Origin of the sequence: Craurococcus roseus (genome assembly GCF_039523795.1) — a bacterium.
GTDB lineage: Bacteria > Pseudomonadota > Alphaproteobacteria > Acetobacterales > Acetobacteraceae > Craurococcus > Craurococcus roseus.
On the sequence record NZ_BAAAFZ010000094.1, the window covers coordinates 1 to 57,671 of the forward strand.

39 protein-coding genes and 4 pseudogenes (1 of these 43 running past the window's edge) are annotated in these 57,671 nt (G+C 71.6%); 19 read left to right on the forward strand and 24 right to left on the reverse strand.

The annotated features are described in order from the left end of the window. Positions 1-90: 90 nt before the first annotated feature. Positions 91-312 (forward strand): annotated as a pseudogene (locus ABD067_RS23695) (IS3-like element ISMtsp5 family transposase); the annotation flags it as partial. Positions 313-633: 321 nt separating this feature from the next. Here ABD067_RS23695 and ABD067_RS23700 read toward each other — a convergent pair. The 4 genes from ABD067_RS23700 to ABD067_RS23715 all read right to left on the reverse strand — a co-directional run bounded on the left by ABD067_RS23700 (position 634) and on the right by ABD067_RS23715 (position 5,553). Then, positions 634-1,314 carry a dienelactone hydrolase family protein gene (locus tag ABD067_RS23700; protein ID WP_343897887.1) on the reverse strand — a complete coding sequence of 227 codons (681 nt, stop codon included), beginning with the start codon at positions 1,312-1,314 and terminating at the stop codon, positions 634-636. A 72-nt stretch (positions 1,315-1,386) separates the two neighbouring features. After that, a complete protein-coding gene (locus ABD067_RS23705; protein ID WP_343897889.1) occupies positions 1,387-4,287 on the reverse strand; it encodes an ATP-binding protein in 2,901 nt (966 codons plus the stop codon). Between the two features lie 166 nt (positions 4,288-4,453). Then, positions 4,454-4,960: a YybH family protein gene (locus tag ABD067_RS23710; RefSeq protein ID WP_343897890.1), complete on the reverse strand. Its 507-nt coding sequence runs from the start codon at positions 4,958-4,960 to the stop codon at positions 4,454-4,456. Positions 4,961-5,070: 110 nt separating this feature from the next. Continuing rightward, entirely contained in the window at positions 5,071-5,553 is a 483-nt protein-coding gene (locus ABD067_RS23715) for a CBS domain-containing protein (RefSeq protein WP_343897891.1), read from the reverse strand. A 515-nt stretch (positions 5,554-6,068) separates the two neighbouring features. On the opposite strand from ABD067_RS23715, the gene adhP reads away from it, so the two are divergent. From adhP to ABD067_RS23740, 5 genes are all read left to right on the forward strand, one after another. Further along, entirely contained in the window at positions 6,069-7,094 is a 1,026-nt protein-coding gene (gene adhP, locus ABD067_RS23720; protein ID WP_343897892.1) for an alcohol dehydrogenase AdhP, read from the forward strand. Between the two features lie 463 nt (positions 7,095-7,557). After that, on the forward strand, positions 7,558-8,724 hold the full coding sequence (locus tag ABD067_RS23725) for an MlaE family ABC transporter permease (protein WP_343897893.1): 1,167 nt from the start codon (positions 7,558-7,560) through the stop codon (positions 8,722-8,724). Positions 8,725-8,728: 4 nt separating this feature from the next. Further along, positions 8,729-9,526 (forward strand): ABC transporter ATP-binding protein, encoded by a 798-nt coding sequence (locus ABD067_RS23730; RefSeq protein WP_343897894.1) that lies wholly within the window; start codon positions 8,729-8,731, stop codon positions 9,524-9,526. After that, the gene (locus ABD067_RS23735; protein ID WP_343897895.1) at positions 9,513-10,484 is read left to right on the forward strand and encodes an MlaD family protein; all 972 of its coding nucleotides are present in this window, start codon (positions 9,513-9,515) and stop codon (positions 10,482-10,484) included. Before ABD067_RS23730 ends, ABD067_RS23735 begins: the two co-directional genes overlap by 14 nt. After that, positions 10,481-11,131 (forward strand): PqiC family protein, encoded by a 651-nt coding sequence (locus ABD067_RS23740; protein WP_343897896.1) that lies wholly within the window; start codon positions 10,481-10,483, stop codon positions 11,129-11,131. The genes ABD067_RS23735 and ABD067_RS23740 overlap by 4 nt, the downstream gene beginning before the upstream one ends. Positions 11,132-11,206: 75 nt before the next feature. Here the strand turns inward: ABD067_RS23740 and ABD067_RS23745 are convergent, their stop codons facing one another. Beyond that, positions 11,207-11,620, reverse strand: a complete 414-nt coding sequence (locus tag ABD067_RS23745) for a hypothetical protein (RefSeq protein WP_343897897.1) — start codon at positions 11,618-11,620, stop codon at positions 11,207-11,209. Between the two features lie 128 nt (positions 11,621-11,748). Further along, complete coding sequence (locus tag ABD067_RS23750) at positions 11,749-12,426, reverse strand: hypothetical protein (RefSeq protein WP_343897898.1); 678 nt, start codon at positions 12,424-12,426, stop codon at positions 11,749-11,751. 416 nt (positions 12,427-12,842) lie between these two features. On the opposite strand from ABD067_RS23750, the gene ABD067_RS23755 reads away from it, so the two are divergent. Then, positions 12,843-13,643 (forward strand): hypothetical protein, encoded by an 801-nt coding sequence (locus ABD067_RS23755; protein ID WP_343897899.1) that lies wholly within the window; start codon positions 12,843-12,845, stop codon positions 13,641-13,643. A gap of 365 nt (positions 13,644-14,008) precedes the next feature. Here the strand turns inward: ABD067_RS23755 and ABD067_RS23760 are convergent, their stop codons facing one another. Continuing rightward, on the reverse strand, positions 14,009-14,254 hold the full coding sequence (locus tag ABD067_RS23760) for a hypothetical protein (protein WP_343897900.1): 246 nt from the start codon (positions 14,252-14,254) through the stop codon (positions 14,009-14,011). Between the two features lie 776 nt (positions 14,255-15,030). Between ABD067_RS23760 and ppsA the strand changes: the two genes are divergently transcribed. From ppsA to ABD067_RS23800, 8 genes are all read left to right on the forward strand, one after another. Next, the gene (ppsA, locus tag ABD067_RS23765) at positions 15,031-17,484 is read left to right on the forward strand and encodes a phosphoenolpyruvate synthase (protein WP_343897902.1); all 2,454 of its coding nucleotides are present in this window, start codon (positions 15,031-15,033) and stop codon (positions 17,482-17,484) included. 365 nt (positions 17,485-17,849) lie between these two features. Further along, on the forward strand, positions 17,850-20,828 hold the full coding sequence (locus ABD067_RS23770) for a beta-phosphoglucomutase family hydrolase (RefSeq protein WP_343897903.1): 2,979 nt from the start codon (positions 17,850-17,852) through the stop codon (positions 20,826-20,828). Beyond that, positions 20,821-21,645 (forward strand): universal stress protein, encoded by an 825-nt coding sequence (locus ABD067_RS23775; RefSeq protein ID WP_343897904.1) that lies wholly within the window; start codon positions 20,821-20,823, stop codon positions 21,643-21,645. The genes ABD067_RS23770 and ABD067_RS23775 overlap by 8 nt, the downstream gene beginning before the upstream one ends. 321 nt (positions 21,646-21,966) lie before the next feature. Then, positions 21,967-24,378: a glycoside hydrolase family 65 protein gene (locus ABD067_RS23780; protein WP_343897941.1), complete on the forward strand. Its 2,412-nt coding sequence runs from the start codon at positions 21,967-21,969 to the stop codon at positions 24,376-24,378. 275 nt (positions 24,379-24,653) lie between these two features. Further along, positions 24,654-26,315: an IS1182 family transposase gene (locus ABD067_RS23785; protein WP_343897905.1), complete on the forward strand. Its 1,662-nt coding sequence runs from the start codon at positions 24,654-24,656 to the stop codon at positions 26,313-26,315. Positions 26,316-26,543: 228 nt separating this feature from the next. Next, complete coding sequence (locus ABD067_RS23790) at positions 26,544-29,339, forward strand: PAS domain-containing protein (protein WP_343897906.1); 2,796 nt, start codon at positions 26,544-26,546, stop codon at positions 29,337-29,339. Further along, positions 29,336-30,904 carry a CHAT domain-containing protein gene (locus ABD067_RS23795; RefSeq protein ID WP_343897907.1) on the forward strand — a complete coding sequence of 523 codons (1,569 nt, stop codon included), beginning with the start codon at positions 29,336-29,338 and terminating at the stop codon, positions 30,902-30,904. The genes ABD067_RS23790 and ABD067_RS23795 overlap by 4 nt, the downstream gene beginning before the upstream one ends. 15 nt (positions 30,905-30,919) lie before the next feature. Further along, positions 30,920-32,236 carry a hypothetical protein gene (locus ABD067_RS23800; RefSeq protein ID WP_343897908.1) on the forward strand — a complete coding sequence of 439 codons (1,317 nt, stop codon included), beginning with the start codon at positions 30,920-30,922 and terminating at the stop codon, positions 32,234-32,236. A 542-nt stretch (positions 32,237-32,778) separates the two neighbouring features. Here the strand turns inward: ABD067_RS23800 and ABD067_RS23805 are convergent. The 4 genes and pseudogenes from ABD067_RS23805 to ABD067_RS26540 all read right to left on the reverse strand — a co-directional run. Continuing rightward, positions 32,779-33,147: pseudogene (locus ABD067_RS23805) on the reverse strand (ATP-binding protein); the annotation flags it as partial. 60 nt (positions 33,148-33,207) lie between these two features. Next, positions 33,208-33,810: an IS6 family transposase gene (locus tag ABD067_RS23810; protein ID WP_343897909.1), complete on the reverse strand. Its 603-nt coding sequence runs from the start codon at positions 33,808-33,810 to the stop codon at positions 33,208-33,210. 49 nt (positions 33,811-33,859) lie between these two features. After that, complete coding sequence (locus tag ABD067_RS26535; RefSeq protein WP_408871595.1) at positions 33,860-34,294, reverse strand: transposase; 435 nt, start codon at positions 34,292-34,294, stop codon at positions 33,860-33,862. 193 nt (positions 34,295-34,487) lie between these two features. After that, positions 34,488-34,943, reverse strand: a pseudogene (locus ABD067_RS26540) (IS110 family transposase); the annotation flags it as partial. Between the two features lie 335 nt (positions 34,944-35,278). On the opposite strand from ABD067_RS26540, the pseudogene ABD067_RS23820 reads away from it, so the two are divergent. Beyond that, positions 35,279-35,902: pseudogene (locus tag ABD067_RS23820) on the forward strand (IS6 family transposase); the annotation flags it as partial. Positions 35,903-36,016: 114 nt separating this feature from the next. On the opposite strand, the gene ABD067_RS23825 reads toward ABD067_RS23820, so the two are convergent. Next, positions 36,017-38,089, reverse strand: coding sequence for an AAA family ATPase (locus ABD067_RS23825; protein WP_343897911.1), 2,073 nt, complete (start codon positions 38,087-38,089; stop codon positions 36,017-36,019). A gap of 144 nt (positions 38,090-38,233) precedes the next feature. On the opposite strand from ABD067_RS23825, the gene ABD067_RS23830 reads away from it, so the two are divergent. Together ABD067_RS23830 and ABD067_RS23835 are read left to right on the forward strand one after the other, a co-directional pair. Further along, positions 38,234-39,931, forward strand: a complete 1,698-nt coding sequence (locus tag ABD067_RS23830; RefSeq protein ID WP_343897912.1) for a peroxidase family protein — start codon at positions 38,234-38,236, stop codon at positions 39,929-39,931. Between the two features lie 38 nt (positions 39,932-39,969). Beyond that, complete coding sequence (locus ABD067_RS23835; RefSeq protein ID WP_343897913.1) at positions 39,970-40,329, forward strand: hypothetical protein; 360 nt, start codon at positions 39,970-39,972, stop codon at positions 40,327-40,329. Here the strand turns inward: ABD067_RS23835 and ABD067_RS23840 are convergent. Together ABD067_RS23840 and ABD067_RS23845 are read right to left on the reverse strand one after the other, a co-directional pair. Further along, positions 40,326-42,305, reverse strand: a complete 1,980-nt coding sequence (locus ABD067_RS23840) for a BTAD domain-containing putative transcriptional regulator (protein ID WP_343897914.1) — start codon at positions 42,303-42,305, stop codon at positions 40,326-40,328. The two genes, ABD067_RS23835 and ABD067_RS23840, sit on opposite strands and share 4 nt — an antisense overlap. A gap of 183 nt (positions 42,306-42,488) precedes the next feature. Then, the gene (locus ABD067_RS23845) at positions 42,489-43,805 is read right to left on the reverse strand and encodes a YcaO-like family protein (protein WP_343897915.1); all 1,317 of its coding nucleotides are present in this window, start codon (positions 43,803-43,805) and stop codon (positions 42,489-42,491) included. Between the two features lie 350 nt (positions 43,806-44,155). Between ABD067_RS23845 and ABD067_RS23850 the strand changes: the two genes are divergently transcribed. After that, complete coding sequence (locus ABD067_RS23850) at positions 44,156-44,800, forward strand: IS110 family transposase (RefSeq protein WP_343897916.1); 645 nt, start codon at positions 44,156-44,158, stop codon at positions 44,798-44,800. A 116-nt stretch (positions 44,801-44,916) separates the two neighbouring features. On the opposite strand, the gene ABD067_RS23855 is transcribed toward ABD067_RS23850, so the two are convergent. The 10 genes from ABD067_RS23855 to ABD067_RS23900 all read right to left on the reverse strand — a co-directional run. After that, the gene (locus ABD067_RS23855; RefSeq protein ID WP_343897917.1) at positions 44,917-48,054 is read right to left on the reverse strand and encodes an efflux RND transporter permease subunit; all 3,138 of its coding nucleotides are present in this window, start codon (positions 48,052-48,054) and stop codon (positions 44,917-44,919) included. Continuing rightward, the gene (locus ABD067_RS23860; protein ID WP_343897918.1) at positions 48,051-48,392 is read right to left on the reverse strand and encodes a hypothetical protein; all 342 of its coding nucleotides are present in this window, start codon (positions 48,390-48,392) and stop codon (positions 48,051-48,053) included. The genes ABD067_RS23855 and ABD067_RS23860 overlap by 4 nt, the downstream gene beginning before the upstream one ends. Then, positions 48,389-49,468, reverse strand: coding sequence for an efflux RND transporter periplasmic adaptor subunit (locus ABD067_RS23865; RefSeq protein ID WP_343897919.1), 1,080 nt, complete (start codon positions 49,466-49,468; stop codon positions 48,389-48,391). Before ABD067_RS23865 ends, ABD067_RS23860 begins: the two co-directional genes overlap by 4 nt. Before the next feature lie 19 nt (positions 49,469-49,487). Continuing rightward, a complete protein-coding gene (locus ABD067_RS23870) occupies positions 49,488-50,915 on the reverse strand; it encodes a bifunctional enoyl-CoA hydratase/phosphate acetyltransferase (RefSeq protein WP_343897920.1) in 1,428 nt (475 codons plus the stop codon). Positions 50,916-50,929: 14 nt separating this feature from the next. Continuing rightward, entirely contained in the window at positions 50,930-52,765 is a 1,836-nt protein-coding gene (locus ABD067_RS23875) for a PHA/PHB synthase family protein (RefSeq protein WP_343897921.1), read from the reverse strand. Positions 52,766-52,885: 120 nt separating this feature from the next. Continuing rightward, complete coding sequence (locus ABD067_RS23880; RefSeq protein ID WP_343897922.1) at positions 52,886-53,434, reverse strand: fasciclin domain-containing protein; 549 nt, start codon at positions 53,432-53,434, stop codon at positions 52,886-52,888. A 611-nt stretch (positions 53,435-54,045) separates the two neighbouring features. After that, a complete protein-coding gene (locus tag ABD067_RS23885; RefSeq protein ID WP_343897923.1) occupies positions 54,046-56,319 on the reverse strand; it encodes a DUF3141 domain-containing protein in 2,274 nt (757 codons plus the stop codon). Positions 56,320-56,322: 3 nt separating this feature from the next. After that, positions 56,323-56,778 (reverse strand): hypothetical protein, encoded by a 456-nt coding sequence (locus ABD067_RS23890; RefSeq protein ID WP_343897924.1) that lies wholly within the window; start codon positions 56,776-56,778, stop codon positions 56,323-56,325. 36 nt (positions 56,779-56,814) lie between these two features. Beyond that, positions 56,815-57,606 carry an enoyl-ACP reductase FabI gene (gene fabI / locus ABD067_RS23895; RefSeq protein ID WP_343897925.1) on the reverse strand — a complete coding sequence of 264 codons (792 nt, stop codon included), beginning with the start codon at positions 57,604-57,606 and terminating at the stop codon, positions 56,815-56,817. Between the two features lie 5 nt (positions 57,607-57,611). Further along, positions 57,612-57,671, reverse strand: the final stretch of a protein-coding gene (locus tag ABD067_RS23900) for an acetate/propionate family kinase (protein WP_343897926.1). It continues 1,119 nt past the right edge of the window; only the last 60 of its 1,179 coding nucleotides appear in the window; the start codon falls outside the window, past its right edge — the gene reads right to left on this strand; the stop codon is at positions 57,612-57,614.

The window sequence follows — 57,671 nt, forward strand, 5'->3', positions numbered from 1 at the left end:
GAGGCCGCCATGTAGTTCAACAGCCGCTCTCCACTTTCCGAGGGCAAGTCCAACCTGAGCGCTCTCCACTTCTCCTGGGGAAGTCCAATCGTCATCGCGCCCGAGGGCAACGGCTGCGCCGAGCGGTCCATCCGCACCCTCGAGTAAAACCTGCTTTGGCTGCGGACCTTCGACACCGTCGAGGAGCTGCGCCGGGCGCTGCTCAAGTTCCGAGAGACCTACAACGCCACCTGGCTGATCGAGCGGCACGGGTTCCGGCCGCCGAGCGCCGTCCGGCAGGATCGGCTTTCGACCGCGGCTCTCGTCGCATAGGCTGCAACCAAGTGTCCCGCTGACCACGGGCGGTACAGAGGCGCGCGTCCGCGAAGGCCGCAGCCGCCACTTCGGGTTGCGTCCAGTCTCGAAGAGGGAGAACCACGATCGTCCCCTCCCGTTGCGCTCTGTACGCACGGCACCCGCGCAAGGCGGCGTGGCCGGCCCGACGCCGGCGCGCCGAGCGCGGCCGCCGCTTCGGCGCCCGCCGGCGCGCGCCCGCGCGGCAGGGCCAAGACGACGGGGCGTTCGAGGCGTGGGCGCCCCAGCCGCTCGACCAACCGCCGCCCGGCCTCCCCGTGGGCGGCGAAGCCGACAGGCTCAGGTCCTGGCCTGATCGGCCTCCCGCACGAGCCAGCGGCGGAACCAGCCCGCGGCGAGCCGGGCGACCTGTTCCAGCGCCCCCGGCTCCTCGAAGAGGTGCGTCGCGCCAGGCACCACGGCGAGTTCGGCCGGGCAGGCCATCCAGGACCGCGCCCATTCGTTGAGTCCCAGCACTTCCCGGTCGGCGCCGCCGACGATCAAGAGGGTCGGGGCGGCGACGTTCCGGAGCGGCCTTTCGCCGGCGAGGTCGGGCCGCCCGCCGCGCGAGACGACCGCGCCCACCGTGGCCGGCCGCTCGGCGGCGGCGATCAGCGCGGCCGCCGCGCCGGTGCTTCCGCCGAACAGCCCGACGGGCAGGCCCTCGGTCGCGGCGTGTCCGGTCGCGCAGTGCACCGCGGCCTCGAGCCGGCGGGCGAGCAGGCGGATGTCGAACACCTTCTGCCGGTCCGCGGCCTCCTCCCCGGTGAGGAGATCGCTGAGCAGGGTGGCCAGGCCGGCTTGGTGCAGCGCCGCGGCGACCCGACGGTTGCGCGGGCTGTGGCGGCCGGAGCCGCTGCCGTGGGCGAAGACGACCACGGCCTCCGCGCCCTCGGGGACCTCCAGCGTGCCCGCCAGCCCGGCGGGCGGGATGACGACGGGCGCGGCGCGGTGGCCAGAGCGCGACGGCGGAAGCGCCATGCCTTCCTCCCATAGCTTCGGTCCTCGGCGCCCTCCCGTGCCGCGGCCTCCGGACCGGCGCCATGATCCGGGTCAAAGGGCGCGAGCCGCGCCTCCTCGCTCGGCCGGCCCCGGCTCCCGACGGCCCACGAGAAGCTGCTTGGCGGCCCGCAGATCGGGGGTGTCGGAGCCTTCGCCGAACCGGCCGTAGGCCCGCGACAGCGCCTCGCGCGATTCGCGGGCGTCGCCCTGCCGGAGGTCCAGGCGGTGCAGGCTCGCCGCCGACCTCAACCGCCACGCCAGTGCGCCTTGGGCGCGCGCCCGCTCGAGCGAACGCACGAAGTAGCGTCTGGCCCCCCGGGGATCCGGGACGTCCTGCCGGAGCAGGAGTTCGCCCCTGACCCGGAGCATCTCCGGATAGGCCCAGAGCTCCTGGTCGCGTTCCGCCCGCTGCAGCGCCTCATCGACGACCGTGGAGATCTCCCCGGCGAGCCCCGCGGCGGCCGCCGCCTCCGCGAAGTCGCCCACGCTCAGGAAGACATGCCATTGCGAGGCGCGCCAGCGCTCGAGGGCGGCGCGGACCTGCTCGACGTCGGCCTCGGGACCGGCCTTCTGCAACGAGATGATTTCCAGCGCCGCCAACCCGTAGGACAGGTGGTCGGCGAGCGCGTGCTTCTCGGCGTGGTGGACGAGTTCCGTCGCGCTTCGCCACGCTTCATCCAGGTCACGCGCCAGGAGGGCGAGCGCGCATGCCCCCCAGGCGAGCACGGAGCACAAGGTGACGGGATGTTGCAGGCGCCGCGCCTCCTCCACGGCGATCCGGACGGCTTCCGCGGCCTGGTCGGGATGCCCCTGCACCCAGAGGACGTGGCCCAGGACGTAACGCGTGGTGACGCGCGGATCGAAGCCGGCGCGGCGGATCTGGCGGCGCCGCGGCCGGGGCGGGGGGGCGAGGAGCAGATGCTCGAGACGGGAGCGTGCCGCCTGGTGTTCGCCGGCGAAGTGCATGGCGATGCCGAGCATCCACTCCGCCGTCCCCGGGGCGACCGGGTCGGCCATGGAGGCGGCGATCGCCTCGGCTTTGTGGGCATGGTCCAGCGCCGTCCGCACCCCGCCAACGCGCATGTGGTAGACCCAGAGCGTGTGGAGCACGTGCAGCCGAAAGTCGGCGTCGCGGTGCCGCTCGGCGAGCGCGAGCGCCCTGTTCAGGGCGGCATGGGCCTCGGACGTCCTGCCCCTGGCCATCTGGAGCGAGATCCCGAGCGCCGTCTGCAGCGCCATTTCCTGCCGGCTGCCGCGCAGGCCGGCCTCGTCGAGGGTCTGTATGGCCTTCTCGGTCCAGGCGAGGGCCTCGCCCAGCAGCGACGTCGAGAACCACAGCGGCAGCGCGGCGGCCGCCAAGCCCACGCCGATCGCCGGGTCACCCGCCGGCGCGAAGGCCCACGCCAGCGCGGCGCGCAGGTTGTCCATGTCGGGCTCGACGGCGGCGTACCCGTCGTCGCCCTCCTCGCGCTCGCGCGCGGCGGCCTCGACGAGCTCGAGGAAGTACGCCGCGTGGCGGCGCGCGAGCGACGCGAGTTCGCCTCCCTCCCTGGCCTTCTCCAGGGCGTAGGCGCGCGTCGTGTCCAGCAACCGGAAGCGCGGGCCCGGGGAGTCCAGGTCGGCCACGACGAGCGATTTCTCCGCCAACTCCAACACCAGCCGCACGACCTCGTCTCCGGAGTGGCCCTCGTCGGCGGCCACGCCGGCTGCCGCGGCGAGGGTGAATCCGTCGACGAAGACCGCTAGCCTGCGAAAGACCGTCTGCTCGGGTGGGCCCAGCAGGTCGTGGCTCCAGTCCAGCGCCGCGCGCATGGTCCTGTGCCTCGGGAGGGCCGTGCGCCGGCCGCCGGTGAGCGGGCGCAGCCGGTCGTCGAGCTGCGCCGCCAATCCGCGGAGCCCGAGCAGTCCGACCCGGGCGGCCGCGAGCCCGATCGCCAGGGGTATGCCGTCCAGCTTGCGGCAGATCTCGGCGACGAGGGGCGCGTCGCCGTCGGTCAGCTCGAACGCGTCCAGGCCCGCGGCGGCCTGCTCGACGAAGAGCTGGACGGATGCGTAGCGCAGCGCTTCGGCCGCTTCGATGCGTGGCGAAGGAGGCGGGGCCTGCAGCGGCTCCAACCGGCAGAGGCGCTCGCCCTCGGTGCGGAGCGGCTCGCGGCTGGTCGCGACGACGCGGACGTGCGGCGCGCCCCGGAGGATGGCGGAAACCAGCTCGGCGGCGGCATCGACGACGTGCATGCAGTTGTCGAGCACCAGCAGCATCTTCCTGCCGCGCAGCGCTGCGACGAGATCCCGCGTCGTCAGCCCGGGGCTGACCTCGAGGCCGACGGCCGCGGCGACCGCGCCGCGCACCTGGTCCGGGTCCGCGGTCCACGCCAGGTCGACGACCCAGACGCCGTCCTCGTAGGCATCGACCACCCGCTCGGCCACGGCGAGCGCCACGGACGTCTTGCCGATCCCGCCCGGCCCGACGATCGTGAGCAGGCGGTGCGCCGACAGCTGCCCCGCGAGCTTGGCTACGACCTCGCCGCGTCCGACCAGCGGCGTCAGCTGCTCGGGCAGGTTGTGGCGCCGCGCGGCGCCGACCGGCGGCGGCACCGGCCGCTCCCCTTCCTCGATGACGGCCACGGGCGCGACGAAGCGGTATCCTTGCCCCTGGCTCGTCTCGATGAACCGCCTGCCGTCCTGCCCGTCGCGGAGCACCCGCCTGAGGGCGGCCACCTGGAACTTGAGGTTGCCTTCCACGACGTGGGTGTCGGGCCAGACCCGGGCCAGCAGCTCGGCCTTGCCGACCCGCTCGCCGGGCCTTTCGAGCAGGGCCAGGAGGATGTCGAAGGCGCGGCTTCCGATGCGGACGGGCCTGCCCGTTTCCAGCAAGAGCCGCTGGCGAGGCAGGATTTGGAACCGATCGAACGAGAGGGCGGGTTCGACCGCGGAAGTACGCAGCTCGGTCATCGCAGCCTCGCCCGGTCTGTGTGTCACCACGGCGGTGCCAATACTAGCGTACTGGGCCCGCTCGCGTCGCCTGAACAATTCCCAGCCGGCGTGATGAGCCACATCCAAGCGCCCGCGTCGGAACGGGTCCGCGCGGCCGACCTGTGCGGACCGGGGGGTGTTCCCGTCAGCGTCTTGGCGGTGGCGGCGCCTGCAGGAAGCTGAAGGCGTGGACGCGTATCAGGAGCCCTTCGCTGCTTTGCCGCCGGTAGAGGGTGGAGAAGTTGCCCCGGCGCTCCTGCGGCATCCCGCCCTCGCCGGGCACCGTGCCCGTGAACCGCCCCACGGCCCAGGCGAGGTCGCCGCCTTCCGCCCGCGCCTCCACGACCTCGAAGCGCAAACCCGCAGCGCCGTGCTCGAGGCGCGTGCGGAAGGCCTGCGCGATGTCGCGCCGCCCGGCCACGATGGGCCCGGGCGGTACCAGGACCGCGTCCTCCGCGAAGAGGGCGGCGAGCGCGGCCACGTCCTTGCGGTTAGAGGCCTCGGCGAACCTGGCGAGCAAGGCGTCGAGCGCCCGGTGGAAGTCGGGGATGCCGGAGGCGCCGGGCCGCTGCTGCTGGGCGCCGGCAGACGCCGTCGCGAGGCCCGCCACGCCCGCGAAGGGCATTGAGAAGGCGAACGGACGTCGGAGCATCGCGGTTCCCTCCGGAGACCCCGACCACCGGGAGGACGGGGCCATGGCATCGCCGAGTTGGCGGTCCTTGGCCGGACGGCCGGGCCCGGCCGAGCCGGCGGGATGCGGCGCTAGCCGGTCGGCTCGAGCAGTTCTTCCAGCTTGTCGACCACCGCCCGCATCACGTCGGCGCGGCTGACCACGCCGACCAGCGCGCCGTCGCGCAGGATGGGCACGCGCTTGATCCCTTGCTTCAGCATCAGGTCGCCCAGCTCCGGCAGCGAGGCTTCCTCACCGGCGGAAATGACCGGCGCGCGCATGATGTCGCGGACGCGGCGCTGGTCGAGGCGGATCGCGGCGAGGTATTCCGGGGAGAGCGCCTCGCCTTCCGCCAGCATGCGCAGCCACTGCGCCCGCTTCTCCTGGGCCTCCGCGCCGAAGTGGCGCATCAGGTCGCCCTCGCTGACCAGGCCTAGCGGCCGGTTGTGGGTGTCCACCACCGGCACGGCGCTGACGCCGCGGGCCAGCATGCGCCGGGCGGTTTCGACCACGGTGGCCTCTGGCGGGACGGTGACGACGTCCTTCGACATCACCGACTTGGCGGGGATCGTCATGTGCACGGCTCCAGCCGGGGCAGCGTCGCCGCACCATGGCAGAAGGGGCGTGGCTGCCGCATTGATGTAACGCAATCGCGCGGTGCCGTGGCAGGCGGTGGCGGTTCGGCCATCGGCCGCACATCCCGTTACGGGAGGCCCCCACTCGACGCTGTTGCGCCCCGGGGAAGGCCGGGCATTCCCACATGATCCGGTTCAACTTCGGGGCAGCGGCCGGCGACCGGAAAATTCGCCCTCCAGCCGGACCGGATTCGGGCTTCATGACCAAAGCGCTCGCCGGTCGCGGTGCCGGCGGATGATGTCGCTCAACCGCCAAGCTCCACTCGATCCTGACAGCGATGGCGTCCGATCGGGATGCGGGATGGATCGATGTCCCTCTCACCACGTCTTACCGCCGCTCACCAGACCTCACTCGCTCGGGGCGGCTCCGCGCACGAGAATCCATCGACACAAGCAGCCTCGCCCGACCCGGCGGTGGGCCGCATCCACACCTTCGTTGCGGGGAGCCAGTCAAGATGGCGGAGTTGATGAAAGCGGCCGTCGTGCACGGCTTCCGCAGTCCGCTCAGGATCGAGCGCGTCCCGGTCCCGACGCCAGGGCCGGGAGAGGTCCTGGTGAAGATCGCCGCGACCGGGGTCTGCCACACCGACCTGCACGCCGCCGACGGCGATTGGCCCGTCAAGCCCGTCCCGCCGTTCATCCCGGGGCACGAAGGCGCGGGCGTCGTGGCCGCTCTTGGAGCCGGAGTGGCGGGGCTCAAGGAGGGCGATCCGGTCGGCATCGCTTGGCTGCACGATGCCTGCGGCGGGTGCGAGTACTGCGTCACCGGCTGGGAGACGCTCTGCGCGGCGCAGCGCAACAGCGGCTACAGCGTGAATGGCAGCTTCGCCGAGTACGCCATCGGAGCCGCCCCGTATGTCGCCCGCCTCCCGCCCGGTGCGGATTTCGCCGAGATCGCGCCGGTCCTCTGTGCCGGAGTCACGACGTACAAGGGCATCAAGGAGACCGAGGCGAAGCCCGGCGAGTGGCTCGCCATTTCCGGCATCGGTGGGCTGGGCCACGTCGCCGTCCAATACGCCAAGGCGATGGGCCTCCACGTCGTCGCCCTCGACGTCACGGAGGCGAAGCTGGCGCTGGCGCGCCGCCTCGGCGCCGAAGTGATGGTCGATGCCAAGTCGCCCGACGCGGTGGCGCAGGTCCTCGAGGCGACCGGCGGCGGCGCGCACGGCGTGCTGGTCACCGCGGTTTCGCCGCCGGCCTTCGCCCAAGCGCTCCGCATGGCGCGCCGCAAGGGCACGGTCGGCCTGGTCGGCCTGCCGCCCGGGGAGTTCCCGACGCCGATCTTCGACGTCGTCCTCAAGCGCATCACGCTGCGCGGCTCGATCGTGGGCGGCCGCCGGGACCTCGCCGAGGCGCTCGCCTTCGCCGCCGAAGGCAAGGTGCGCCCTGTGATCCACAGGGCGAAGCTCGAAGAAATCAACGCAGTTTTCGCCGACCTGCGCGCAGGGAAAGTCGACGGACGCATCGTCATCACGATGTGAGACGCCTCCGTGCCGCTGCGACGCGCCGTCCCCGGCCGCAACATGCCCTCGCCGGGTCCGACGGCGAAGGCCATTGAGGAGGAGCAAAAAATGACTGTCCACACAGCCAAGCCCCGCCTCGCAGCGGCGGCAGCGATCGTCCTGGCGGCGGCGATGGTCCAGGGCGCGGCGTCGGTGCCGCACCGGCCATCGACGCCGAGAGCCGCCTGCAAAGCATGAGCGACGAGGGCAAGAAGCTCGGCCTCCGCTTGTCGGCAAAGGGTAGCCCGGCCCCACCGTGGTCATGCGTCCGCACGCTGAGCATCCCGGCAGCGCTGGCCCTCCACGCCATGCCAATCGAGCTAGCGCGCGTTTGGCTGCGCGGGCCCGCCGGTCGGAGCCTTGCCAACGAGGGCACGAAGGTGGCGCACGCCTTCCTGGCCTGGGTCGGCAGCGGCCCCCCCGGTGAGGACGGCGGTGCCCCATGACCACCCGGCACACCGCCCCTCCCGGCTGGCGGCTCGAGCGGCGGGGCCTGGAGGACGCGGTGCTCTGCCTGACCGGCGACTGGATCGCCCGCGAAACCGGATTGCGCGACGCGGCCGCGGTGCGCCAAGTGCTGGCCGCGGCCGGCGGGGCCATGCGGCTGCGCTTCGAAACCGACGGCCTCGGCCGCTGGGACAGCGCCCTGATCGCCTTCCTCCGGGCGCTGCGCGAGGCTGCGGCGGTGATGGCCCCCGCCGCGAACGCGGGGCGGCGGATCGAGCTGGACGAGACGGACCTGCCCGAGGCCGCGCGCCGGCTGCTCGCCCTGGCGGCGGAATCCGGCCCCGCGCCGCCCGCCGCCGCGCCGGCTGCCGCCGACCCGCTCCTCGCCCGGACGGGCCACCGGGCCACCGCCCGCTGGGCCGAGGCCGTCGCCGCCCTGGTCGGCGAGACGGTGCTGCGCGGCGCGGCCGCGCTCGGCGGGCGCGTCTGGACCCGTCCCGCCGACGTGCTGGAGCTGATGCGAGAGGCCGGCGCCGGCGCGCTCGGCATCGTCGCCGTCTGCAACGGCTTGGTCGGCGGCATCCTGGCCTTCGTCGGCGCAGTCCAGCTCCGCCGCTTCGGCGCCGAGATCTTCGTCGCCGACCTGGTCGGCATCGCCATGGCGCGCGAGATGGCGGCGATGATGACGGCGATCGTCATGGCAGGGCGCACCGGCGGCGCCTACGCCGCGCAGATCGCCACCATGCAAGGCAACGAGGAGATCGATGCGCTGAAGGCATTCGGCATCCCGGTGTTCGACTACCTGGTGCTGCCGCGGATCCTGGCGCTGGTCGCGATGATGCCGCTGCTCTACCTCTACGCCTGCGCGGTCGGCCTGCTCGGCGGCCTCGTCGTGGGCATGGCGACGCTCGACCTCACGGCCGCCGCCTACCTCCAGGAGACGCAAAAGGCCGTCGCCGGCCGGCAGTTTCTGATCGGGCTGGCCAAGAGCGTGGCCTTCGGCGCGCTGGTGGCGCTGGCTGGCTGCCACATCGGCCTGGCGGCGGGGCGCAGCGCCGCCGAGGTGGGCCGCGCCGCGACCGGCGCGGTGGTGGCCGGCATCATCGGCGTCATCGCGCTCGACGCCGTCTTCGCCGTCTGCGCCAACGCCCTGGGGATCTGACGCCATGGCCGGCGAGCGGACCGGGGACGACCGGCTGCGCGGCCGGGGGCTGACGCTGGCCTTCGGCCCGCGGATCGTCCAAAGCGACCTGGAATTCTCCGTCCGCACCGGCTCGATCTTCGCGGTGATGGGCGGCAGCGGCTGCGGCAAGAGCACGGTGCTGAGGGCGATGGTCGGCCTGCTGCGCCCCGCCGCCGGGACCGTCCTGGTGGACGGCGAGGACTACTGGGCGGCCGCCGAGGCGCGCCGGGCCGAGATCGGCCGCCGCTTCGGCGTGCTGTTCCAGAACGGCGCGCTCTGGAGCTCGATGACGGTGGCCGAGAACGTGGCCCTGCCGCTGGCGATGCTGACGCGCCTCGACGCCGGCTCGATCGAGGCGCTGGCGCGGCTGAAGCTGTCGCTCGTCGGCCTCGGCGCCGCCGGCGGTCGGATGCCTTCGGAACTCTCCGGCGGCATGCGCAAACGCGCCGGCCTCGCCCGCGCGCTCGCGCTCGACCCCGACATCCTGTTCCTCGACGAGCCCTCGGCGGGCCTGGACCCGATCGCCTCGAAGCGGCTGGACGACCTCATCCTGGAGCTGAGGGACGGCCTCGGCGCGACCATCGTCATGGTCAGCCACGAGTTGCCGAGCCTGTTCGCCGTCTGCGACGACGGCGTCTTCCTGGACGCCGAGGCGCGCACGGCGATCGCCCACGGCGCGCCCCGATCGCTGCGCGACCGGTGCGACCACCCGACGGTGCGCGCGTTCATGGCGCGCGCGCGGCCCGAGTATGCCAGGGAGGGCCCGGATGGCCGCCGCTAGACCCGCCGTCGTCGGCGCCTTCGTGCTAGGCGGCCTGGCGCTCGCCGTCGCCGCCATACTGTTCTTCGGCGCAACCCGCCTGTTCGCCCCGACCACGCGCGCGGTCGTCTTCTTCGAGGGCTCGGTCGCCGGCCTCGACATCGGCGCGCCGGTCACCTTCCGCGGCGTCCGCGTGGGGTCCGTCCAGGGCATGGCGCTGCACCTCTCCTCCGACGGCCGGGCGCGGATCCCCGTCACCGTCGAGCTCCTGCCGGGCCAGGTGGTCCTGGAGGGGGAGGATGTGCGGAGGGAAGCCAGCCTCGGAGGGTTCGTGGCGGCCGGGCTCCGGGCGCAGCTCGTGCTGCAAAGCTTCGTCACCGGCCAGCTCCGCATCGATCTCGACTTCCGTCCCGGGACGCCGGCCGCGACGGTGGTGGCCGACACCGGCGGCCTGCCGCAGATCCCCGCGCTGCCCTCCGACCTCGAGCGCCTGCGCGCGACGCTCGCCGAGGTGCCGGTGCAGGATCTGGTTCAGACCGCGCAGCGCGTCCTGCACTCGGTCGAACGCTTGGCCGGCACGCTGGAGGCGGAGCTCGGTCCATTGCTGGACGGCACACGGCGCAGCGTCGGTGCCGCCACCCGCGTTCTGGAGACGACAGAGGAGGCGGTGGCTCGCCTCCGGGCCGACGCGTCGCACGCGGTGCTGGAGCTCCACCGGCTTGCCGGCGGCGCTCGGCAGCAGCTCGACGATCGCGGCGCCGAAGTCGCGCGGGTGCTGGGATCGGTGGACCGGCTGGCGCGGCGGGCGGAGGCGCTGCTGGCTTCGGTGGACGGCCTGGCGGCGCCGCGTTCGCAGTTCCGCGGCGACCTCGAGGCCGCGGCGCGCGACCTCGCCGCCAGCGCCGCTTCGCTGCGCGGCTTCGCGCGGGCGGTCGAGCGGGAACCCAGTGCCCTGATCAGGGGCGGGAGCGCGCGATGAGCGGCGCTTCGGCTCTCCGCCCGCGGCCGTGGCGGACCGCCACGGCGAGGACCGCCCTCGGCGCCTCTGCGCTCGCGCCGATGCTGGCCGCCTGCGGCACGGCAGCGCCGCCCCCGGTGACGTACGTGCTCGGCACGCCCGTGGTCGGCGCGGAGCGGGTCGAGCCGCTCACGGGGCGGCCGGTCATTGAGGTGAAGCCGGTGCTGGTGCCGGACTATCTCGACGTGTCCGACATCCTGGTCCGCAAGGCCGAGAACACCGTGGCGTCGAGCCCGACCGGCCGTTGGGGCGAGCGCCTTTCGGTCGGCGTCGCGCGAGCGCTGGCGGCCGGGCTGGCGCGTCGCCTGCCGGGCCTCGTCGTCACCACCACCGCGCCCGCGGAGCGGCCCGCGCGCCAGGTCCTGGCCGAGGTCGAGGCCCTTGAGCCGCGCGACGGAGGGTCCGTCAACCTCGTCGCCCGGTGGCGCGTGCTGGACGGCGCCGGGCGCGACACGCTGGCCGGGGAGCGCGTCTCGTTGGTGCGACCGATCGCGGGCTCCGGCGACGCCGCGGTCGTGGCGGCGATGACCCGCGCGGTCGAAGACTTCGCCGAGCGGGTCGCGGCCGGCGTCCGGCGCACCACGCCGGGCTCCCGGGCGAGCCGGTGAAGGCCCGCGTGGAGCCGCCGCTTCCCAGAGGACGTCCTCCGCCTGATCTCGCGGGCGATTCTGGAGCTCTACAGGTCAGGCTACGCATCCCGGCCCGTTGCGGCCAAAGCTGGTGACCCGGCCGTCCCGTACCTCGAAGACGAGGACGCAGCCTGCTGGAGCAGCGCCATAGCCGCCGAAGCCGAGCCCGAGCCCGGTGCCGACGCCCCAACCGCCACCATGCCAGCCCCATCCTCCGCTGCGGTAACCGAGTCCGATGCCCGGGAAGATGGCCGGGGTGGAGGACGGGCGCGCGAACTCGTATTGGAGCAGGCGGCGTCCGTCGCCCTCGTAGGTCCGGGTGGGTACGCCCAGGGCGTTCACCACCTCGGCCTCGGGGTGGCCGACCCAGGTGGCCATCCGGCGATCGAACTCCGCCGGGCTGCCGGTCGAGCAGGCGGTCGCCAGGATCAGCGGAATGACAGGGAGGAGGCGGCGGGCGCGAGGCATCGATGCTGCTCCGTGAGGCGGGTGAATGGCGGCGAGCGCCGGGCCGCACGCTCCGTGCAGCGCGTCCGCGGTAAGTGCCGTCCGCCCGCGGCCATAGTTCCCGGTCCGCGGCCAAGGGCAGGACCCGCTCAGCAGTACCCCCAGCAACCCCGGCCGCCCTTCCTGGTCGCGTGCTCCACAAGCCCCACCGCGGCCCGCCCGGCGGCGCCGACGGAGGCCACGACATCGGCGACGGCGGCCGCCGTCGCCGGGTCGAGGCCCGCGGAGGCCAAGGAGGCGGCCGTCGCCCCGCCGATCCGGCCCACGGCCCCACCGCGGGCGGCGGCGGTGCGAAGGGCGGCCCCGGCCCGATCGCCGGTTTCGGCCGCCCGTCCGGCCTGCCGCCGCGCATCTTCGACGCCGCGTTGCAGCATCCTTCCGGTGTAGACGATGAGCCGTTGGCCGGCCGGCGCCTGCTCGAAGCCGAACAGGAAGGGGTCGAGGAGGACCGTCGCCCTGTCGGCGTCCGCTTTGTACGCCTCGGTGAAGGCTTCGCCCATCTCGCACCCGACGTAGGCGCCGAGGAGCGCGATGCCCGCGTCGCCCTGCCCCGCGGCGATGCCGGTGACCATGCCCACGATGGTGCCCGCCGCCATCGCCGCTTGCCTGTCGGGGTCGGCCTTGTCGATGCCGTCGATGCACCGGATGCGGATGTCCAGCGCTTGGACGGCGGGGCCGCCGGTGGGGGCGACCGAAACGCAACCGCCCAGAACGAGGCAACCGCCCAAAACGAGAGCGGACGAGCTTCGCGAGAGAATTCCTGGCATCCGGAATCCCTCCACAGCAACATGGTGCAGGCGGCTGATGGGGGTGATCTACCGCGGGCGGCCCGTCCGGATCGCCACGTGCAGCACCTCCGCCGCCGCCGGGCCCGGCGGCTCCTCCGTCCCGGCGGACCCATCCCATCCGCAAGGCGCGGCGGCGGTCAAGGAGGTCCGCTTGCCGCTCCCTGCTCCGGAGGCGCCCGCGCAACCGCCGCGGCGGCGACCGCCCTGGCGCCCGTTGCCGGGAGGCGCGGGCCGCGCGTGCGAAACGGATGCAATCGGCATGGTTCCAAATTGCCGCGATCGGGGTGGTGGCGCCGCTCCCGTCCGCCAAACGCGGTAAGCATAACGGTGACAAACGGTGGCCCGGCGGACCGCTGTCCGGCCCTGCCGAGGCCACCCGGAGCGAGACCGCCGCCATGCGCCGCACCCCTGTTGCCTGTTGCATCCGCCGCATCCTCCCCGCCGCCGCGGCCGCCGCCGCGTTGGCGGCGGGCCTGCCCGGCGCCGCCGAAGCGCGCACGGGAGGGGGCGGCGGAGGCGTTGGACCGGGCGGCTTGGGCGGGTTCGGCCTGGGCGGCTTCCACGGCGGCGGCCGGGGCCCGTTCAGCGGCGGCTTCGGCCCGCTCCGCGACGGCGGCTTCGCCCTGGGCGGCGGCTTTTCTCGTGGCCACGGCTACTACGGCCACGGCTTCGCCCCGGGCGGCGTTGTCGTCGTGCCGCGCGGGGCGATCGGCGTGTTCAGCACCGCGCAGCGCGAGGCGCTGGGGTTCCGGAACGGCGGCGTGGTCGTCCTCCGCGGCGGCCACGGCTTCCCGCACGGCGACGTTTCCGCCTTCGGCGGCGGCCACGGCTTCCCGCACGGCGACGTTTCCGCCTTCGGCGGCGGCCGGGGCCCGTTCAGCGGCGGCTTCGGCCCGCTCCGCGACGGCGGCTTCGCCCTGGGCGGCGGCTTTTCTCGTGGCTACGGCTACGGCTACGGCTACGGCTACGGCGGCGACAACGGCTACGGCAGGGTGGGCGTCCCGCCGCCCGCCGCCGCACCGGCCCCGCGCCCCGGAGGCTCTGCGGAACCGCGTCCGGTCAGGTCCGACGTGGGCATGGCCGAGGTTTGGCGGCGGGACGGCGGGGCCTGGCGCCTCGATCCGACGCCGTCGCAATCCGTCGCGCTCTGGCGCCGGGGCGACGATGGACGCTGGCGCGGGGAGGCGGCCGACTAAAGCCTGCCCCGTCATCTCCGGACCGGTGCTCGACCGAGGCCGGACGCGAGGCCCGCGGCTTGAACCCGAAAGCAAGCCGGATCGGCTGCCCCCGTCTCCGCGCGTCCGCCAGCCACTGCCTTCTGGCGTATTGGAGACGGCGGAGGACGGCCGACGCACCGCCTGGGCCCGCAGACGTCGCCCTGTTGCAGGCCGTGTTCGACATCCTCACCTCGGAGCCTGCCGCACCTGCCGGGGCCGGGCCGAAGAAAGTCAGCTGCAGGCCCTCATGTCTCCGCCAAGCATCGCCGCGGCGCACTCCACAACATCCTCACCGCTCCCCAGCGCGCGGCGAGCCACCGGGAGCGCCCGTTCGAAACGGGCCGTCACTCGATTTCCAGACCGCCGTTGAGGCCGTGGCAGTATCCGTTGCTGGTGGGGATGTTGGCGCAGAGGATCGTGTGGCCGCCTATCCGGGGCTGGCCGCCGCCCGTGGCGAGCATCAAGGCATGGCCGGCCTTCATGTCCAGGCGCCGCGCGTCCCAGGAACCCTCTCCCAAGGCGCTGAAGGCGCTGATCGGGTCGGCGAAACCCGTGTTGTGGTTCAGCACCGTCCGTCGCGCGAACTCCACGCCCCACGTCGAGCACCACCGACACAGGGGCTTCAACACCGGGCGGAGCTTTCCGGCAAGCCGCCGTCGCGACGAAAACGCTAGATGAAAAGCTTCAATTCGGCGCGCCGAGCACAGCGCTCCCCTCCGCCCACGCCCGGATTAGCAACCTCTTCCATCTCCACCACGACCACGTCTCCACCAGCCAGTGCCGCGCCGCGCGGACGCGGGCGCGGGCGTTCGAGGTATGGGCGGACGTCAGCGGGGTTGCCGCGGCAGCTTGAACGCCGTGCCGGCCTCGCCCTCGGCCTAACCAGCCCGGTCGGCCCACAACCAGCGACTTGACGGCGCCCCGGGCCGCGCGCTCCGGACACTCGGTGATAGCGGCCGAACCGCACCGAACGCGCTCCATCCTCTGGGCCCCGCTCCCCGGCGGGAGACCTACCCGGACCGCCGTCACCGGCCAAATGACCTCGGCTGGCACGCGGGCCGACGGAACCCCCGCGAAGCCCCCCGCCTCAGAAGCGATGCCGCTCCATAGGACTGCGAAGCAAACCGAAATTCCCTAACCGCGTCTTACCGCGGCTTACCCAAACTCACTCGCTCCGGGCGAGCGGCGCGCGCGAGAATGCACAGCCACAAGCGGCGTTGCCCGATCGGCCGCGGGCGGGGCCCGCACGCGGGATTTCCGAGGCCGATCCTCGATGCCGTCCTGAAGCGCACCACGTCGCGCGGCTGGACCGTGGGCGGGCGCGGAGCCCGGAGTGCCGCGGCACGCCCGCCGAGGGAGGACACCGATGCCACACGACGGCCTCGTCTCTTGGTTCGAAACCCTGGGCATCGCGGACGTCCCGTTGGTGGGCGGCAAGAACGCCTCCCTGGGCGAGATGACGCGGGCGCTCGCCGGGGCCGGCGTGCGGGTGCCGGGCGGCTTCGCGACCACGGCCGCGGCTTACCGGGCCTACATCGCGGCGAACGACATCGCGCCGGCGATGCGGGACAGGCTGGCCGCGCTGAAGCAGGGCCGCGCGACGCTGCAAGAGGCGGGCGAGGCGATCCGCCGCCTGTTCCTCGACGGCGAGTTCCCGACCGATGTCGCCCAGGCGGTCCGCTCCGCCTACCGTGAACTGGCGCGCCGGCGCGGCATCGACGCCCCCGCGGTCGCGGTGCGCAGCAGTGCCACAGCCGAGGATCTGCCGACCGCGAGCTTCGCCGGCCAGCAGGAAACCTTCCTCAACGTGCGCGGCGAGGCGGCGCTGCTCGACGCTTGCCGGCGCTGCTACGCCTCGCTCTTCACCGACCGCGCGATCAGCTACCGCGAGGCGCAGGGCTTCGACCACATGGCCGTCGCGCTCTCGGTCGGCGTGCAGGCGATGGTGCGTTCCGACCTCGCGGGCTCGGGCGTGATCTTCACCCTCGACACCGAGACCGGCTTTCCCCACGTCGTCGTGGTCAGCGCCGCCTGGGGCCTCGGCGAGACCGTGGTGCAGGGCACCGTGGACCCGGACAAGATCCTGGTCTTCAAGCCGCTGCTCGACGACCCGCGCCGCGTCCCGGTCATCGAGAAGACGCGCGGCGGCAAGGAGCGCAAGCTCGTCTACGCGACCGGCGGCAGCGCGCGGACGGCCCTCCTGGAGACGACGCGGCGCGAACGCGAATCCTTCGTGCTGGAGGACGCCGAGGCGCTGCGCCTCGCGCGCTGGGCCGTCGCGGTGGAGCGGCACTACGGCCGGCCCATGGACCTGGAATGGGCCAAGGACGGCGAGACGGGCGAGCTCTTCATCGTCCAGGCGCGCCCAGAGACGGTGCAGGCCCGGCGCGCGGGGGCCGGCTCGCTCCGCACCTACCGCCTCAAGGGCCGCCGCTCGCATCCGCTGCTCGCAGGCGCCGCGGTAGGCGAAGCGATCGCATCCGGCGAGGCTTGCGTCATCCGCGGCCCGGACGAGATCGCGCGCTTCCGCGACGGCGCCATCCTGGTGACCGAGGCGACGGACCCGGACTGGGTGCCGATCATGAAGCGCGCCGCCGGCATCGTCACCGACCACGGCGGCCCGACCAGCCACGCCGCCATCGTCAGCCGCGAGCTAGGCGTCCCGGCCGTGATCGGCACGCAGCACGCGACGGCGCTGCTGCGCGACGGGCAGCCGATCACCCTTTCCTGCGCCGAGGGGGATGAGGGGCATGTCTATGACGGCCGCCTCGACTTCGCGGTCGCGGAGACCGATCTCAAGGACCTGCCGCGGCCGCGCACGAGGATGATGCTCAACCTCGCCAACCCCGCCGCGGCGCTGCGATGGTGGCGGCTCCCGGCGGCGGGCGTCGGGCTGGCGCGGATGGAGTTCATCGTCAACGACCACATCCGCATCCACCCGATGGCGCTGGTGCGTTTCGACGCGCTGCAGGATGCGGAAGCGAAGCGCCGGATCGAAGCCATGACCCGCGGCTATCCGGACAAGGCGGAGTACTTCGTGGACCGCTTGGCGCGCGGCATCGCCAAGCTCGCCGCGCCCTTCCACCCGAACCCGGTGATCGTCCGCCTGTCCGACTTCAAGAGCAACGAGTACGCCCACCTGATCGGCGGTGCCGAGTTCGAGCCGGTGGAGGAGAACCCGATGCTCGGCCTGCGCGGCGCCTCGCGCTACTACAGCGAGCGCTACCGCGACGCCTTCGCCCTGGAGTGCCGCGCCATCCGCCGGGTGCGCGAGGAGACCGGGCTGGCCCATGTCGTGGTCATGGTTCCCTTCTGCCGCACGCCGGCCGAGGCCGACCGGGTGCTGGCGGAGATGGCGCGGCACGGGCTGGAGCGCGGGCGCGAGGGGCTGAAGGTCTATGTGATGTGCGAGATCCCGTCGAACGTGGTCCTGGCCGAGGAGTTCGCGGCGCGCTTCGACGGCTTCTCGATCGGCTCGAACGACCTCACCCAGCTCGTGCTAGGCGTGGACCGCGACTCGGCCGAGCTCGCCGGGCTGTTCGACGAGCGCGACGCGGCGGTGGAGCGCATGATCGCCGACGTCATCCGCCGGGCGCATGCCTGCGGGGCGAAGGTGGGCATCTGCGGCGAGGCGCCGAGCAACCATCCGGATTTCGCCGAGTTCCTGGTCGCGGAAGGGATCGACTCGATCTCGCTCAACCCGGACAGCTTCGCCGGGACGCTGCGCCGCGTGGCCGAGGCCGAGGCGCGCCAGGGCCCGGCGAGCGCCCGTGTCGGACACGGCCAGGACGTGCGCGGTGCCGCCGCCGTACCGGCCTGAGCGACCGGCGGGAGGCGAGGGCGCCATGGGCGAGAGGAAGGGGTCGGGCGAGGTCGCGGCCGAGCGGACACGGCAGCATGCGCGGTGGTGTGGCGCAGAGCACGAAGACGCTCTGCCCGCCGGTGCGTTCGTGCGGTTGATCGCCGACCATCCCGGCCGGGCGCGGGTGAAGGCGCGCGAGGGCAGGCGCGTCCCGGTCGCCGCCCCGGCGGTCGTTGCGGTGGAGAGTGTGGACCGGCGCGGGGTCGGACGAGCCGAAGCCAAGCCGACGGGCGAGGGTCCCAGACCGGCGGTGAGGCCGCTGTCCGCTGCGACGGGACCAGAACGGGCAGGCGGACGGGCACAAACGCCACGGGTGTTCGACAATGGCAGACAACCTCGCTCCCTCGATCGAGGGCGCCCCCGTCCTCGACCTCGCCGAGTTCGACGGCGCCGCGTTCGACCTCGATGGTGTGATCACACGAACCGCCACCGTGCACGCCGCCGCCTGGAAGCGGCTTTTCGACGCGTTCCTCGCGCGCCGCGCCGCCCGCATGCGGGAGGAGTTCCGACCCTTCGACGCCGAAGGCGACTACCTTCGGCACGTGGACGGCAAGCCCCGGCTCGACGGCGTGCGCGACTTCCTCCGCTCCCGCGCCATCGTCCTGCCGGATGGCGAGCCGGACGATCCGCCTGAACGTGAGACTGTTTGCAGCCTCGGCAACGGCAAGGACGCGCTCTTCCGCCAACTCCTGGCGCGGAAGGGTGTCGAGGTGTTCGATGGATCCGTCGCGTTCATACGGCGCCTGCGCGGGGCGGGCCTGAAGACCGCCGTGGTGTCCGCCAGCAAGAACACCGTGCCCATTCTCAAGGCGGCGGGCCTCGCCGATCTATTCGATGCCTGCGTCGACGGCGTGGAGGCCGAACGCCTCGGCCTCGAGGGGAAGCCGTCGCCGGACACGTTCCTGCACGCGGCGAAGGTCTTGGGCGTCCCGCCGAAACGCATCCTCGGGGTGGAGGATTCGCTCGCTGGTGTCGAAGCGATCCGGGCCGCGGGCTTCGGGCTGGCCGTCGGCGTGGACCGGACCGGGCACGGGGCGGCGCTCGCCGCGCACGGCGCCGGCGTGGTGGTGCCGGACCTCACTGCATTGCACCTGCGCGCGAAGGAGGCAGGCGATCCGGCCCGGGACCTTCGGGTACGCGAAGGGGCCCAAGCATGCGGACCGTCCGCCGACCTCCCGCTGTGGCCCAGCGCAGACCCGGAGTGGGTCCTCGTGGAGGAGGGGTTCACACCGACCCGGGAACACGAGGTGGAGTCTCTGTTCACGATCGGCAACGGCTACATCGGGAGCCGTGCTGCGCTGGCCGAGGGAAGCTCCCTGTCAGCGCCGGAAACCTTCATCGCTGGAGTCTTCGATACCAGGCCCGGTGCATCGCCGGAACTCGCGACCTTACCGGAATGGGAGCATCTCTCGATCACGGTGGAAGGGCAGCCCCTCCGGCTCGATCTCGGCCGGTTCCTTGAGCACCGCCGTATCCTCGATCTGCGACAGGCGATCGTCTGGCGCGAGTGGCAGCACCAGGATGCCGCCGGTCGTCTCACGCGCATACGCGGGCTCCGGCTCGCCTCCGCCGCGGATCGGCATCTGCTGGTGGGATCCGTCGCGTTCTCTCCGGAAAACTTCAGCGGCCTGATGTCGCTAGACGCGTCGATCGGCGGTTTAGTGAGCAAGCGGACCGCCACGGGCGCTGCCGTCGCGCTGGCCGCAGCGACCCGATTCATCGGTTTTGATCGCACGACAGCCGCCGAGGACCGCGCAACGCCGCGGCCGCTGAGGGTCGATCTCGGGAAGGTCTACCGGCTCGATCGGGTCGTCGCGGTCCATACTTCAAGGGATTCCGGCAGCCCCGAGCTGGTGGCGCGCGAGCACGCCGACCGCGCCATCGAGTCCGAGCTCGCAGCGCTGATCGACGGCCACCGTAGCGCCTGGATGGAACGGTGGCGCGCCTCCGACGTCCGCATCGGCGGCGATCCGGCCGCTCAGCGCGCCCTCCGGTTCGCGATCTACCACCTGCTGAGCGCCGCCAATCCGGAGGACGAGCGTACCTCGATCGGCGCGCGAGGGCTGACCGGAAGCGCCTACAAGGGGCACGTCTTCTGGGACACCGAGATCTTCATGCTACCCTTCTTCACCTTGACGTATCCGGAGGCGGCGAGGGCGCTGCTCAAGTATCGTTATCACACGCTCCCCGCGGCGCGGCGGAGGGCTGCCCAGTTTGGCCACCGTGGAGCATTGTACGCTTGGGAGTCGGCCGACACGGGAGAGGACGTCACGCCGTCGCTGGTTTCCCTGCCAGGCGGCGAAACCATCCGCGTTCTCACAGGAGAGCAGGAGCAGCACATCAGCGCCGACGTCGCCTATGCCGTCTGGAGCTACTGGCACGCAACGGGCGACCAGGAGTTCCTCCTCGGGGCCGGTGCGGAGATCCTCCTGGAAACCGCCCGTTTCTGGGCAAGCCGCGCGGAACGCGGAGAGGATGGCAGGTGCCACATCCGCGGCGTCATCGGGCCCGACGAGTACCACGAGACCGTGGACGACAACGCCTACACCAACGGGATGGCGAAGTGGAACCTGCTGACGGGCGAGCGCGTGGCCAGGCTCGTGGCGGAGCGGTGGCCGGAACGCTGGCAAGCACTCTCTGCCGGCATCGGCCTTCGTCCCGACGAGCCCGCCGAATGGTTGACCGTAGCCCGCGACATGTACACCGGGCTCGACGAGGCGACAGGGCTGATGGAGCAGTTCCGGGGTTACTTCGAGCTGGAGGACATCGACCTCGGCGCCTTCGAGCCGCGCAACGCTCCAGTGGATGTGCTCCTCGGCCGCGAGCGCGTCCAGCGCTCGAAGATCATCAAGCAGCCGGACGTCGTGATGCTGCTGCACCTCCTGTGGGACGACTACCCGCCGGCGGTGCGTGAGGCGAACTTCCGCTACTACGAGCCCCGCTGCGCGCACGGAAGCTCGCTTAGCCCGGCCATCCATGCGCTCGTGGCCGCGCGCCTGGGCGATCCGGAGCTAGCGACACGCTACTTCCGGCAGGCGGTGGACATCGACCTCGCCGATAACATGGGGAACGCGGCCGGGGGCGTCCACGCCGCCGCCCTAGGCGGCCTCTGGCAGGCCGTCGTGTTCGGTTTCGCCGGCCTCCGCCTCACCGACCACGGCCCTGAACACCACCCCAACCTGCCGCCCCACTGGGGCGGCCTCTCGATGCGCATCATGTGGCGGGGCCGGACACACGACCTGAACCTGCCGCCTGCCGGCGGCGCCGCCGGCCCCCAGCCCGGGAGGCGCTCCGATGGCTGAGCCGCTCATCCTCGTCCCGCTCGACGGTCCCCTCGACGCCCGCGCCGCGCTGCCAGTGGCGAAGGCGCTCGGCGCCGCGGTGGGCGCGGGCCTGCGCGTGGTCCACGTCAGCAGCGGGACGCCGCCGCCCCTGTCGGAATTGGTCGGGCGGCTCGGCCTCGAACGCGCGGGGCTTCTCGGCTGGAGCATCGACGCGCGCGTCGGCGATCCCTCGGCGGCAATCGTCGACGCGGCCCGGATGCTGGGCGTCCGCATGATCGTCATGTGCACCCACACAGCCGCGGCAAGGCCGGCGGCGGTCTTGGGCCGCACCGCCCTGGAGGTGCTGCGCGCCGCGCCCTGCCCCGTCGTGCTCGTGCCTCCGGTGCAAAGGCCTGAGTCTTGGCGGCCGGACCGGATACTGCTCGCGCACGACGGCAGCCCGGCAGCCGACGCCGTCGTCGGCCCGGCCGCGGAGTACGCGCGCAAGGCCGGTGCCAAGCTGCTCGTGGTCCGGGTCGGGACCGCGGGGGCCGGCGCGCCGGCCGAGCGCGGTTCGCTCTCGCTGCCGCTCTACGTGGACCAACCCCAGCACGAATGGCCCCATTGGTCCGGCGAGCTGCTCGAGCGCCTCGCGTCCCGATGCCCGGATCGCCGGCTGCAGGCCCACCTGTGCGTCCGCGCCGGCGAGCCGGGCCCCGAGATCACGCGGGCGGCGCGGGAATGGGCCGATCTCATCGTCCTCGCCTGGAAGGGGCAATGGGACGGCGACCGCGCCAAGACCCTGAAAACCATCCTGCGTGAGGCGTCCTGCCCGGTCATGGTCGTGCGTGCCTGAGCCCCTTTGCCCGATGGTACCAGGAGGTGGCGCTTCGCGGCGGGCGGTAGTGTCACGCCGCAACCGAAGACCAGCCGTCCATCGTCGAGAGTGGCGACCACCTTCTTGCGGCCGGTAGCTGGAAAGCCGAAGGGCTCGGTCGTCTCGCCCCCGTGGCGGGCGTGGCGCGGCCCTACTGTGCTGCGGTTTGGCTCCGACACCCAGATCCGCAAACGCAATCAGCAGCTTACGCCACGCCCGTGGGCCTCGCGGGAGCCTCATCGCCAATGAGAACGCCTGGTACCGGCCCCGAGCAAGGGGACAGAGACAAGGGGGGTGACCATGCTGCGTGAACGCCAACAGCCGCCGCCCGACATCTTCTCGCCCGAGCCGTGGACGTTCGGCGCGGTGCGCTACGACGCACAGATCGCCAAGAAGTACGCCGGGCAGGCCGAGACGATGTTCGCGCTGGCCAACGGCTACCTCGGTATCCGCGGCACGCCGGAAGAAGGCCGGCCGGCGCAGGACCCGGGGGTGCTGCTGAACGGCTTCTACGAGCACCGGCCGATCACCTATGGTGAGCTTGCCTACGGCTTCCCACGCCTTGGTCAAAGCATCCTGAACTGCCCGGACGGCACCGTCATCAAGCTCTTCGTCGATGGCGAGCCCTTCCTCCCGGCGCAGGCCGAGGTGCTTTCCTTCCGCCAAGTCCTGAACCTCAAAGCGGGCACGCTGGTTCGGGAGATTTCCTGGGCATCCCCTGCGGGCCGGCGCATGCGGCTGCGGGCCCTCCGCCTGGTGTCCTTCGATCAGCGGCACCTGGCGGCGATCCGGTACGAGGTCCTGGCAGAAGATGCCGACGCCGAGATCGTCATCTCCTCGGAGTTGCAGCACCGCGCGCCGCTTCCCGGCAACGACTCCGACCCGCGCATGGCGGTCGGCTTTGCCGACCGGGTGCTGCAGCCGGCCGGAACGCGTCACGAGGAGCTGCGCGCGATCCTCAGTTACACCACCCGCAGCTCGGGCCTTGTCCTGGGCTGCGGCATGGACCACGGCCTCGAGACCATGGGCCGCTTCACGCATGAGGCCGTCTGCGAGGCGGACTTCGCCGCCGTCGTGTTCAAAGGGCTGGCCGAGAGCGGCCGGCCGGTGCGCTTGTGGAAATACCTGGGCTATCACTACGCCGACGGCTGCGATCCTGCCGGGATCCGGTCGCGGGTCGCCTGGACGCTTGACCGCGCCAAGCAGAGCGGATTCGCCTCCATCCTGGAGCGGCAGGTGGCCAGAGTCGGGCGCTTCTGGGGTAATGCCGACATCGAGCTGGAAGGGGCCGCGCCGCGGCTGCAGCAGGTGATCCGCTGGAACCTGTTCCAGCTCATGCAGGCCACGGAGCGAGCCGAGGGGCACGGTGTCAGCGCGCGCGGCCTCACTGGGCAGAGCTACGAGGGGCACTACTTCTGGGACGCCGAGATCTACGTCCTGCCCTTCCTGATCTACACGCAGCCGCGGATCGCCAGGGCTCTCCTGAAATTCCGGTACGACACCCTGGACCGTGCCCGGGCCCGGGCGACGGAACTCGGCCACCGGGGCGCCACCTTCCCGTGGCGGACCATCAACGGCGACGAAGCCTCGGCCTACTACGCGGCCGGCACCGCGCAGTACCACATCAACGCGGATATCGCCTACGCGCTGCGCAAATATGTGGAGGTCTCGGGCGACGAGGACTTCTTACGCCGCTACGGGGCGGAGATCCTGGTGGAGACGGCGCGGTTCTGGCGGGACCTCGGCTTCTTCTCCGAGCGCCGCGGCGGCCGGTTCTGCATCAACGGCGTGACCGGGCCGGACGAGTACACCGCCGTCGTGGACAACAACCTCTTCACCAACCTGATGGCGCGCGAGAACCTGCGCTACGCCGCCGACACGGCGGAGGCGATGCGGCGCGACCACGCGGAGGCCTTCGCCGCGCTGTCCCGCCGCACCGGCCTTGGCGCGGAGGAGCCCAGGGTGTGGCGGCAGGCGGCGGAGCGCATGTATCTGCCTTGGGACGAGCGGCTGCGCATCCACCCGCAGGACGACAGCTTCCTCGACAAGGAGCGGTGGGACTTCGCGAACACGCCGGAGGACCACTACCCCCTGCTGCTGCACTACCATCCGCTCAACCTCTACCGGAAGCAGGTGATCAAGCAGGCGGACACGGTGTTGGCGATGTTCCTGCTCGGCGACCAGTTCACGCCGGAGGAGAAGAAGCGCAATTTCGACTACTACGATCCGCTGACGACCCACGACAGCTCGCTCTCGGTATGCATCCAGAGCATCGTCGCCAACGAGATCGGCTACGAGCGTAAGGCGCTCGACTACTTCCGCTTCGCCGCGACGATGGACCTGTCCGACATCGGCGGCAACGTGATGAGCGGCGCGCATATCGCCTCGATCGGTGGCGCCTGGATGGCCCTGGTTTATGGCTTCGCGGGGGTGCGCGACCATGGCGGCCGCATCTCCTTCCGGCCGCGCCTGCCGGCCGAATGGCGTCGCGTGCGCTTCGCCCTGGCGATCCGGGGGCACCGCCTACGGGTCGAGGTCGCCAACGATCAAACCACCTACAGCCTGGTCGAGGGCGACGACTTGACCATCATGCATGGTGCCGAATCTATCCGGCTCACAGCCTCGGCCCGCACGGCCACCCGTGCAAACCCGTCTCGGCCGCCAGAGCCGGCGCCCGACTTCGCACCTGCCCCGATGCCAGCCCGGTCCTGACGTCGGACCGGAGCCGCCTCGCCTCCGCCGGCCTCAACGCCGGCGAGCGCGTCCTCGACCGGGGCACGGCAGGCGGAGACGACAGCAGTGCGGATGTCCGGGCGTATCCGTTCGGCTCAGCTTTCGATCACATGGCGTGATCGCGGGGCCCGCAGCGCTCCGGGTAGCAAGGTTGTGGATAGGCGTTGAATAGGGGTTCATCCGCACATTCGACACTGCTGGCAAAATCGGGGGCTGGGCGTTGAAGGGATGGTTCTGGCCAAGGTGAGGTTGCCATGTGCCTGCGTCCCACTCCGCCGCCGCCGGTGCCCGCCGACACGGCCCACGTCGCCCGGTCGGCGTTCCCGCGCGGGAACCTGCTCCTGGGCTTGCGCGACGGGCTCGGCCCCGTGTTCCACGATCGCCGTTTCGGCCGTCTCTTCCCCACCAAAGGGCAGCCAGCCGAGGCGCCATGGCGTCTGGCGCTGGTGACCCTGCTGCAATTCGCCGAAGGGCTGTCCGACCGCCGAGCCGCCGACGCCGTCCGGAGCCGGGTCGACTGGAAGTACCTGCTCGGCCTGCCGCTGGCCGACGCCGGGTTCGACAGCACCGTGCTGAGCGAGTTCCGCTCGCGCTTGGTGGCGGGCGGAGCGGAGGAGCTGCTCCTGGGCGCCGTCCTCGACGTCGCCGCCGCGCACCGACTGCTCCGGGCCGGCGGTCGGCAGCGCACGGATTCGACCCACGTCCTGGCCGCGGTCCGGGCCATGAACCGTGCGGAGTGCGCTCATGAAACGCTGCGGCACGCCTTGGAGGTGCTGGCCCTCGCGGCGCCCGAATGGCTGCTCGAGCGGGCGCTGCCGCATTGGGGAACGGCGTACGGCCCGCGCGCCTTCGACGACCGTTTGCCGAAGTCGGCCGCCAAGCGAACGGCCTGGGTCCGGACGGTCGGCGAGGACGGGCACCATCTGCTCGCCGCCGTCTCCGCCGCCGGGACTCCGGACTGGCTGGCCCGGCTCCCCGCGGCGGGCATGCTGCGCCGGGTCTGGATCCAGCAGTTCTACCTCTCCGACGGCGAGGTCCGGTGGCGCACCAAGGAGGAGGGGATCCCGCCCGCAGCGCGGTTCATCAGTTCGCCCTGCGACCCGGACGCCCACTACGCGCGCAAGAGCAGCAGGTCTTGGATCGGCTACAAGGCGCACCTGACCGAAACCTGCGACGACGGCCTGCCCCGGATCGTCACCTGCGTGCAGACCACGGCCGGACCCACCGCGGACGGCGACGTGACGACGCCAACCCACCGCGCGCTCCGCGGCAAAGGCCTGCTGCCGGCCCAGCACATCGTCGACACCGGCTATCTCGACGCCGGCCTGCTCGTGGAGACGCGGCGGGACTTCGGCGTCGACCTCGTCGGTCCCCCGCGCCCGGATCCGCGCTGGCGAGCGGAAGCCGGCAAGGGCTTTGCGATGGAGGGGTTTGCCATCCACTGGGACACGCGACGGGCCGTCTGCCCGATGGGCGTCCGCAGTTCCGGCTGGACGCCGTCGGTGGACACCCGCGGCACCGCGGTCGTCAAGGTGAAGTTCTCGGCGAGGGACTGCCGCGCCTGCATCCATCGCGCGGACTGCGCGGGTCCGAAGGCGAAGCAGCGCCTCATGACCCTCCGGACCCGAGACGAATACGCCGCGCTACAGACGGCGCGGCAACGCCAGCGAACTCCGGACTTCCGCGGCCTCTACGGGCTCAGGGCCGGGGTCGAAGCGACCATCTCGCAGGCCGTGCGAGGCTTCGGCCTGCGCCGGTCGCGCTACTTCGGCCGGGCGAAAACCCACCTCCAGCATGTCGCCACCGCGGCTGCGATGAATCCATCCCGCCTCGTTTGCTGGATCGCCGGCGATCCCTTGGCACCAACCCGGCGGTCGAATCTCGGACGCCTGATCCACGCCCAAGGCGCCGCCTGACTTCGCCAGCAGTGTCGAAAATGCGGAAGAGCCGGTTTGCGGAGGCGTTTGACACCGTCGGCACGCCCGGCCCGGGTTGGGCGCCTGTGACAGCCGTCACACCAGCGTTCCCGCCACTTGGCTAGAGTACGTGCGCGGACTGGACGGGCGCTTGCGGCCACGGAAGTGGGAACCCTGGTGGACGTAGCACCCGATCGTGAGGTCGCGAACAATGGGAGGTTTCGGCCCGTGGACGACGAGGCGGCCTGGGCGCTGCTGAACTCCCCGTTCCCCTGCGCCCTTGCGGACCGGGGCGGGACACTGACCGCCATCAACCCTGCGGCGGCGCGACTGCTGCCGCAGGCGCGTGTGGGGCGAGCAGTGGCTCCCCTGCTCGGGTTGGACCTCGCGCGATTGCTCGCGGAGGCGGCGGCGCCGGCGCCAGAGCCGTTGCCCAGCCTCGCGGAGGCGCCAGACGGCTCGACGGCGGCGCTACTGGCGCACCCTTTCCCGGCCAGGGGCGGCGGACTGGTCATCGGGCTCACCGACCTGACCGCGGCCCGAGAGGCCGAGCAGCGCCGCTTCGAGAAGACGCCTTACGGCACCTTGCGGCTAGACCCCAAGGGCCGAGTCCGGTACGCCAACGGCGCGGCACGGCGGCTGTTTCAGGGCCCATGCGTCGGGCGGGACTTCGCCTCGATGTTCGAGCCGGCGGTCGCGGAGCAGATCCGCCGCGCTTTCCAGGCGGCCGTCCGCACCGAAGAGGCGCAAAGCGTCCCGGTCGGCTGCGGCTTCCGCATCGTGGCCGGAGCCCTCAGCTTCCCCTCGGAGCCGTGGGTGACGCTGCTCCCTGACTACGCCCCGGGCGGCCGTCTGGTCGGCGTGCTCGCTGTGGTGCGGAAGCGGATCCTCGAGGCGCTCCGGCTCCAGCTGCGGGAAGCCGCGGTCGACGCCGATGGCCCTGCAGACCTCCGCGGGTGGGCGGACCGCATGCGGGCGCTGCTGGACGTGCTGGCGTTCGCGGTGCCGTTCGACCGCGCGTACTTCACCTGCTTTTCGCGCGACGGCGCTTGGGCGCGGCCTGTCCTCGCCCACCCGGGCGAGCCCTGGCCCGTCGCCTGGGTCCCGGTGCCGCCGAGCATGCGCGAACGGCTGCGGGCAGGACATTTCGCATTCGAATTGAACGAACTCTTAGAGACCGACCCCGGGCTCGGTGAGAACCCGTTGGTGGCCCGCCACGTAGCGGACGGGATGGTGTCGCATTTCGTGCTGCCAGTGCCGTTCGGCCAGCCCGAGGCGGCGCTGACACTGGCCTCCCGCAAGCCCGGCCTCTTCCGCGATGGCGGAGGCGGGGACGCGGAGGGGGACGCTTCTTGGTCGTCGATCGAGGACGCTTGGCCGCCGCCCCCTTCCAAGGCGGCGATCAGGCTGCAGCTCGAGCCTCCGCTGCTCGCGCTGCTTCGCCAGATCGAGCGCCACGACGCCAGCGTTGAGCGCATCGGCGACACCGCCGAGGGCGCGAAGACCGTGCCGGAAGCCACGCGGACTCTGCTGCAGGGCCTGGTCGAGCATTTCGGCTGGGACCACGCGTCGGTCTTCGTCGCAGAACGTGGAGCGGAACGCACCGAGTTCCGCCCTTTCGTGCAGTACCCGGCCACCGACGCCGACGGCGGCCCGCACCCGTTGGCCATACCGTGGTCCCACCGTCAACCGCTGTATGACCCGGCGCCAGGCGAGCCCTTGGACGAGGAACTCGCGCGGGAATCGGGCATGTTGGGCGCGGCGGTGCGCAGCGCCCGCCACGGCGGCTCGGGCGTCGTGGTCGCAGCGGACGTGAGCGATCCGCGAACGCACGGGAAGCCGCCGCACTGGTTCCGCTCGGTTTCCAGGAGCCAGGCGTCCGCGTTGACCGTGGCGATCACCATCGACGGCCGCACGCGCTGGGTGCTCGACACCGTGTCCCGTCACGCGAACGCCTTCATCGAGGAGGACGGCGCGCGCGTGGCGGCGCTGGTGCGGAGGCTCGCCGACCGCGTCGCGGCGCTCCGGACCGCCGCGATAAACGAGACCCTGATCGAGCTGGTGGAGCAGGGCGTCGTGGTCACGGACGGCGCCGGAACCATCCTGCGGGCGAACCGGAGCGCGCAGGGCATCCTGGGCCTGCTCGCGGACCGACCGCCCGATGGCGCCCGCCTCCACGACCACTTGTGTCCCGACGCCGACGGCGAAGCCACGCGGTTGCCGGAAATCGGGCATAGGCGCACGAAAGTGCGGCTCGGACCGGTTGGCGGCGAAGGCCACGACGTGTGGGTCGAGCGCTTCGAGGACAGCACCGAAACGCGCGACTTGGTGTGGTTGCTCGACGCCACCCAGCACGAGGCCTTCACGCACGACACCCGCTACATCCAAGCGACAGTGGAAGAGGTGGCGCGCCAGACCCGGGGCCCGCTGCTGCTCGCGTCCGCGCTGGCCAGGCGGATCGCTTACGGCCCCCAGTCGCACATGGAGCCCGTGGCCAAGGCGGCCAAGAAGCTGCGGGCGGAACTCACCAAAGCCGACATCACCTTCGAACGGCTCGCCGAAACCGCCGACGTCCGGCGCGCCCCGAAGCGGGAGGAGTCGGACGTAGAACTCCGCGAGTTGGTCGCAGGCATCAAAGACGGCCTGCCCGAGGCGGATGCCGGCTTGATCCACGGGCCGACCGGCGAAGCCACCGTCGCGGGCGACCGCGGCCGCCTTTCCTTCGCGCTTCGCACCTTGATAGGGCACCTGCTGGCGCGCGCGCCCGACAAGATCGACGTGACGCTGCGGCGGTCCGCGGCGGACGGCGCGGTCTTGTCGCTGCGGGCCGTGTGCCTCCGGCCCGAGGCGCCGGACGACGAAGGGGGCGAGCTGGGCAAGGCCGCGTGCGCCGCCCGGGAGGCTGCTGGCCGGAGCCTGGGCACGGTGATGGCAGTCCTGCGGGCACACGGCGCGGGCTTCGAGGAACGGCAGGACGGTTACGAGCTCCGCTTCCGCCTGCCCATTCGTGAGGCATTGACATGACCCTCTACATGGTCAGCAGCGACGAGGCGGTGCAGGACAGCGTGAGCATCACGCTCGAGGACTTCATCGAGAAGGGCAGCCCGTTGCGGGAACTACGGCCGCACAGCGCCAACGACGCGCGGGACAGGCTTGCGACGAGAGATCCCCCGTCGGCGGTGATCTTGGACAAGGAGGCACCGGGCGCGGAGGAGCTCCTCGATTGGATCGCGAAGAAGGTGCCGACCGTGCCGGTGGTTCTGCCGATCCGCGCGCCGGAGCTCTCGCACATCGCCGCGGTGCTCCGTCCGCGGGTCTGGGGCTGGGACATGAGCGCTGACCCGGACGACCCCGACGCGGCCGAGAAGCGGCTCGCCGCCGTTCTAGGCGCGGCGGTCGCTCCGCCGGCCAAGCGGAGGCTGCTCGCCGTGGTGCGTTTCACGGGTCCTGCCGCGCAACTGGCGGTGGTCGAGAACGGCATCTCGCACTTCAGCGGCCTGCCGCTGCTGGTGGACGGGTGGAAGCGAGACAAGCTCAACCGCCTGGCCCAGGAGAACCTCGAACCCTTCAGGGAGGGCCGGCTCCGCGAGCTCAAGACGCTCTGGGCGGAGTTCAGCGAGCGCGGGATCGACGTGATGAACTACCTGTTCGACTCAGCGGCCGCCGATCTCATAGACCGCAGCGACGTGGACAGCTTGGAATTCCGCTTCGAGATCGAGGACGAGGCGCTGGAGGCACGGTTCGGCCTGCCGCTCGAACTGTTGTGCAAGGAGCTCGGCACCGATTTCCTCTGCAAGCTCCGTCCCATGGCGCGGGGGATTGTCAAGGCGCGCAAGGCGTCCCCCGCCGTTCTGGCGGTGGGTCCAGCCGCCAACGCTAACGCCCCGGCCGCGCCCCGCCGGCCGCCGCCGCTTGTGCTGTTCGTGGACGCCAGCATGGTGGTCGGCCAGCCGGCGGTGTTCAGCGCGGAAGGCGTCGTCTTCCCGTCGTTCGACGAACTGCGCGAAACGGCGGCGGAGCAACTCAATGGCCTGCGCGACCTGGAGCAGAAGAAACGGGGCTCGCCGGAGCTGCCGCTCTGCAGAATCGAGATCTTTCCTCCGCCCGGTTTCAAGATCGGGGAGACGAAGTACGCGGCGGCCCTGGAGGAGCGGCTGCGCGCACCGGCCGACAAGCTGCCGCGGCCCGACATACTGCATTTCTGCGGCCACGGCATCACCACCACGCATCTTAAGTCGCGGAAGACGCAGTTGATCCTGCCCGGCACCGATGGCGCCGATCCGGACCCGCTGCCCGTTGATCTGCTCGCTGGCTGGCTGCCCGAAGGTTTGCGCCTGATCTTCCTCGCCGCCTGCCAGAGCGTCTCGCCGCACGCCGCGCGGGCGCTGCACCACAGGCTCCAATGCGACCTGATCGGCTTTCGCTGGACGATCGACGCGACGAAGATCGCGGACTTCACCAGAAATTTCTACGCGGCGCACCTGGACGACGGGCTGACCACCGCCGCCGCCTACCAACGCGCGTGCGAGAGTTCATACCGCGATACGCACACGGCCTGGGTGTCCGCCGTGGCGTTGGCGGCGGCTTAAAAAGGAGGGGGTGGCATGCGCTGGGGCGGCGACGTCGTCGAGGCGGTCCACGAGGCGTGGCAGGGCTTAAAGACCCGACCCAATTTGCGCCAAGCCTACCTGGAGGTCGCGGAAGCGAGGGAGCCGGGCGCACCCCCGATGGCGGTGCGCGACTTCACGGCCGAGGAAAGCTACGCCAGCGTCCGCGTCGTCGAGCTGCGGCTGGCGGAGGCGCGGCGCTACGCCGCCGAGTTCCTGCCGATGTGCGCCTGCTTCCTGCGGGAGGGCGACGGCGGGGGGCAGCGCACGCTGCCCGTCGTGCTCGGGGCGGACACCATCCGCGGCGGCCTCGGCGCCAACGCGCCCAAGGACGCCGGGCGCAACCTCGCCATCCACAACATGGACGTCGTGCGGAACCTGCCGGTGCGGGCCACGGGTCTCACGATGTACCTGTCGCTCTGTCGGTTCAAAGACGACTCGCTGACCAGCGGGTTGCTCGCCTTCGCCGCGGAAGCGGCGAAGGCGATCGGCGGGGAGGCGGCCGCCGCGCCGGTCCGCGTCGCCGGCGACCTCACCGGCAAGCTGCAGGCGTTGCTCGGCTCCGGCAGCGTCGAGACGCGCTTCGCTCGCCTGGACGGCGACGCGCTGCGGAAGAGCGGGCATCGGCTGCTGGCGGCCTCCACGTCCGCCTTCGCTGGGCGGCTGGAGGTCCAGGACGGGGTGCTGGTGCAGGTGCAAGGCGGGACCCGGCGCACGGTGGACGACGCTGACTACCTCCTGCTGGAGTTCCGCCACCTGCCGACGCTGCTGGAGGGCAACCTGCATTTTGCACAGGTGAAGGGGCTGCCCTTCCACAACCATTTCCTGGCGGCGCAACAAGCGATCATCGCCGCGCGAGGCCACCCGTCCGCGCTGGTCGACGACTTGATGATCAAGCTGGAGCAGGAGATCTACGCGTCCCCGGCGCTGACGGAGCGCGACCGACCGTTGCTCAACGCCCTTTACACCACGGCGCGACGGCAAAAGGAGAAGTCGTACGGCCCAAAGACCGCTTCCGGCACCGACGTGCCGGAGCTGGGCCGGATGGCCGCGCTCGCCGGGCGGGCGGAGCAGGGAGCCAAACGGGTGCTCGGCGACGTTCGTCGCGTGATGGCCGATCTCGTCATGAAGGCCGGCGACGTGACGGCCGGCCATCCCGCGGCGGATGTCGGCGCCGACGATCGGCCCGTGCCCGACGAAACCCTCGCCGCCATCGGTCGACGCCTGCTGGAGGCGCTTCCGTCGACCGTGGATGACCGGACCGCGCGCGCCGTCAATGCGGCCCTGCTCCGTTCCGTCCGCATCGGCCCATGATACGCTGAACCGCTGTTTCGCCGTGGGCCGGCGCTCATCGGAGGATGCACCCACTCACGGCTCGCACCGCATGGTGGGCGAGCCACGGCAGCGTGTGGCCGGAAGGCTGTTGCGACCGGGACGCTCAAGCGCCGCGGAGAGCAGCGCAAGCAGCCAGGGCGGGCCACGCCAGGCGGCTCGTTCACATTGCTTGGGTGAGCGCGCCGTGGCCGGCGCGGGCACCGCCGGTGGGTAAGCGGTCGCCCCTGCGTTCGGGCGAGTGGCGGCGGGGTACGCGAGCGGCTACGCCAAGGGCGGCCGAGAGCCGGGCTGGGAGCGCTGCCCTGTGCCGGCGTTGGCGCCCGATCGGGTTGTCTGGTCCGCCGGTTCGCCGTCCGCGGTTCCCGGACCGAACCGAGGGCTCCGGACCGGCTCGGTGCGGATGCCAACGATGCCAGCCGGGGCTTCCGATCAAAGCCAGCCGCCCGTTCCTGCCGAAGCCAGCCGGGCGTTCCGATGGAAGCCGGCCGGGGAGGGGCGGTCTGCAGACGTGGTGATTTGGCTCAGCTCTCCTGGTTCGCGTCAACGACGGTCGCGCGCCGGGCGGCGCGCCGGCGCATGGATTCGCCCCTCAGCCCGATCCGGCGGGCGTTGTGCACGAGGCGGTCCAGGATGGCGTCGCCGAGGGTGGGATCGGCGATCCACTCGTGCCAGTCGGGCACCGGGAGCTGGCTGGTGAAGATGGTGGCGGCGCGGCCGTGCCGGTCGTCCACGATCTCCAGCAGGTCGCGCCGCTGCTCGGGCGTGAGCGGGGTCAGCCCCCAGTCGTCGAGGACCAGCAGCTGGACGCGGGCCAGGCTCTTGAGCACGCGGGCGTAGCGCCCATCGCTCCGTGCCAGGCCGAGCGCCTCGAGCAGCCGCGGCAGGCGCAGCATTGCCAACTTGGTGTGCGGGAAGGCCCGCGCAATCAGGCCGCGGTACGGCTCAGAGCTTCACGCGGCCGTCTGGACGCAAGTCTCCTGCCGCCAGACCCGGAAGGCCCCGGCGCGGGCGGAGCGGTACCGAGCGGCGGTCATCAGGTGCCGGCGCGGACGGAAGTGGCCGTAGATCATGGCGTGCAATGAAAAGAACCGCTGCGCCTGGTCCGGCGACTTGAAACGCTGAATCTGCCGCTCCCGCCGCCGCGTCGGCCTGTGGGAATTCTCGGCACGATTGGTGAGGCACCGGCCGGTCCGGTGCCGCACGTCGGGCAGGACCTCGCGCTGAGCCGCGCCGTAGCTCCTCAGGCCGTCGGTGACGATGCGTTTCGGCTTGTACCTCAGTCCGGCCAGCAAGCACTTGGAGAAGCGCTTGGCCGCCGTGGCGTTCCGCCGCGTCTGCACCAGGATGTCGAGCACGACGCCATCCTGGTCCACCGCGCGCCAGAGGTAGTGCAGCACGCCATTGATCCGCAGGAAGACCTCGTCGAGGTGCCAGGTGTCGCCCGGCCTCGGCCGTCGCCGGCACAGCCTCCGGGCGAAGTCGGCGCCGAACCGGAGGCACCACTGCCGGATGCTCTCGTGCGTGACGCCGATGCCCCGCTCGGCCAGGATCATCTCCGCATCCCGCAGGCTCAGGCCGAAGACGTGGATGCTCCTATGTCAGTCAAGGCGCTTCGGGACAGCCGCTCGCCGGCCTCGGTGTGGCGCACAGATGGCGGAAAATCTCTCGCGCGACGAACCGCTTGAGGCAGCGGATGATCTCCGCCTTGCTCTTCCCTTCGGCCGTTCGCCGCCTGACGTAGCCGATGGTGGGCTCGTGCGCCCGCATCCGCACGACGACCACGCGGTGCAGCGCGGCATTGGCCTGCCTGTCCCCGCTGCGGTTCAGCCGGTGCCTGTTGGTCTTCCCGCTCGAGGCCGGCACCGGACAGACGCCGCACAGCTTCGCCAGCGCGGCCTCCGAGTGGACGCGCCCCGGGTTGTCGCCGACCAGGACCAGCATCTCCGCGGCGGTCCCCACCCCGATGCCGTGGGCCTCGACCAACGCCGGCGACCAACGCCGGCGAGCGGCGCCGGACGAGGCGCTCGAGATGCGCATCGTGCGACTTGATCTCGTCGTCGAGGGCGAGCCAGCGCCGGGCGATGGCGCGCAGGCTGGCCTTGGCCGAGGCCGCCGTGGTGGTGAGCTTGCCCGGCCGCAGCGCGGCGAGGTGCCGCAGCAGCGCCCTCTTGCCCCCGACCGCCTCGAGCTGCTCGCGCAAGGCCGCGGGAGCCTCGACGATGAGCGACTTCAGCGTGAGCATGGCCTGCGTCCGCGCCTTGACCGCGGTGCCGCGGGCGACCTTGAAGTGCCGGATCATCTCCACCTCGCTCGTGCCGGACTTCGGAACGGCCGCGCTGCGGCCGCCCAGGAGTGCGCGGGCCGCGGCCTCGGCGTCGAGTTGATCGGTCTTGCCGTGCTGGTGGCGGGCCCGCCGGTCGGGCCGGCAGACCTCGTGGACGGCGTGGCCCCTCTCGCGCAGGAACCGCGACAGGCCCGCGCCGTACGACCCCGTGCCCTCGACGGCGAAGGCGCGGGTAGCCCCGAGCGAAGAGGCCCAGGCCTCCAGGTCCCGGTATCCCCGCGTGCAGGCAGGGACGGTCAACTCCGCCACGCGGGCACCGAGCCCGGTGATGGCGACGGCGGCATGGGTCCGCTTATGCGTGTCGACGCCTACGATGATGTCGGGCGGGTTGGCCTCGCTCATGTCACCGGGTCTCCGGACGGGGTGGGGACCCGGCAGTCCAGCAGGGGGACAGGACTGTGATGGGACGAACGCTGCCAGGCTCCTATGAGGTCACATCCCGCTCGACCGCCGGTGTCGCTTGGAAGGCCGACAGATCCACGTCAGGACACGCGGTCAATAGAAACCAGGGGTCAGGCCCGCCAAGCGGCCCGGATATTCTCACAGTAGAGCCAAAGGGCATGGCCGATGATCTCGGCGGGGAAGCGGTATCCAGGGTAGGTGGCAGGCTCGAGCGTCATCCCGCCAGCTTCGCGCAGCCAGCTCATTCCGGCCAGAGACGGCCAACTTGGCGATGCCGCTGGGTTCTGCGGTATGCGCACGAAGTTAAGAGGCGGCTGCGATGGCGGTGGCGGGGACCACGCTCGACAAGCTGGCGCGTCGACGAAACATACGTGAAGGTTCGTGGCCAGTGGGCCTACCTTTACCGGGCTGTCGACAAGCACGGGAACACCATTGATTTCTACCTCTCGCCGACGCGCAGCACAGTCGCGGCGAAGCGCTTCCTCGGCAAGGCCCTGAACGGCCTGAAAGACTGGCAGAAGCCGATGGTCATCAACACCGACAAGGCACCAACCCACGGTGCCGCATTGGCCGAGCTGAAGAAGGGAGGCAAGTGCCCGGAGGGGACGCTGCACCGGCAAGCCAAGTACCTCAGCAACGTCATCGAGGCTGACCACGGCAAGCTGAAACAGCTGATCCGGCCGGTCCGGGGCCTCAAGACGCTTGAGACGGCTTACGCGACGATCAAGGGTTTCGGGGCGATGCGCGCCCTTCGCAAAGGGTAGGCACGCGCCTTCAACGTCACGGGCGACATCCTCGGCGAAGCGCGCATCGTCGAGCGCGCCTTCGGGCTTGGTGCTTCCGCCTTGGCCGAGGCCGTCCAGTTTGTCGGCCACCGGCTCGAACTCAAAGCAGCGTAAGAGACCTACTGACCCATCAGGTCACCCTCGCGCATCCTGCGCCAGAGGTTTGCAACAGAACCCCTCATGGTTCCCCACCGGGCGCGGCCGGCAATCCCACCACCTCCGCGGACGCTATCGTGGACCAAATCGCCGCCGCGCCAGCAGCATGGATTGATAGGTCGCCTCACGGACCAGGGTGTGGCGGAACGAGTAGGTGGCCGCCGTACCCGAGCCGTCCCGATCCAGGAATTGCTCGGCCACAAGCCGGGCGAGGAGCCTGCATGCCACCGTCGCGCTGACTCCCGCGGCCGCTTGCACCTGGGCTTGGCTGAAGCACGACCCGAGCCCGGCGCACAGCTGCGCTATCGTCTTGCCGTCGCCGAGGTGGTCCAGGCGGGACATCACCAATCCGCGTAGTGTGACCGGAATGGGATGCGGGGGCAGCATCCCGCCGTACGCCCCGCCGCCAGGGGGCGAGCCTGAGTTCGGTGCCGCTGCCGCGCGCGCCAGCTCCTCCATGAAAAGCGGCACGCCATCCGATCGCTCCAGTGTTTCGCGTCGCACCACCGCCGGCATCTCCTTCCCGATCACCAGCGACTCGAGCATCTCGGACGCTTCCGGCTCCCGCAGGCGGTGCAGGTCGAGCAAGGAGACGCCCGGATGATCGAGCCAGGGGGGATCGAACTCCGGTCGAGCCGTGAAGACCGCCAGAGCCGCCGATGCAGGCAATCGCTCGATAAGGATCTCGAGCAAGCGAAGCGTCGCTCCGTCGGCCCATTGCGCATCCTCCACCACCAGAAGTGTCGGCCGGCAAGCGGTCCGCGGCGGCAGCAACTCGTCCACCACGTCGGCAAGGCTGCGGAAACGGGCCGACGGCCCTCTGGGCAGCCGCTGGGTCGCCATGGCAAGGGGCCAGGGGGCGTTCGTCGTGTGCTCCTGCCCGCAGCGGCAGGTAATCAAGAGAGGGCCGCTTGCGGCGACTTGCGCCTGCAACTCCTGCGCCAAGCGCGACTTGCCGATGCCGGCCTCGCCCCGCAGCACCACAGCTCGGCCGCCGCCCTGCGCGGTGCAGGACCAGAGCCGTCGCAACTCCGCGAGTTCGTCCGTCCTCCCGACCAGTGGCGTCAGCGTGCGGCTGGCCTCCAGGCGGGTTGTGGCACCGGTCGGGCCCACGACGGCGAAGGCCCCCATCATGCGCGAAAGGCCGCGCAACGCCTGCGGACCGAGCGGGCGGCACTCGAAGAAGCCCTGTACGGCACAAAACGTGGCATCGCTGACCAGCAGCGTGTCGGGCTCGGCCGCCTGCTGCAGGCGCGCCGCCACGTTCGGGCCCTCACCCACGATCGTGATCGCCTCCTGCCCTGTGCCTACGCCGAGATCGCCAACCAGGACGACATCGGTGTGGATCGCGGCGCGCACAGCGAGTGCCGGCATTCCCTCGGCTGCCAAGTCGGTATTGAGGTCCCGCATGGCGCCAAGGACGCCGAGGCCGGCCCGAACCGCCCGAACGGGGTCGTCCTCGTGCGCCGTGGGGCAGCCGAAGCAGGCCATGACGCCGTCGCCGACATATTGCGCGACGATGCCGCCGGCGGCGGTGACCGCGTCGGCGCAGGCCTTGCGATAGGCGAGGATCAGGGCACCGTAGTCCTCGAGGTCGAGGCGGCTCGACAGGCCGACGGAGTCCACCACGTCGCAGAACAGGACGCTGACCGGCCGCCGCTCCGCGTCTCTCGCCCGCAGGCGAGTCGGCGGGGCCTGCAGCCCGGCCGCTAGCCGGCCTACGGGTGGCGGTACGCCAAGGGCAGCGCGCGACTCCTCGCCACTGGGACGGTGAAGGGTCCCGCATTCGGGGCAGGGCAGCGCCAAGCCGGCGTCAAGGGAGCCGAGGGGAAGGCCATCGGCGGTGGCGTGGCTGCGGTAGGCGTAAGCGGCCGCCCGGGGCTCCGCTCCGCCCGCGGCGGGCGTGCCGGCACGGCGGCGCGGTCGGCCGCCGCACGGCCGCCGGCCCGCATCCACTCTCCACCTGGCTCCGGTTGACACCACCTCGGGAATGCGGCGCCGGCCGGCGGGCGTCGCCACGACCGCCGCAACCGGCTCGCCCCGGCCGGGGCCGACAAGTTCCGGCTCGGCAGCGCCTGGGTTGTTGCCCGGAGCGCCGTCGGGCCTGGCCCGGTCTCTCCCGTCAATGTCGGTGAGGGTCGCCATGCCGCTTCCTCGCCATTATCGCGCCGCCGGCCGGATCGGCCGAGGTGCGAGGCGGATTGGACCAGATGCGCCAGCAACGGCCCGTGATGCGCCGGCGGTGGCCACCCTCCGGGGAATTCACGCTGGACTCACGCTGGCCCTGCGATGTTGCGCGCCGGCGTGATTGAGGAGGGTGCGATGCAGGCGCTGCACGGTGGATCTCCGCTTGGCGCGACCGACACGGCGACGGCCCCACCGCCGCCCGCGGCGGTGGGGCCGTCGACGGGCGGTGGGCCGGACAGAGGGGCGGCGCGGGAAGGCAGGCTCCGCAACTTCCTCGGCGAGCCGGCCGAGCGCTTCGCGGCGATCGAGAAGACGCCACAGCGGCTGAAGGCGCTGGCACACATGATGACCCGGACAGCCGGGACGCGGGAGCGAGACTCGAAGATCCCGGCCGGCTTCACCTACCTGTTGCAGTTCGTCGTCCACGACCTCGTCGACACCGAGCCGTCCGTGCTGGAAGCGCCCCACGTGGAGCCGGGGGATCGCGGGAACCGGCGCCGGAAGCCGCTGCGGCTGGAGACGCTCTACGGCGACGGCGCCGGCCGCGCCGCGGAAAGGGACGAGTCCGATGCTGACAAGCTGCTGGTCGGGCCGATGGCGCCAGGAGGGGCAGGCAAGGGCGGCGCCGCGCCGCGACGCGACGCCCCGCGCTGCCCGCTGGCGCAGGCGGGCGAGGAGCCGCCCTTCTGGCGGACGCTCCTCGCCGACGAGAAGAACGACACCAATGTCGTCCTGTCGCAACTGACCGTGCTCTTCACGATGCTGCACAACGAGCTTGTCGAGGCGCAAGGCAAGGGCGCGGAGGGGCGCTTCGACAAGGCCCGCCAAGCGACGACGCTGATCTACCGCCACATCCTGCGCCAGGAGGTGCTGCCGAAGATCATTCATCCCGCCGTGTGGAAGCTCTACGACGGCGGCTTCGAGCGGCTGGAGCCAGGCCCGACGAGCGCGTTGCCGGTCGAATTCACGCACGGCGCCTTCCGTTTTGGTCACGCGATGGCACAACACCGGTACCAGCTCAATCAGGCGACCGAGGACTACCCGACCCGAATCACGGACCTCCTGCGGCAGACCGCGGAACGGGCCGGGCGCGAGGATCTGCCATTGACGGCGGACTGGATCGTCGCTTGGTCGCGGTTCTTCGGGTTCGAGGGTCGGACGGAGCCGAATTACGCCCGCCGCATCGGGCCAACCGTCATCGGCTCGCTCACCGCGGAGACGCTGTTCCCGCCGAAGGGCGCCGCCGGTATGCCGGGCCTCGTCCACCGCGACCTGATGAGTTCCGCCTTGGCCGGGCTCTGGTCGGTGCGTGCGCTCATCCGGCGGCTTCGCGAGGATGAGCGGCTGGAGCAGTTGCGGGATCTATTGCCCGGGAGCGATGCGGAACTGCGCGCGCAGGTTCGCGGCTGGCTGGAGAAGAACAGGCACCCTGAGTTCCAGTTGGAGGACGCGGACGTCGCCGCGCTCACCGACGATCCGCCGATGTCCTTCTACGTCCTGCTCGAGGCGGAGTTGGCCCGCCAAAAGGAGGGGTATGCCGATGTCGAGACCCTCGGGCCGCTCGGCTCGGTCGTCGTTGCGGAAGTCATGCTCGGCATTCTCGATCACGAAGATCCGGAGTTCGGCAGGGCCGGAGGGCCGCTGGCGGACAAGCTCACCGGCGTTTCGAAGGCGTTCCACGGTCTCGGAAATTTCGACACCATGGCCGGCCTCATCCACTTCGTCGATGAGCGCCGCCCGCACCCCTCAAGCAAGGTTCCCGCCCCCCGGTCCGCGGATCCGGAGCCGGACCTCGTCTGAGCCCACCGCCGTTCTGGCGGCAACGCAGGGAGATCACCATGAGGCTTCTTGACATTACCGATCACATGAAAATGGGCACGCTCATCGAGGCTTGGTCGAGGGGCGACCAACCGGTTCCGAAGGACATCGAGGAGTTCAAGCGGCAGTTGGTCGCCAACGGCATCGCCGCCGAGGTCCCCGAGACGGGGTTCGTCGCCCTGCGGCATGACGCGAGCACCTTGGTCCTGAAGGTTCCCTCGCCGGACATGCTCGCGCGCCTACGCGAACCCGCAAGCTGGCCGCTGCCGGCGATCTATGACAAGGCCTTCAACGGCCCGCGCAAGCCGGCGACGGACCCGGCCTACGCCGTGCTGAACGTCGAGCGGTTCGGCGATTACAGCATCACCAACTGCGGCTAGAAGGCGGCATCGTACCATCCACCGTGCGCGGCGCCTGCCGTGGGCAGGCCCGCGCCGGCGACACCCCGGCGCAGCCGCTCCCAGTCGTCCGGGCGCCGGATCGGGTAGAGGTGCAGCAGCCAGCGCGTGATCGTCTCCGGCGTCGGCGCGGACTGCCCGTACCAGCAGGCGGACACCGTCGTGCAGAACCGCTCCGCCGCCGCCGCCGCTTCCTGCCGCCGGCCGAGATTGTGCAGCGCCGCGGCGCGCCACGCCTGCATGGTGCGGATCACGTCCGCCGACCGGTCGCAGGCCTCGAGCGCGGCGGCGTCGTCCCCGCGCAGGTAGGCGTTCGTCACCTCGTAGGCCCAGTGCGCCGCGCTCGGGACGAGGGTCATTCGGAGCGACTGCCGCCCGAGCGTCTCGGCGAGTTCGTGCTCCCCGTTGAAGGCGTGGAACAGCGCCAGCGAGATCACCAGCCAGGAATCGTCCGGGTTCAGCTCGAGCGCCAAGCGCATCGGGACATCGGCCTGGGCGTGCTGTCCCGCCATGGTCAGCGACCATCCCAGGTGGAGCTGCGAGCGGCTGTCCATCGGGTCCAGCTCCACCGCCCGGCGCGCATTGGCCAGGGCCCGCTGCTCCCGCGCCCGGGCGCGATGCGTGCCGGGGCGGATGATGTGCGCCAAGTTGTCGAGCTGCGCCAGATGGCTGTAGGTCGGCGCGAAGGCCGGGGTGCGCGCCGCCATCTCCTCCAGCATGCCGAAGGCCCGGTCCCAGTCGCGGTGGCTGAAGCTCAGCACCATCTGCTGGCAGCGCAGCCAGCGGTCGTAGCCCTCCAGCGTCACGTCCGGCTCGCCGGCCAGCCGCGCCAGCCGCGCCGAGGAGATCTGCATGTTGAGCGCGATGGCGATGCGGCGGAGCACGTGCTGCTGCGCCTCGAACCAGCCGTCCAAGCTCAGCTCCAGCCGCTCGCTCCAGACGAAGATGCCGCTCTCCTGCTCGGCCAGGGTCAGCGCCATGCTGATCCGCTCGCCGGCGCTGTAGGCGCTGGCGCCGATGCGGTAGCGGCCGGAGACCCGCGCCCGGGTCTGGTCCGGCGGCGGAAGCGTCGGGCCGTCCACCACGAACCACTCGCGGAAGCGCACAAGCCGGGCGATCAGATCGTGCCGGAAGCCCTGCACGAGGTGCTGCCGGTCCGGGCCGACGCCGTGGACCGCAAAGGGCTCGACGAGCAGCGCGATGCGGGGCGGCACCGTCGGGGTGGAGGCCGCAGGGGCGGACGGCGCCGGCCGGGGTCCGGCTGGAGCCGCGGCGTGCGGGAGCGGCGGCGCCTCCGGCCGGCCTTGCTGCTGCGGCGGAGGCTCGAGCCTGCCCAGCTTGATGTCCGCCACGAGCTGCTGCGTCGCCAGCGTGGGCTCGGTGTCGTAATCCTCCGCCAGCACGCGCCATAGCGCCTCGTAGGCGCGCAGTGCCGCGACCGGGTCGCCCGCCTCGGCGCAGTCCCGCATCAAGGCGCGGCACGCCTCTTCGTGCGTCGGGTCGAGATGCAGGATCGCCCGCGCCGCCTGCCGGCGCCCTAGGCGGGCAACGCCCTCCTGCCGGAGCATGGTTTCCAGCACCCGCAGCAGGCGGTCATGCACCGCCTGCCGCCGGGCCATCAACCAGACCCGGAAGGCGGGGTCGAGGTCTTCCAGTCCGATCAGCAGCATCTCGTCGAGGTGGGGCACGTCGAGCAGCAGCGGATGCACCGTTCCCGCCTCGGCTTGGCGCAGCACCTCGCGCGCGTCCAGTATGGTCCCGTGGGCGTCGAGGCCGAGCGTCGCACGCCCTGCCTGCAGACTGGAAAAGCCGGCGGCCTGCAACGCTTCCCGCAATTCATGTACCACTTGGCGGAGGGAGGCGCGCGCCTTCTCCTCCTCGGCTTCGCTCCAGAGCAGGCCGACCAAGCGCTCCCGCGTCGCTGCCCCGGCCTCCTCCAATGCGAGGTAGGCCAGCACGGCACCCGCCTTGCGGCTGCGGATCCGAACCTCCCGGCCGTCGCAGCTCACGCGGAGATGGCCGAGCACATGTATCATCAGCGGCGGCCGAGCGCTGAGCCGAAGCGGCATTGGATCCGCAGTGGCCGGGTGGGAATTCATGGCGCCTCTCAAATAGCCGGGCTTCCGGCTCCTGCCCGGCGGTTACATCAAGGCAATTCCTCCGTGATGGCAATCGCCTCCGCCAGTAGCCGCAAGGGCGGCCGCCAATCGCGGCCCGGCGGTGGAGGAGGGCTCCCGCTCCAGCCCGGGGCAGAGCACGCGCATGACAGGGACGCCGAAGCGCGCGCGGGTGAGGTCGAGCGTCAGCACCTCCAGCCCTAGCCGAGCCAACCGGTCCAGCACGGCACGCAGCGTGCCGGCGGCCGTGCCGGCGGGCAGGTCTGCGGCGGCGCAGCCCGAGGCGGTGGGATGCACCAGCGCGCAACGCCCGGCGTGGATGCCCCTGAAGCGGCGGAGGTGGACATGATCGGCGGCGTTCAGGGCGGCGTCGCCGCGCTCCCGCCGCTTCGCCTCCGCCACCTCGATCGCTAGTTCGCTCTGCGCCATTTCCATGATGGCCGCACTGGCCGCTCCCGCCAGATCGGGGCGCGCCGCGGTGCCAAGACAGAAGCCGCCACCATCGCGTCCGAAGGAAACGGCCGCGACAGACGGCACGCCGACGTCGGTCGTGATGTCGAGCAGCCAAGTCCTTCGGTCCAGCCGGTGCCTGCGCAACAGCGCAAGCCGCGCCGCCGCCTCGGCCGCCGCGGCCTCATCGAGCCCGACCGGCCGCCCGCGGCGGCCGCCGCGCCACCACAAAGCCACGGCGTCTCGTTCGATCAGCTCCAGAAGTCCATGCAGCGTCGCGCCCTCGGGCGAGATGCTTGCCGCGCAGCCGATGCTAAGGGGCCAGGGCGGCTCGAAGGCGCGGTTTCTGGAAGCGCGCCGAAGGCACAAATCCAGCGGCACGAGCACCGTGCCGCCGTCGCTCTGGCGCCGCATCGCCAGCCAACCGGGATCGGCGGCGGTGCTGCGTAGCAATGGCTGTAGCCAGGGCGCCACCTCCGCCGGCGGGGCCTGCCGGGCCACACGGTCTTCCACGGCCTCTACCGCGGACAGCCGCTCGATGCCTTCCCCAGTGCAGGCCTCGAACGCCTCAAGGCCAGACAACCCAGCGCCGGCAACACCGGCGACCGGCAGGCCGGGTTCGGCCGCGACCGCGTCCGGCGCCACCTCCGCACCGAAAAATTTTAGGCCGGGCGCGACTTCCGACGCCAGCCGGAACACCCGAACGAAACTAGCCGCCGCGCGGAACAAAAGCGCTCGGTGCCGCTCCGCCGCACCGGGGACTGCTGGCAGCGGGCAGTCCAGCACGCGCAACAAGCCCAGCATCTCGGGACCGAGGCGGTCCGAGGAGGAGGGATCCAGAAGCGCCGTGGCCGCGGCCTCGAACAAACCGCCCGGAACGGCCATGCTCATGGCTCCCGCCGCCCTGCCACGTGCCCAGGTTGTTACCGCACGCCTTGTGACAGTGCCAGCCCAAGTGTTGTGAACTGCCCCGGCTTCTCCGAAGGCCGGTGAGCTTGAGTCAGGCCGCCATGGCGGCAGGCTCGATCTGAGCATAGTGGCGCGCCTCCGCCTCGGCGGGCGGCGGCGCCGTGGGCGTCTCCAGCAGTGAGGGCTCCCCAGCGTCTCGACGACGTGACGACGTGCCCCGGAACCGGCCTGGGCGGGCGAGAGTGCGGAGATTGTGGCGGCATGGCCGGCCACGGATCAAGCACATGGCTGCGCCGCCCGGGACTCCGCCCGCGAACCGCAGGGAGGGCCGCATGGGCCAGCGCACGGTCGGCATCGACCTCGCCATCCGCGGCGACCACGTCGCCCGCATCCTCGACGACGGGCGGCCGAGCGGAAAGCCGATCCGCTTCCGCCTGACGTCCGACAGCCTCGACCGGTTGGTCGCGGCCCTGCACGCCAGGTTGGCGCCGGGCGGCACCGTCACCGCGGCGATGGAGCCGACCGGCATGGCGTGGTTCCCGGTCGCCCACCGGCTCGAACAGGCGGGCATCCGTACGATCCGGGTCAAGGGCCAGCGCGTCCGCGCGCTGCGCCGCTACCTCAGCGAGCACGCCAAGACGGACGCGGCCGACGCCTATGTGCTCGGCGCCATCCCGCTGTTCGGCGGCGCGCCCGCCGACCCGGTCTACGTGCCCGGCGCCGAGCGGCGCGCGTTGCAGCGCCTCACGCGCCGACGCGAGCGCCTGGAGGACGAGGTCGCCGCCATCAAGCGCCGCCTGCTCGACTTGGTGCGCTGGGCGTGCCCCGCCGTGGAGGCCGTGCTGCCGGATTTCCGGACCAGCCTGTCGCTCGCCGTCCTGCACGACCTGCTCGGCCCCGCGCGCATCGCCGGGATGCGGCGGGCGGCGCTGCTCCGGTTCGTCGCGGCGAACGCCAGCGGCAACCACCCGCAGTAGCGTTGCGTGTAGACGGCGACGGCCAGCGAGGCGCCGCCTCCTATGAGCGCCCCGATGAGCGCCGCCGCCGAACTCAGGAGGGCTGGATCGACTTTCATTCGTCCTCGAATGCACCTTCACGGGGGGATAGCCCGGGCGCCGACGCTCGGACGCGTCCCGAACTCGACGCGTGTCGCCTCGGACAGCGCCCGGGGTTGAGCCTGTTCCCGGCCAGCGTCCGGCTGCGGCCTTATCCGGAACCAAGCCACGTAGAGCGCCGGGAGGAAGACGAGGGTGAGGAGGGTGGCGACCGCCAGGCCGCCCATGATCGCGTAGGCCATCGGACCCCAGAAGACGGTCGGCGCGATCGGGACCATGCCGAGGATGGCGGCCGCCGCGGTCAGCAGGATCGGGCGGAAGCGGTGCGCCGTGGCCTCGACCACCGCGTCCCAGGGGTGGCGCCCGTGCGCCTTCTCCGTCTCGACCTGGTCGACGAGGATCACCGAGTTGCGGGCGATCATGCCGGAAAGGGCGAGCACGCCGAGCAGCGCGACGAAGCCGAGCGGCTTGCCCGATAGCAGCAGGGCCGCGACGACCCCGATGAGGCCAAGCGGGACCACGCTGACCACCAGGAACAGCCGGCTGAAGCTTTGCATCTGGACCATCAGCACGGTGAGCGTCAGCAGGGCCGCCATCGGCAGCACGGCCATGACCGACCCCTCCGCCTTGGCGCTCTCCTCCACCGTGCCGCCGACCTCGACGTGGTACCCGCTCGGCAGGCCGGCGTTCAGCGCCGCGATCTCCGGGGCGAGGGACTGCGCGACCGTGGCGGGCAGCGTGCCGGGCGCGACGTCTGCCTGGACCGTCACAGTCGGTCTGCGGTCTCGGCGCCAAACCAGCGGGTACTCCTGGCCGTACTCTATCGAGGCGAACTGGCTCAGGGGGACGGTGCGCCCATTCGGCAGCGGCACCTGCAACGTCCGGATCGTCTCCAGCGACACGCGCTGCTCGGCGGAGGCGCGGACCAGCACGTCGACGAGGTAGATCCCGTCCCGCACCTGGGTGGCGGTCACGCCGGACACGACCGTGTTCAGGGCCTGCGCCAGGTCCTGGGAGCTCAGGCCGACGAGGCGGGCCCGGTCCTGGTCGACCTGGATCCGCATCGTGCGCGCCGGCTCCATCCAGTTGTAGTTGACGTTCCGCACCGCGGCCCCGGCCCCCACGGCCTGCGCGACGCGGAACGCGATCTCGCGCACCTGGCCCGGTTCCGGGCCGCTCACCCGGTACTGCAGCGGCCAACCCACCGGCGGGCCGAGCTCCAGCGGGTAGACCCGCCCGGTGGCGCCCGGGAAGTCGTTCTCCAGCGCCCGCTCCAGCCGCGCCTTCACCCGCTCGCGCTGCTCCAGCCCTTTGGTCACGACCACGGCCTGGGCGAAGAAGTCGTTCGAGAGCTGCAGGTTGAGGGGCAGGTAGAACCGGACGGCGCCCTGCCCGACATAGGTGCTCCAGTGGTCCACGTCCCCGTCGCCCTTCAGGAGCCGGTCCAAGCGGGCGGAGGCGTCCCGGGTCGCGTAGATGGAGGCGTTCTCGGGCAGCTGCAGGTCCACCAGCAGCTCGGGGCGGTCCGAGGAGGGGAAGAACTGCTGCGGGACGAGGCGCATGCCCCAGAGCGAGGCCCCGAACAGGGCCAGCGTGAGCAGGACCGTGACCCAGCGCGCCCGCATCGCCAGCACGAGCAGGCCGCGGAACGCGCGCATGACGGGGCCGGGCTCGCCGGGGTGGGCCTCCTTGGGCTTGCCGAGGATCCAGACGCCGAGCAGGGGGGCGAAGACGACCGCGACGACCCAAGACGTGAGCAGCGCGATGGCGACGACGGCGAAGATCGAGAAGGTGTACTCGCCCGCCATGCTGCGGGCGAAGCCGATGGGCACGAACCCCGCGACCGTGACCAGCGTGCCGGTGAGCATCGGGAAGGCGGTCGAGGTGTAGGCGAAGGTGGCGGCGTGCTCCTTGTCGTCGCCGTGCTCCAGTCGCGTGACCATGCTCTCGACCGTGATCATGGCGTCGTCGACCAAGAGGCCGAGGGCGATGATGAGGGCGCCCAGCGAGATCCGCTGCAGGTCGATCCCCCAAACCTCCATGGCCACGAACACGATGGCCAGCACGAGCGGGATCGTCACGGCCACCACGGCGCCCGCCCGCAGGCCGAGGCTGACCAGGCTCACCGCGAGGACGATGGCGACGGCTTCCCACAGCGCCTCCAGGAACTCGTCCACCGCGTGCTCGACGGTCACCGGCTGGTCGGCGACGAGGTGCGCCTCGACCCCGACCGGCAAGTCCGCGACGATCTCGGCCATGGCGTGCTCGACGTTGCGCCCGAGCGCCAGGACGTCGCCGCCCGTGCGCATGGCGACGGCGAGACCGATGGCGTCCTCCCCGTGGACGCGGAACATCGGCTGCGGGGGGTCGGCGGGACCGCGCGCCACGCGCGCGATGTCGCCCAGGCGGATCATCCGGCCGTTGGCGACGAAGTTGACCGCCAGGACGTCCTGCTGGGACCGGAAGTCGCCGGAGACCCGGACGAGGATCTTCTCGTCCCCGGTCTGCACCACGCCCGCGGGCGCGACGGCGTTCTGCGCCTGCAGGGCGGCGACCAGGGCGGCGCGGTCGATCCCTAGGCCCGCCAACCTCTCGGTCGAGAACTCCACGTGGACGCGCTCGTCCTGCGCGCCGAGGACGTCGATCTTGGATATGTCGGGCAATTGGAGGAGCCGCTTGCGGACCTCGTCCACGTGGTCCCGCAGCTCCTGGCGGGTGAACCCGTCGGCGGTGAAGCCGTAGACGATGCCGTAGGTGTCGCCGAACTCGTCGTTGAAAAACGGGCCCTGGACGCCCGGCGGCAGCGTGTGGCGGATGTCGCCCACCTTCTTGCGTACCTGGTACCAGATGTCCGGCACCCGGGCGGCGGGCGTCCGGTCCTTCAGGTAGACGAAGACCGTGGCCTGGCCGGCCGTCGTGTAGCTCTTCAGGTAGTCCAGGTCCGGCGTCTCTTGGAGCTTGCGCTCGAGGCGGTCCGTGACTTGCTGCAGCGTGTCGCCGACCGTAGCCCCGGGCCATGTGGCCCCCACCACCATGGTCTTGATGGTGAAGTCGGGGTCCTCGCTGCGCCCGAGCCTGAGGTAGGACGCGGCGCCCGCGGCCATGAGGACGAGCATGAAGTAGGCCACCAGGGAGCGGTGCCCGATCGCCCATTCGGAGAGGTTGGAGCGCCTCATGGCGCGGCCCCCCGGGCCCGCGGAGCGGCGGCCAGCGCGGCGCGGCCGATGCCGAGGGCCGCCGGCCTCTCGGTCGGGAACCCCACGTGGACGCGCCCGTCCCGCGCGCCGAGGACGTCGATCTTGGATATGTCGGGCAACTGGAGGAGCCGCTTGCGGACCTCGTCCACGCGGTCCCGCAGCCCCAGACGGGTGAACCCGTCCGCGTCCCCGCTCCACCCGAGCGCGATGCAGGACGCGACACCCTCAAGCACGAGCACGAGCACGAGCACGAGGAAGGCCACCAGGAAACGGCTATCGACCGCCGATCCGGAGAGGCCGAAGCGTCGCACCATCATGCGGCGGCCCCGAGGAGGCGGACCTTCTGGCCCGGGCGCAGCACCTGCACACCGGCGGTGACCACGACCTCCCCCGCTTCCAGCCCTTGCGAGACCACGACGCTCGCCGGGTCGTAGCGGGCGACGTCCACGTTGCGCAGGGAAACGGTCCGGCTCTGCGGGTCGACCACCCACACCGCCGGGCGACCGTTGGCCTCGGTGAGCGCGCTCGCCGGGACCTCCACCCCCAGGGGGGCCGCGAGTTGGACGCGGCCGGTGACGGTGGAGCCCAGCCGCATGGCCTCCGGCGGGTCGGCGATGCCGACCTTGACCTGGAAGGTCCGGGTGGCGGCATCCGCCTGGGGCGAGACCTCCCGGACGCGGCCGGCGGCCGTCACCCTCGGGTCGTCGACGAGGGCGATCCGCACCACCGGGTCGCGCGGGGCGGTGCGGACGAGCTCCTCGGGCACGTCGAAGACGGCGTCGCGGCCGCCCTGGCGCGCGAGCTGCACGATCATCTGCCCGGCGCGCACCACCTCGCCCGGCTCGGCGCCCTTCGCCGTGACCACGCCCGGGGCATCGGCGAGCAGGGTCGTGTAGCCGAGCTGGTCCTCCGCGATGCGCAGCTGAGCCTGCGCGGAGGTGACCCGGGCCTGGGCGGACAGGTAGGCCTGCTGGGCGTCGTCGAACCGGGCGCGGGGCGTCCAGCCGTCCCGCAGGAGTTCCTGCTGCCGCCAGAAGGCGAGGCGCGTCTGGGCCAGCACCGCCTCCGCCGACGCGAGATTGGCCTGAGCCGAGCGCAACCCGTTCTGCTGGTCCTGGGGATCGAGCCGCGCGACGAGCTGGCCCGCCTGGAGCGCATCGCCTACGTCGACGGGCCGCTCGAGGACGCGCCCGTCGATGCGGAAGGCGAGGCTGGCCTGGTCCCTGGCGCGGACGTGGCCGGTCAGTGAGACGGTCTCGCCCTCCGCGCGGCGCTCGACGGTGATGTACCGGACGGGCCTGGCCTGCGGCGCGGGTGGCGCCGGCTCGTCGCAGCCCGAGACGGCCGCCGCCACGGCGACCAGGGCGGCAGCTGCGATCGGGAACTTGGGCATGGTGCAGGATTCCTCGGCGTCAGGCGGCGGTCCCGGTCGCGGCGCGGCGCGCGCGGGCCATCAGCACGGCGACCGCGCAGGAGGCGATGCGGGTGCGCTCGGAGTCGGCGCGGCTCGTCAGCACGATCGGCACCCGCGCGCCCACCACCACGCCGGCGGCGTCGGCGCCGGCCAGGAAAGAAAGCTGCTTGGCCAGCATGTTGCCCGCCTCGAGGTCCGGCACGACCAGGATGTCCGCCTGGCCCGCCACCGGCGAGACGATGCCCTTCTGCCGCGCCGCCTCCGGGCTCACCGCGTTGTCGAAGGCGAGCGGCCCGTCCACGACGCCGCCGGCGATCTGCCCGCGGTCGGCCATCTTGCACAGCGCCGCGGCGTCCAGCGTCGAGCGCAGGGCGGGGTTGACCGTCTCCACCGCCGAAAGGACGGCGACGCGCGGCGTGTCGAGGCCCATCGCCCGCGCGAGGTCGATCGCGTTCTGCACGATGTCGCGCTTCTCCGCGAGCGTCGGCGCGATGTTCACCGCGGCGTCGGTCACCAGCAGCGGCCGCGGATAGGTGGGCACGTCCATGAGGTAGACGTGGCTCAGCCGCCGCTCGGTGCGCAGCCCGGTTTCCGCCGCGACCACCGCGTGCATCAGCTCGTCGGTGTGGAGCGAGCCCTTCATCAGGATCTCGGCCTCGCCCGCGCGCACCAGCGCCACGGCCTGCGCCGCGGCTGCCTGGCTGTGCGGCGCGGGCTCCAGGCGGAAGGCGCTGATGTCCACCCCGGCCGCCTGCGCCGCGGCGCGGATCTTCGCCTCCGGCCCCACGAGGATCGGCGCCACCAGCCCGGCGGCGGCGACCTCCGCCACCGCGGCGATGGAGGCGGCGTCGCACGGATGCGCCACGGCGACCGGCACGGGCGGCTGGCCCTTCGCATCGGCCAGCAGTTCGCGGAACCGGCGGTGGCGGTTGAGCCGCACCTCCGGCAGCTCCATGCGCGGCCGGCGCACCTTCTCGGTCGGCGCCTGCACCTCCGCGGTGCCCGACACCACCTGCGTCCCATCCTGGTTCAGGCAGGCGCAGTCGAAGACGACACGCTTCTTCTCGGGCTTCTTCTCCCGCGCCGTCACCGTCGCGGTGATGGTGTCGCCCAGGCCGACCGGCGCGCGGAAGCGCAGGTCCTGCGACAGGTAGATCGTGCCCGGCCCCGGCAGCCGGGTGCCCAGGACGGCGGAGATCAGCGCGCCGCTCCACATGCCGTGGCCGATGATCTTGTGGAACAGGCCGGTCTCGGCGTAGGCCGGGTCGAGGTGCGCCGGATTCACGTCGCCCGAGACGACGGCGAACAGCTCGATGTCCTGTTCCGTCAGCCTATGTGAGAGGCTCGCGCTGTCCCCGATTGCGATCTCGTCGAAGGTGCGGTTCTCGATCATGCCGTCGTCCGGCGGAGGGGTCGCGGTGTCCATGGGTGGCCTCCGCCTCAGCGCTGCAGCACGTAGGTGCCTGGGGCGTCCCCGAGCGGTGGCAGCCCCTTCTCCGGCGTCCCAATCGGCGGGGGCTCCGCGCCCGGGGTGGAACGGGCGGCCAGCCAGGCTTGCCATTCCGGCCACCAGGAGCCCTGCTTCACCGGCGTGCGCGCCTGCCATTCGTCGGCGTCGGCGTAGGGCTCGCCGGGGGGCCGGGTGGCGACGCGGTAGCTGCGGTGGGGATGGCCGGGCTCGCTGACGATACCGGCGTTGTGGCCGCCGCTGGTCAGCACGAACGTCACCTCGGAGTTGACGACGAGGTGGACCTTGTAGACGGAGCGCCAGGGCGCGACATGGTCCGCCTCGGTGCCCACGGCGAAGATCGGCAGGAAGGGGTCGCTGACCCAGACCGGCCGCCCGTCCGCCTCGTAGCGCCCGCCGGTGAGGTCGTTGCGCAGGAACAGCCGCCGGAGGTACTCCGAGTGCATGCGGTAGGGCATGCGCGTCGCGTCCGCGTTCCAGGCCATCAGGTCGGTCATCGGGGCCCGCTCGCCCAGCAGGTATTCGCGCACCGCCCGCGACCAGACCAGGTCGTTCGAGCGCAGGATCTGGAAGGCGCCGGACATCTGGCTGGTGTCCAGGTAGCCGCGGTCCCACATCATCGCCTCCAGGTAGGCCACCTCGCCTTCGTCGATGAAGAGCATGAGTTCGCCCGCCTCGGAGAAGTCGCCCTGGGCGGCGAACAGCGTCAGCGACGCCAATCGCTCGTCGCGGTCGCGCCCCATGGTCGCGGCCGCGATCATCGCCAGCGTGCCGCCCAGGCAGTAGCCGGCGAGGTGCACCTTCCGCCCCGACACGATGGCCGAGATGGCGTCCATCGCCGCCATGACGCCGAGCTTGCGGTAGTCCTCCATGCCGAGGTCACGGTCCTCGGCGGTGGGGTTGCGCCAGGAGATCATGAAGACGGTGTGGCCGCGCTCGGCCAGGTAGCGGACCAGCGAATTCCCGGGCGAGAGGTCGAGGATGTAGTACTTCATGATCCAGGCCGGCACGATGAGCACCGGCTCGGCCTGCACCGTCTCCGTCACCGGCGCGTACTGGATCAGCTCGATCAGGCGGTTGCGGAACACCACCTTGCCCGGCGTCACGGCGACCGTCTCGCCGATGCGGAAGGCCTCCGCGCCGGCGGGGGGCTCGCCGGCCAGCAGCCGCCTCGCGTCCTCGGCGAGGTTCTGCGCGCCCGCCAGCAGGTTGAGCCCGCCGCTCTCCAACGTGGATCGGGCGATCTCGGGGCTGGTCCAGAGGAAGTTCGACGGCGAGAGGGCGTCGAGGCGCTGCCGCGCCATGAAGGCCATGCGCGCCTGCGAGAGGCGCTCGACGCCCTCGATGCCCGTGGTCGCCTCCCGCCACCAATCTTCAGCCAGCAGGAAAGACTGCGCCAGCAGGTTGTAAGGCCACTGCCGCCAGCCCTCGTCCGCAAAGCGTCGGTCGCCGTGCGCGGGCGCGAAGGGGGCCGGCGTCTCCCGGTCGAAGGTCGACTGCAGCGCGTAGAGGGCGAGGCGCGTCACGTCGCGCGCAGCCTGTTCGAGCAGCCCGATCTGCTTGCCCGGCGACATGGCCAAGTGCGCGAGCCAGTCGGCCTGGGTGTCCGCCACCGTCGCCGGTGAGATGCCGAGCGTGAGGCGGGCGAGCCCTGCACGGAAGGCGCGGTCGGCGTTGGCGAGAGCGTGGCGGTCCGGCTCCGGGGCCGGACGCGCGCGGAATGCGACAGGCGAACCGGATCGGCCATGCCGTCCTGACGCAGGAGACGCAGGGGGCGCCAGCGGCGGAGTGGAGGAAGCTACATCCATGTCGGGTCTCCGTCCGCAGGACGCCGGGCCATAGGGTGACGACGCGCACGGGCCGTCGTACCGTTCGGGTATGTGGCCGATAGGCTGCTACGCGCGGATGATGAGCGAACCGTCTAAGCGCTACCGCGCGAGAACAGCATCAACGATGTGCACCACGCCGTTGCTGCAGGGAATGTCGGCTTGCACGACATGGGCGGGCTCAATGCGGTGTGCGCCGCCGCCTTCGAACCCGCCAGCTCCAGGAGCCAGGGCATAGCGTCCGTCACTGCCGCGCTGGATGATCAGCTCGTTGCCGTTCCTCGTCCGGATCGTCGCCCGCTCCTGCCCTCGCACCTCGCTCGCCATGTGCTTGCCGTCGACGATGTGCGCGTTGACCACCGCTGGAGCACGTATGGGGTCGATATCCTGGGTAGGCTGCGATCCCATCAGATCGTTGCGGACATTGACTGGCACCTTTTGGATCGCCGCGTTGGTTGGGACGAGGAAGGTGAAGGGCCCAGGGCCAAGAAGCAGGCTCGCTTGGCCGGTCCGGTTCAGCGCGCCGACAAAGTCACTGAGTTCCTGCTTCTGCGACATCACGGCCAAGCAGTCCTGCGCCCATGCGGTGGTGCTGCCGAGGCAGAGCGCAGCCGCAGTGGCCGTACCAACCAAGGAGAATCGCGGTTTCATCGGTGGTCCTCCTCCAAACGGGCCGGCTGCGGCTGACCTGGGGGAGCAGGCCCCAACCGCCCGGACAGCACCTTGGTAGCGTGCCGAGCGCCCGGGGCGGGGTGAGATCCGGTAAGTCGCGGTTAGACGCGGTGAGCCGGTCTCCAAAGCCGCGACTTGCGAAAGGAACTTCGGTCGCGGCGCAGTCGGCGTCGCGCACCCCGCGTCAGCTACGACGGCGAGGTCTCGAAGAGCGGTGACGTGGTGACCCGGATCTCCACGTCCGGGACGGACGGTGTGCTCCTAGCGCGGGTTGCGCTGTGGCCTGCCCTCAAGGCCTGGGGCGCACGGCTGGCCAAGAGGCGGGCGGCGTGAAGGCGCCTGCCGCGCTCATCAGGAAGCCGGCCGCCGTCGTACGCCGCGTGCGGGGCTACGGCGCCGAGTTCCGCTGCGCATTTCCAGGCCGACCGGGGTCGGTGCGATCAGGCCACGCCTTCGGGCTTCGAACACACCGGACAGCGACACGTCATCACAGGGGTGCACGACGGTGGTCGGCATCGGCTCAAGCTCACGGGCTCGGGCGGCGAGTGTTCGTGGCTCAGGTGTGGCCTGGCGGCTCGCCGTTCCGTCGCTCAGCCCTCGACCGTGGCGCGCTCCCGCTGGGACCTTTTTGAAGCGGTTGTCTCGAGCAGCGCCGCCACCCGTTGCAGCCTGCGCTGCTGATCCTTCGAAAGCCTTGGCCGGAACGACAGGAGGTGGCGCAGCCCGCCGAGCACGCGGCGGCGATCCTCCTCGGTCGCCGCGAGCTTCGGCAGGGCCTGGACCGCCCGTTCCTCGTCGAGCTCCAGGGCGAGGAACTGCTGGCGCACGATGTCCTTGAAGCGGGCGAAGCTTGGCTGTTCCTGCGGCGGCAGCATGGCGCGCAGTTCCTGCAGTGCCGCGAACCCGCGCTCGTCCACCCGTCCGGACGGGCGGGCGATGTGCATCACCGCCCGCACGAACGCCTCGACGGCGCCGCCGCGCTCGACCGCCGCTTCGGCCTCCGCGTTTGCCGCCCTCGCGGCCGCCTCCCGCGCGACGTCGCGCTCGATGTGCCGCGGCCTCCCCGCGTTCTCGGCGGCGAGGCCGAGCAGCGCCTGCAGCGCCGGCGACCCATAGGTCGACAGGAAGAACTGCTCGGTGAACATGTCTCGCGCCTTCCCACAGGTCTTTAGCCAGGCCTGGATCCCCTCGGAGGCGAGGCGCTCCGCCTCCGCCAGGGGGTTGCCGGCGTCGGCCGGGCGGCGGTTCTGCCGCACCGCCTCGGCCAGCGGCCCGATCCCTGCCATGAACGGATTACGGTCCGAGAACAGGGAGAACCGGAGCCGGTCGGGGTGCAGGAGCCGCATCGCCTCAGCCCCGGGCTGGGTCGTCATGGCCCGCACGGCCGGCCGGACGAAGTTCGCGTACAGTCCCTGGTTCACCTCGGACAGGCGCGCCGCCGCCTCGAACCGTCGGTCGTCGGCCGGGTCGTTCCGAATGATCGAGCGCATGTCGTCCAGCGACCGCTTCTCCAGCCCGAGGAGGTGGTGGCCGTGCACGAGCTCGGGATTTTCCGTCTCCTCGCCGAGCTCGGTGATGACGGCCTCGTAGAGGCCCGGCGGCATGAGGTCGATCAGGTCCATGCCCTGCACGAACTCGCCGTGCTCCTTCGTCGCCACCTTGCCGGACACGAAAATGCCGAGGTGGCCGACGCTGGGGTGCAAGCAATAGACGATCGTCTGGCCGTTGGCGACGATCTCGTCCTCGTGCTCGTAGAGGTCGAGGATCCAGCCGAGCGCCTGCGGCGGCGGCGTGATGTCGTCCCCCCACGAGCAGAAGACGATGATCGGCGAGCGGATGTTCCGCAGGTCGATGCGCAGGCCGTCGGAGGTGCGGAGCTGGCCGGTGCTGAGCCTGTTGCCGACGAAGAGGTTGTCCGTGATGTACTGCATCTCCTCGGCGTTGAGCAGCACCGGGCTGCCCCACCATTTCTCGAACTCCAGGAAGCGCGCCGCCTCGGTGTCGACCTTGGCGTAGACGTCGTAGAGCTTCTTCCAGTAATTGTTGTCGGGGTGCATCGCCTCGAAGTTGGCCACCAGGCTGGCGCCGTCGAAGATGCCGCAGCCGAGGTCGCCGGCGAGCGAGGTCAGCCAGGTCCCGCCGAGCAGGCCGCCGAGGTAGCGCATCGGGCTCTGGCCGCGGATGCCCGCCCAGTAGGACAACGGAGACCCGACCAGCAGGATCGGGCCCGGCAGATCGGGCCGGACCGCGCACATCATCATGACCTGCCAGCCCGCTTGGCAGTTGCCGATCAGGACGGGCTTGCCCTGGGCTTTCGGATGCCGCGCGGCCACGGCCTCGACAAAGAGCGCCTCGGCGCGGCAGACGTCCTCGACGGTCTGGCCCGGCACCGGGTCGGGCAGGAAGCCGACGAAGTAGCAGGGATGGCCGGCGGCCAGGGCCTCGCCGATCTCGCTGTCGTGCTTCATCCCGCCGATGCCCGGGCCGTGCCCGGCCCGCGGGTCGAAGACCACGAACGGGCGCTTGGCGTCGTCGATGACCGTGCCTGCCGTCGGGACGACGCGCACCAAGCCGTAGTTCACCGGCCGCTCGAACTCGTCGCCGCGTAGGATCAGCTCGTACTCGAAGGTGAGGACGTTCGGGGCCGTGCGGGCACTGTACTCAAGGGCGTTGTTGCCGCGCTGGCGCAGCACGTCGAGCAGCAGGATCCAGCGCTGCCCCGCGTCGAGCCAGTAGGCGGTGACCGGGTCGGCGGGCCATGCGGCCCCGCCGTTACCCGGCAGGAGCCAGGCCGAGTCCTTCGCCGACGGAGCCGCGGGAGTCTGGGGCGCGGCGGAGCCTGGGGCGGATGGCATCTGTGTCATGGTTCACCTCTCGTCCGGTCGATTCCATCGCAGGAAGAAGCCGACGTCGCCCGGCATGCCGTCGGGCCAGTCGAGGATTTCGGCACGCAGCTGGAAGCCCCGCGGCTTGAGCTCGCGCTCGTAGTAGGCGTAGGCCCGCCGGGCTTCGCCCTCGAGGTGCTCGGGCCAGTCCGCGGCGTGGTTCGTGATCGAGCGCCCCTGGTCCGTCAGCCAGTCGGACGGGCACCGGAACACCAAAGCCTGCTTCTCCCCCGCCTCGACGGCCCTGCGCACCACGAGCGCCACCCGGGCCATCGCGTCCCCGGGCACGTCGTCATTCAGGAAGGCCTGATGCAGCGTCTCCCGTTCGGCCTTCGCCGCCTCCTCGTGCTTGCGCTTCTCCGCCTCCTTCTGCTTCTTCTTCTCCTCGAGGAAGGCGTGGATGGCTTCCGCGCTCAGGTTGCCGGCGGTGATGTCCATGGTCTCGGCTCCAGCGGAGGTGGGCCCGTGATCGCGCTACGCGAGAACGTGGTAGCCGCCGTCGATGTAGAGCGTCTCGCCGGTCATGGCGGCGGCGTATGGGCTGGCCAGGAAGACGCAGGCGGCGCCGATCTCGTCGATCGTCACCAGCCGATGCGCCGGGGCCCTGACCACGACCTGCTTCATCAGCGCGTCGAAGTCGCGGATGCCGGAGGCGGCGCGGGTCGCCAGCGGACCGGGGCTGACCGCGTGCACCCGGATGCCCTTGGGGCCGAGCTCGGTGGCGACGTAGCGCACGGCGGATTCCAGCGCGGCCTTGACCGGGCCCATGACGCCGTAATTCTCGACCACCTCGTTGGCGCCGAGATAGGTCATGGTGACCATCGCGCCGCCCTGGCGCATCAGCGGCTCGGCCCGGCGCGCCAGGTCCAGGAAGGACCAGCAGGAAACGTCCATCGCCGCGAGGAAGCCGTCGCGGGGGCAGTCGGTGACGCGGCCCTGCAGCGCCTCCTTCGGCGCGAAGGCGATGGAATGCACCAGGACGTCGAGCCGGTCCCACTTCCTGGCTACGGCGTCGAACAGCGCGTCGACCTGCGCGCGGTCGCGCACATCGAGCGGCAGGAAGATCGGCGCCTCCACCGCCCGCGCCAGCGGCTCGACGTGCGGCCGCGCCTTCTCGTTCAGGTAGGTCATGGCGATGTCCGCGCCGGCGCGGCGCAGGGCCCTGGCGCAGCCCCAGGCGATCGAGTGCTCGTTGGCGACGCCGACGACGAGCGCCTTGCGCCCGGCGAGGATCGGCGGGAGGTCGGTTTCATCCGGCAGGGCCATCGTCGTCACCTTCCTTCGGCGATCAGGGCGCGGGTGTGTCGCGCGATCGTAAGATTCTCGTCGGT

What these genes read in the sequence shown, in the direction of transcription:
- ABD067_RS23700 (WP_343897887.1), bottom strand. Translation starts at nt 1,314, where the DNA reads ATGGCGCTTCCGCCGTCGCGCTCTGGCCACCGCGCCGCGCCCGTCGTC.
- ABD067_RS23705 (WP_343897889.1), bottom strand. Translation starts at nt 4,287, where the DNA reads ATGACCGAGCTGCGTACTTCCGCGGTCGAACCCGCCCTCTCGTTCGAT.
- ABD067_RS23710 (WP_343897890.1), bottom strand. Translation starts at nt 4,960, where the DNA reads ATGCTCCGACGTCCGTTCGCCTTCTCAATGCCCTTCGCGGGCGTGGCG.
- ABD067_RS23715 (WP_343897891.1), bottom strand. Translation starts at nt 5,553, where the DNA reads ATGACGATCCCCGCCAAGTCGGTGATGTCGAAGGACGTCGTCACCGTC.
- adhP (WP_343897892.1), top strand. Translation starts at nt 6,069, where the DNA reads ATGGCGGAGTTGATGAAAGCGGCCGTCGTGCACGGCTTCCGCAGTCCG.
- ABD067_RS23725 (WP_343897893.1), top strand. Translation starts at nt 7,558, where the DNA reads ATGACCACCCGGCACACCGCCCCTCCCGGCTGGCGGCTCGAGCGGCGG.
- ABD067_RS23730 (WP_343897894.1), top strand. Translation starts at nt 8,729, where the DNA reads ATGGCCGGCGAGCGGACCGGGGACGACCGGCTGCGCGGCCGGGGGCTG.
- ABD067_RS23735 (WP_343897895.1), top strand. Translation starts at nt 9,513, where the DNA reads ATGGCCGCCGCTAGACCCGCCGTCGTCGGCGCCTTCGTGCTAGGCGGC.
- ABD067_RS23740 (WP_343897896.1), top strand. Translation starts at nt 10,481, where the DNA reads ATGAGCGGCGCTTCGGCTCTCCGCCCGCGGCCGTGGCGGACCGCCACG.
- ABD067_RS23745 (WP_343897897.1), bottom strand. Translation starts at nt 11,620, where the DNA reads ATGCCTCGCGCCCGCCGCCTCCTCCCTGTCATTCCGCTGATCCTGGCG.
- ABD067_RS23750 (WP_343897898.1), bottom strand. Translation starts at nt 12,426, where the DNA reads ATGCCAGGAATTCTCTCGCGAAGCTCGTCCGCTCTCGTTTTGGGCGGT.
- ABD067_RS23755 (WP_343897899.1), top strand. Translation starts at nt 12,843, where the DNA reads ATGCGCCGCACCCCTGTTGCCTGTTGCATCCGCCGCATCCTCCCCGCC.
- ppsA (WP_343897902.1), top strand. Translation starts at nt 15,031, where the DNA reads ATGCCACACGACGGCCTCGTCTCTTGGTTCGAAACCCTGGGCATCGCG.
- ABD067_RS23770 (WP_343897903.1), top strand. Translation starts at nt 17,850, where the DNA reads ATGGCAGACAACCTCGCTCCCTCGATCGAGGGCGCCCCCGTCCTCGAC.
- ABD067_RS23775 (WP_343897904.1), top strand. Translation starts at nt 20,821, where the DNA reads ATGGCTGAGCCGCTCATCCTCGTCCCGCTCGACGGTCCCCTCGACGCC.
- ABD067_RS23780 (WP_343897941.1), top strand. Translation starts at nt 21,967, where the DNA reads ATGCTGCGTGAACGCCAACAGCCGCCGCCCGACATCTTCTCGCCCGAG.
- ABD067_RS23785 (WP_343897905.1), top strand. Translation starts at nt 24,654, where the DNA reads ATGTGCCTGCGTCCCACTCCGCCGCCGCCGGTGCCCGCCGACACGGCC.
- ABD067_RS23795 (WP_343897907.1), top strand. Translation starts at nt 29,336, where the DNA reads ATGACCCTCTACATGGTCAGCAGCGACGAGGCGGTGCAGGACAGCGTG.
- ABD067_RS23800 (WP_343897908.1), top strand. Translation starts at nt 30,920, where the DNA reads ATGCGCTGGGGCGGCGACGTCGTCGAGGCGGTCCACGAGGCGTGGCAG.
- ABD067_RS23810 (WP_343897909.1), bottom strand. Translation starts at nt 33,810, where the DNA reads ATGATCCTGGCCGAGCGGGGCATCGGCGTCACGCACGAGAGCATCCGG.
- ABD067_RS26535 (WP_408871595.1), bottom strand. Translation starts at nt 34,294, where the DNA reads ATGCGCATCTCGAGCGCCTCGTCCGGCGCCGCTCGCCGGCGTTGGTCG.
- ABD067_RS23825 (WP_343897911.1), bottom strand. Translation starts at nt 38,089, where the DNA reads ATGGCGACCCTCACCGACATTGACGGGAGAGACCGGGCCAGGCCCGAC.
- ABD067_RS23830 (WP_343897912.1), top strand. Translation starts at nt 38,234, where the DNA reads ATGTTGCGCGCCGGCGTGATTGAGGAGGGTGCGATGCAGGCGCTGCAC.
- ABD067_RS23835 (WP_343897913.1), top strand. Translation starts at nt 39,970, where the DNA reads ATGAGGCTTCTTGACATTACCGATCACATGAAAATGGGCACGCTCATC.
- ABD067_RS23845 (WP_343897915.1), bottom strand. Translation starts at nt 43,805, where the DNA reads ATGAGCATGGCCGTTCCGGGCGGTTTGTTCGAGGCCGCGGCCACGGCG.
- ABD067_RS23850 (WP_343897916.1), top strand. Translation starts at nt 44,156, where the DNA reads ATGGGCCAGCGCACGGTCGGCATCGACCTCGCCATCCGCGGCGACCAC.
- ABD067_RS23855 (WP_343897917.1), bottom strand. Translation starts at nt 48,054, where the DNA reads ATGAGGCGCTCCAACCTCTCCGAATGGGCGATCGGGCACCGCTCCCTG.
- ABD067_RS23860 (WP_343897918.1), bottom strand. Translation starts at nt 48,392, where the DNA reads ATGATGGTGCGACGCTTCGGCCTCTCCGGATCGGCGGTCGATAGCCGT.
- ABD067_RS23865 (WP_343897919.1), bottom strand. Translation starts at nt 49,468, where the DNA reads ATGCCCAAGTTCCCGATCGCAGCTGCCGCCCTGGTCGCCGTGGCGGCG.
- ABD067_RS23870 (WP_343897920.1), bottom strand. Translation starts at nt 50,915, where the DNA reads ATGGACACCGCGACCCCTCCGCCGGACGACGGCATGATCGAGAACCGC.
- ABD067_RS23875 (WP_343897921.1), bottom strand. Translation starts at nt 52,765, where the DNA reads ATGGATGTAGCTTCCTCCACTCCGCCGCTGGCGCCCCCTGCGTCTCCT.
- ABD067_RS23880 (WP_343897922.1), bottom strand. Translation starts at nt 53,434, where the DNA reads ATGAAACCGCGATTCTCCTTGGTTGGTACGGCCACTGCGGCTGCGCTC.
- ABD067_RS23885 (WP_343897923.1), bottom strand. Translation starts at nt 56,319, where the DNA reads ATGACACAGATGCCATCCGCCCCAGGCTCCGCCGCGCCCCAGACTCCC.
- ABD067_RS23890 (WP_343897924.1), bottom strand. Translation starts at nt 56,778, where the DNA reads ATGGACATCACCGCCGGCAACCTGAGCGCGGAAGCCATCCACGCCTTC.
- fabI (WP_343897925.1), bottom strand. Translation starts at nt 57,606, where the DNA reads ATGGCCCTGCCGGATGAAACCGACCTCCCGCCGATCCTCGCCGGGCGC.